Annotated in this window: 46 protein-coding genes and 1 pseudogene (1 of these 47 running past the window's edge); 28 read left to right on the top strand and 19 right to left on the bottom strand. The window is 68.5% G+C overall.

The window, feature by feature from the left end; genetic code table 11:
* The 5 genes in view from ACFU5V_RS22340 to ACFU5V_RS22320 are tightly spaced (at most 32 nt apart) and all read right to left on the bottom strand, a layout consistent with a single transcriptional unit that may run on beyond the window.
* A protein-coding gene (locus ACFU5V_RS22340; protein WP_206008255.1) for an enoyl-CoA hydratase/isomerase family protein crosses the window boundary here: on the bottom strand, positions 1–81 show its 5' portion. 735 nt of this gene lie to the left of the window's left edge; 81 of the gene's 816 nt are visible here — the first part of the coding sequence; its start codon is at positions 79–81; its stop codon lies off the left edge, out of view.
* Positions 82–105: 24 nt separating this feature from the next.
* Entirely contained in the window at positions 106–1,248 is a 1,143-nt protein-coding gene (locus ACFU5V_RS22335; RefSeq protein ID WP_378701938.1) for a CaiB/BaiF CoA transferase family protein, read from the bottom strand.
* Positions 1,248–2,414: an acyl-CoA dehydrogenase family protein gene (locus ACFU5V_RS22330; protein WP_087560871.1), complete on the bottom strand. Its 1,167-nt coding sequence runs from the start codon at positions 2,412–2,414 to the stop codon at positions 1,248–1,250. Before ACFU5V_RS22330 ends, ACFU5V_RS22335 begins: the two co-directional genes overlap by 1 nt.
* 10 nt (positions 2,415–2,424) lie before the next feature.
* A complete protein-coding gene (locus tag ACFU5V_RS22325) occupies positions 2,425–4,371 on the bottom strand; it encodes an AMP-binding protein (RefSeq protein ID WP_378701936.1) in 1,947 nt (648 codons plus the stop codon).
* 32 nt (positions 4,372–4,403) lie between these two features.
* Positions 4,404–4,904 (bottom strand): MaoC family dehydratase, encoded by a 501-nt coding sequence (locus ACFU5V_RS22320; protein WP_378702313.1) that lies wholly within the window; start codon positions 4,902–4,904, stop codon positions 4,404–4,406.
* A gap of 146 nt (positions 4,905–5,050) precedes the next feature.
* Between ACFU5V_RS22320 and ACFU5V_RS22315 the strand changes: the two genes are divergently transcribed.
* The 14 genes from ACFU5V_RS22315 to ACFU5V_RS22250 all read left to right on the top strand — a co-directional run bounded on the left by ACFU5V_RS22315 (position 5,051) and on the right by ACFU5V_RS22250 (position 24,389).
* A complete protein-coding gene (locus ACFU5V_RS22315; protein ID WP_378701934.1) occupies positions 5,051–5,722 on the top strand; it encodes a TetR/AcrR family transcriptional regulator in 672 nt (223 codons plus the stop codon).
* Positions 5,723–6,033: 311 nt separating this feature from the next.
* Positions 6,034–6,924: an HpcH/HpaI aldolase/citrate lyase family protein gene (locus tag ACFU5V_RS22310; RefSeq protein WP_378702311.1), complete on the top strand. Its 891-nt coding sequence runs from the start codon at positions 6,034–6,036 to the stop codon at positions 6,922–6,924.
* A 68-nt stretch (positions 6,925–6,992) separates the two neighbouring features.
* A complete protein-coding gene (locus ACFU5V_RS22305; protein WP_378701932.1) occupies positions 6,993–8,336 on the top strand; it encodes an MFS transporter in 1,344 nt (447 codons plus the stop codon).
* Positions 8,337–8,471: 135 nt separating this feature from the next.
* On the top strand, positions 8,472–10,487 hold the full coding sequence (locus ACFU5V_RS22300) for a 3-hydroxyacyl-CoA dehydrogenase NAD-binding domain-containing protein (protein ID WP_378701930.1): 2,016 nt from the start codon (positions 8,472–8,474) through the stop codon (positions 10,485–10,487).
* A 50-nt stretch (positions 10,488–10,537) separates the two neighbouring features.
* On the top strand, positions 10,538–11,167 hold the full coding sequence (locus ACFU5V_RS22295; protein WP_378701928.1) for a TetR/AcrR family transcriptional regulator: 630 nt from the start codon (positions 10,538–10,540) through the stop codon (positions 11,165–11,167).
* A 98-nt stretch (positions 11,168–11,265) separates the two neighbouring features.
* Positions 11,266–12,969: a PucR family transcriptional regulator gene (locus ACFU5V_RS22290; protein ID WP_378701926.1), complete on the top strand. Its 1,704-nt coding sequence runs from the start codon at positions 11,266–11,268 to the stop codon at positions 12,967–12,969.
* Positions 12,970–13,133: 164 nt separating this feature from the next.
* Positions 13,134–14,570: a uracil-xanthine permease family protein gene (locus ACFU5V_RS22285; RefSeq protein ID WP_378701924.1), complete on the top strand. Its 1,437-nt coding sequence runs from the start codon at positions 13,134–13,136 to the stop codon at positions 14,568–14,570.
* A 76-nt stretch (positions 14,571–14,646) separates the two neighbouring features.
* Complete coding sequence (locus ACFU5V_RS22280; protein ID WP_378701922.1) at positions 14,647–15,558, top strand: FAD binding domain-containing protein; 912 nt, start codon at positions 14,647–14,649, stop codon at positions 15,556–15,558.
* Complete coding sequence (locus ACFU5V_RS22275; protein WP_378701920.1) at positions 15,555–16,205, top strand: (2Fe-2S)-binding protein; 651 nt, start codon at positions 15,555–15,557, stop codon at positions 16,203–16,205. The genes ACFU5V_RS22280 and ACFU5V_RS22275 overlap by 4 nt, the downstream gene beginning before the upstream one ends.
* Positions 16,202–18,700 carry an aerobic carbon-monoxide dehydrogenase large subunit gene (cutA, locus tag ACFU5V_RS22270; protein WP_378701918.1) on the top strand — a complete coding sequence of 833 codons (2,499 nt, stop codon included), beginning with the start codon at positions 16,202–16,204 and terminating at the stop codon, positions 18,698–18,700. The genes ACFU5V_RS22275 and cutA overlap by 4 nt, the downstream gene beginning before the upstream one ends.
* A complete protein-coding gene (locus ACFU5V_RS22265) occupies positions 18,697–19,353 on the top strand; it encodes a carbon monoxide dehydrogenase subunit G (protein WP_378701916.1) in 657 nt (218 codons plus the stop codon). The genes cutA and ACFU5V_RS22265 overlap by 4 nt, the downstream gene beginning before the upstream one ends.
* A gap of 179 nt (positions 19,354–19,532) precedes the next feature.
* Complete coding sequence (locus ACFU5V_RS22260; RefSeq protein WP_378701914.1) at positions 19,533–21,635, top strand: hydantoinase/oxoprolinase family protein; 2,103 nt, start codon at positions 19,533–19,535, stop codon at positions 21,633–21,635.
* Positions 21,632–23,581 (top strand): hydantoinase B/oxoprolinase family protein, encoded by a 1,950-nt coding sequence (locus ACFU5V_RS22255; protein ID WP_378701912.1) that lies wholly within the window; start codon positions 21,632–21,634, stop codon positions 23,579–23,581. Before ACFU5V_RS22260 ends, ACFU5V_RS22255 begins: the two co-directional genes overlap by 4 nt.
* 4 nt (positions 23,582–23,585) lie before the next feature.
* Positions 23,586–24,389: an NmrA family NAD(P)-binding protein gene (locus ACFU5V_RS22250; protein ID WP_378701910.1), complete on the top strand. Its 804-nt coding sequence runs from the start codon at positions 23,586–23,588 to the stop codon at positions 24,387–24,389.
* A 39-nt stretch (positions 24,390–24,428) separates the two neighbouring features.
* Here ACFU5V_RS22250 and ACFU5V_RS22245 read toward each other — a convergent pair whose 3' ends face one another.
* Positions 24,429–26,498, bottom strand: a complete 2,070-nt coding sequence (locus ACFU5V_RS22245; RefSeq protein ID WP_378701908.1) for a PhoX family protein — start codon at positions 26,496–26,498, stop codon at positions 24,429–24,431.
* 156 nt (positions 26,499–26,654) lie between these two features.
* On the opposite strand from ACFU5V_RS22245, the gene ACFU5V_RS22240 reads away from it, so the two are divergent.
* Positions 26,655–27,671, top strand: coding sequence for a PHP domain-containing protein (locus ACFU5V_RS22240; protein WP_378440957.1), 1,017 nt, complete (start codon positions 26,655–26,657; stop codon positions 27,669–27,671).
* Between the two features lie 118 nt (positions 27,672–27,789).
* On the opposite strand, the gene ACFU5V_RS22235 is transcribed toward ACFU5V_RS22240, so the two are convergent.
* From ACFU5V_RS22235 to ACFU5V_RS22225, 3 genes are read right to left on the bottom strand one after another with little or no spacing between them, the layout of a single operon-like run.
* On the bottom strand, positions 27,790–28,401 hold the full coding sequence (locus ACFU5V_RS22235) for a lactate utilization protein C (protein WP_378701906.1): 612 nt from the start codon (positions 28,399–28,401) through the stop codon (positions 27,790–27,792).
* Positions 28,398–29,879, bottom strand: a complete 1,482-nt coding sequence (locus ACFU5V_RS22230) for a LutB/LldF family L-lactate oxidation iron-sulfur protein (RefSeq protein ID WP_378701904.1) — start codon at positions 29,877–29,879, stop codon at positions 28,398–28,400. The genes ACFU5V_RS22235 and ACFU5V_RS22230 overlap by 4 nt, the downstream gene beginning before the upstream one ends.
* A complete protein-coding gene (locus tag ACFU5V_RS22225; RefSeq protein ID WP_276136886.1) occupies positions 29,876–30,631 on the bottom strand; it encodes a (Fe-S)-binding protein in 756 nt (251 codons plus the stop codon). Before ACFU5V_RS22225 ends, ACFU5V_RS22230 begins: the two co-directional genes overlap by 4 nt.
* A gap of 79 nt (positions 30,632–30,710) precedes the next feature.
* Here ACFU5V_RS22225 and ACFU5V_RS22220 point away from each other — a divergent pair, with 79 nt between their 5' ends.
* On the top strand, positions 30,711–31,406 hold the full coding sequence (locus tag ACFU5V_RS22220; protein ID WP_378701902.1) for a FadR/GntR family transcriptional regulator: 696 nt from the start codon (positions 30,711–30,713) through the stop codon (positions 31,404–31,406).
* A 16-nt stretch (positions 31,407–31,422) separates the two neighbouring features.
* Here ACFU5V_RS22220 and ACFU5V_RS22215 read toward each other — a convergent pair whose 3' ends face one another.
* Positions 31,423–32,136 (bottom strand): GntR family transcriptional regulator, encoded by a 714-nt coding sequence (locus ACFU5V_RS22215; RefSeq protein ID WP_378440408.1) that lies wholly within the window; start codon positions 32,134–32,136, stop codon positions 31,423–31,425.
* A 94-nt stretch (positions 32,137–32,230) separates the two neighbouring features.
* On the opposite strand from ACFU5V_RS22215, the gene ACFU5V_RS22210 reads away from it, so the two are divergent.
* The 6 genes from ACFU5V_RS22210 to ACFU5V_RS22185 are packed head-to-tail and all read left to right on the top strand — an operon-like array spanning position 32,231 to position 40,034.
* Positions 32,231–33,574 carry an MFS transporter gene (locus ACFU5V_RS22210; protein WP_378701900.1) on the top strand — a complete coding sequence of 448 codons (1,344 nt, stop codon included), beginning with the start codon at positions 32,231–32,233 and terminating at the stop codon, positions 33,572–33,574.
* Complete coding sequence (locus ACFU5V_RS22205) at positions 33,567–34,355, top strand: putative hydro-lyase (protein WP_378701898.1); 789 nt, start codon at positions 33,567–33,569, stop codon at positions 34,353–34,355. Before ACFU5V_RS22210 ends, ACFU5V_RS22205 begins: the two co-directional genes overlap by 8 nt.
* Positions 34,345–35,100, top strand: coding sequence for a LamB/YcsF family protein (locus ACFU5V_RS22200; protein WP_378701896.1), 756 nt, complete (start codon positions 34,345–34,347; stop codon positions 35,098–35,100). Before ACFU5V_RS22205 ends, ACFU5V_RS22200 begins: the two co-directional genes overlap by 11 nt.
* Entirely contained in the window at positions 35,097–35,738 is a 642-nt protein-coding gene (locus tag ACFU5V_RS22195) for an allophanate hydrolase subunit 1 (RefSeq protein WP_378701894.1), read from the top strand. Before ACFU5V_RS22200 ends, ACFU5V_RS22195 begins: the two co-directional genes overlap by 4 nt.
* A complete protein-coding gene (locus ACFU5V_RS22190) occupies positions 35,735–36,598 on the top strand; it encodes a biotin-dependent carboxyltransferase family protein (RefSeq protein WP_378701892.1) in 864 nt (287 codons plus the stop codon). Before ACFU5V_RS22195 ends, ACFU5V_RS22190 begins: the two co-directional genes overlap by 4 nt.
* A gap of 43 nt (positions 36,599–36,641) precedes the next feature.
* A complete protein-coding gene (locus ACFU5V_RS22185) occupies positions 36,642–40,034 on the top strand; it encodes an NAD-glutamate dehydrogenase domain-containing protein (RefSeq protein ID WP_378701890.1) in 3,393 nt (1,130 codons plus the stop codon).
* A gap of 68 nt (positions 40,035–40,102) precedes the next feature.
* Here the strand turns inward: ACFU5V_RS22185 and ACFU5V_RS22180 are convergent, their stop codons facing one another.
* Positions 40,103–40,828 (bottom strand): amino acid ABC transporter ATP-binding protein, encoded by a 726-nt coding sequence (locus tag ACFU5V_RS22180; protein WP_378437595.1) that lies wholly within the window; start codon positions 40,826–40,828, stop codon positions 40,103–40,105.
* Between the two features lie 4 nt (positions 40,829–40,832).
* A complete protein-coding gene (locus tag ACFU5V_RS22175) occupies positions 40,833–42,644 on the bottom strand; it encodes an ABC transporter substrate-binding protein/permease (RefSeq protein ID WP_378701888.1) in 1,812 nt (603 codons plus the stop codon).
* A gap of 135 nt (positions 42,645–42,779) precedes the next feature.
* On the opposite strand from ACFU5V_RS22175, the gene ACFU5V_RS22170 reads away from it, so the two are divergent.
* Together ACFU5V_RS22170 and ACFU5V_RS22165 are read left to right on the top strand one after the other, a co-directional pair.
* Positions 42,780–43,415 (top strand): TetR/AcrR family transcriptional regulator C-terminal domain-containing protein, encoded by a 636-nt coding sequence (locus tag ACFU5V_RS22170; RefSeq protein ID WP_378437591.1) that lies wholly within the window; start codon positions 42,780–42,782, stop codon positions 43,413–43,415.
* A gap of 62 nt (positions 43,416–43,477) precedes the next feature.
* Entirely contained in the window at positions 43,478–45,169 is a 1,692-nt protein-coding gene (locus ACFU5V_RS22165; RefSeq protein ID WP_378701886.1) for an acyl-CoA dehydrogenase family protein, read from the top strand.
* A gap of 43 nt (positions 45,170–45,212) precedes the next feature.
* Here the strand turns inward: ACFU5V_RS22165 and ACFU5V_RS22160 are convergent, their stop codons facing one another.
* Positions 45,213–46,139, bottom strand: a complete 927-nt coding sequence (locus ACFU5V_RS22160) for a DMT family transporter (RefSeq protein WP_378701884.1) — start codon at positions 46,137–46,139, stop codon at positions 45,213–45,215.
* Here ACFU5V_RS22160 and ACFU5V_RS22155 point away from each other — a divergent pair.
* Entirely contained in the window at positions 46,138–47,559 is a 1,422-nt protein-coding gene (locus ACFU5V_RS22155) for a PLP-dependent aminotransferase family protein (RefSeq protein WP_378701882.1), read from the top strand. The two genes, ACFU5V_RS22160 and ACFU5V_RS22155, sit on opposite strands and share 2 nt — an antisense overlap.
* A gap of 43 nt (positions 47,560–47,602) precedes the next feature.
* Here ACFU5V_RS22155 and ACFU5V_RS22150 read toward each other — a convergent pair whose 3' ends face one another.
* The 4 genes from ACFU5V_RS22150 to ACFU5V_RS22135 all read right to left on the bottom strand — a co-directional run bounded on the left by ACFU5V_RS22150 (position 47,603) and on the right by ACFU5V_RS22135 (position 53,686).
* Positions 47,603–48,916, bottom strand: a complete 1,314-nt coding sequence (locus ACFU5V_RS22150) for a PucR family transcriptional regulator (protein WP_378701880.1) — start codon at positions 48,914–48,916, stop codon at positions 47,603–47,605.
* Positions 48,913–50,346, bottom strand: coding sequence for a phytoene desaturase family protein (locus tag ACFU5V_RS22145; protein WP_378701878.1), 1,434 nt, complete (start codon positions 50,344–50,346; stop codon positions 48,913–48,915). The genes ACFU5V_RS22150 and ACFU5V_RS22145 overlap by 4 nt, the downstream gene beginning before the upstream one ends.
* Positions 50,343–52,154 carry a DUF3556 domain-containing protein gene (locus ACFU5V_RS22140; protein ID WP_378701875.1) on the bottom strand — a complete coding sequence of 604 codons (1,812 nt, stop codon included), beginning with the start codon at positions 52,152–52,154 and terminating at the stop codon, positions 50,343–50,345. Before ACFU5V_RS22140 ends, ACFU5V_RS22145 begins: the two co-directional genes overlap by 4 nt.
* Positions 52,155–52,219: 65 nt before the next feature.
* A complete protein-coding gene (locus ACFU5V_RS22135) occupies positions 52,220–53,686 on the bottom strand; it encodes a class I adenylate-forming enzyme family protein (RefSeq protein ID WP_378701873.1) in 1,467 nt (488 codons plus the stop codon).
* Positions 53,687–53,940: 254 nt separating this feature from the next.
* On the opposite strand from ACFU5V_RS22135, the gene ACFU5V_RS22130 reads away from it, so the two are divergent.
* Entirely contained in the window at positions 53,941–55,155 is a 1,215-nt protein-coding gene (locus ACFU5V_RS22130; RefSeq protein WP_378701871.1) for an acetyl-CoA C-acetyltransferase, read from the top strand.
* A 68-nt stretch (positions 55,156–55,223) separates the two neighbouring features.
* Here the strand turns inward: ACFU5V_RS22130 and ACFU5V_RS22125 are convergent, their stop codons facing one another.
* A complete protein-coding gene (locus tag ACFU5V_RS22125) occupies positions 55,224–56,018 on the bottom strand; it encodes an LLM class F420-dependent oxidoreductase (RefSeq protein WP_378701869.1) in 795 nt (264 codons plus the stop codon).
* A gap of 108 nt (positions 56,019–56,126) precedes the next feature.
* On the opposite strand from ACFU5V_RS22125, the gene ACFU5V_RS22120 reads away from it, so the two are divergent.
* Entirely contained in the window at positions 56,127–56,612 is a 486-nt protein-coding gene (locus tag ACFU5V_RS22120) for a nitroreductase family deazaflavin-dependent oxidoreductase (protein WP_378701867.1), read from the top strand.
* 43 nt (positions 56,613–56,655) lie between these two features.
* On the opposite strand, the gene ACFU5V_RS22115 is transcribed toward ACFU5V_RS22120, so the two are convergent.
* Positions 56,656–57,315: a winged helix-turn-helix transcriptional regulator gene (locus ACFU5V_RS22115; protein WP_378701865.1), complete on the bottom strand. Its 660-nt coding sequence runs from the start codon at positions 57,313–57,315 to the stop codon at positions 56,656–56,658.
* Positions 57,316–57,383: 68 nt separating this feature from the next.
* On the opposite strand from ACFU5V_RS22115, the pseudogene ACFU5V_RS22110 reads away from it, so the two are divergent.
* Positions 57,384–57,671, top strand: a pseudogene (locus tag ACFU5V_RS22110) (MFS transporter); the annotation flags it as partial.

Genomic DNA, 57,671 nt, shown 5'->3' with positions numbered 1-57,671 from the left:
CCCGTCGAAGACGAGCTCGAGCACGCCGGGGTGGTTGTTCTCGAACTTCAGACTGGAGAACTGCTCATAAGTGGACAACATGGGGCGTTCCTTCGTGGCGGTGGGTCAGGAGGGCAGGCCCGCCGGAGCGGACCAGTTTGCGAGGACGTCGTCGACGGTTGCTCCCTCACGGGCGGACAGTCCCGGCCGGCGGGCCGGTGTTCGGTGCAGACGCGGTGAGGGCGCGGGATGGCAAATCCCGTGGACGTCGACGTACACCCCGCGTTCGGCGTTGTGTGCGTCGCGGGCCGCCTCGGGGAAGTTCAGCACCGCGGTCACGCAGGCATCGGTGCCGTCGAAAATCTTTGTCCATTCGGCCATCGAGCGGGTCGCGACCCGTTCCTCGATCAAGGCCCGCAGCGTCGGCCAGTTCGCCTCGTCGTCCCGGTCGGGCCACGCCGTGGTGTCCTCTCCGAGCCCGGCGAGGAATGCGAGGTAGAAATCCGCTTCGAGGGCGCCGACCGCGACGTACCGCCCGTCGGCGCAGCGGTAGGTGTCGTAGAACGGTGCCCCGTTGTCGATGTGATTGGTTCCTGGCTCGTCGGAGAACAGGCCTGCCGCACGCAGGCCCTGCATGCGTGCGGTGAGCAGTGCCGCTCCGTCCACCATCGAGACATCGACGACTTGCCCCTCGCCCGACCGAGCGGACTCGAACAGGGCGCAGACGATTCCGTAGGCGCCGAGTGCGCCGCCGCCGGCGTAGTCGCCGAGGTAGTTCACCGCCGGCCGGGGGCGTTCACCGGGATGTCCGAGGGTGTGCAGGACACCGGACTGGGCGATGTAGTTGATGTCGTGTCCGACAGCCTTCGCCAGGCGGCCGGTCTGGCCGTAGCCGGTGATCCGTGCGAACACAATCGCCGGATTGCGGTCGAGGACGACGTCCGGGCCGAGACCGAGCCGCTCGGCGACGCCGGGACGGTAGCCCTCCATGAAGATGTTCGCCGAGTCGATGAGGCGGAGCACGGATTCGATCCCGGCGGGACTCTTGAGATCGGCTTCGACGGAGGTGGTCCCCCGGTTGACCACGTCCCGGTCCGGGGACAGTCCCTTGGTCTGTCCGATCTCGCGCGCGGAGCGGTGCTGTGGGCGCGCGACGCGGACGACGTCGGCGCCCATGTCGGAGAGCAGCATCGAGATGAACGGGGTGGGCCCGAGTCCCTCCAGAACGACAACTCGTGTTCCGGAGAGGGCACCGCGCCGCGCGGACATCAGTACGACCTCGGCATTTTGAGGACGTTGTGCGAGACGAAGTTGAGCACCATCTCTTGCGAGAACGGCGCGTTCAACTGGAGGCGGCATTCCCGCCACAGCCGCTCGACGTGGTATTCCTTCGAGTACGCGTAGCCGCCCAGGGTCGACATCGCGCGATTGCAGGCTTCGAACCCGGCTTCGGCGCCGAGGAATTTCGCTGCGGCGGCTTCCTTGCCGCATCGCTGTTGCGTGTCGAACAGGGTCGCCGCATGCATGGCCATCCGCTCAGCTGCCTCGAGGCGGATCCACGAGTCTGCCAGTGGATGCGCTACCGCCTGGTTCTTGCCGATGGGGCGATCGAACACGACTCGGTCCTTGGCGTACTGAACCGCGATGTCCATTGCGGCGCGACCGATTCCGATTTGTTCCATGGCGACAACGATGCGCTCGGGGTTGAGTCCGTCGATGAGGTACTGGAAGCCCTTGCCGACTTCGCCGACGACCTCGTCGTCCCGGACCGGCAGGTCGTCGATGAACAGCTCGTTCGAGTCCAGCGCCGAACGGCCGCACTTCTCGATCTCCCGGATGGTGACGTGGTCCCGGTTGAGATCGGTGAAGAAGATCGTCATGCCGTCGAGCGGGTTGGCGTCATCGCGCGGTGAGGTGCGGGCGAGCAGCAGGATCTTGTCCGCGTTCTGCGCGTTGCTGATCCAGACCTTCTGACCGTTGACGACCCAGCCCCCGTCGACCTTCTTGGCCATGGTGCGGATGCGGGAGGTGTCGACGCCGGCGGTGGGTTCGGTGACGCCGAAGCACATGAGGATTTCGCCGCTGGCGATCTTCGGTAGCCACTGCTTCTTCATTTCCTCGGAGCCGAAGTTGATGATCGGCGCCGGGGGGAAGATCGAGAAGTGGATGGCCGACGCACCACTGTTCGCGGCACCGGAAGCGGAGATCTCGTAGAGCATCACGGCCGCCTCGGTCATCCCGAGCCCGAGTCCGCCGTATTCCTCGGGAATGATCAGGCCCAGCCAGCCACCGTCGGCGAACGCCTTGACGAACTCGCGAGGGTATTCGGCCTTCTTGTCCTTCTGCCGCCAGTATTCGAGATCGAAGCTGCGGGCCAGATCGCGTGTCGCCTTTCTGACGACGTCGACGGTGGTTTCCTCGGTGACGATGGTCATGGTGTTTCTCCTAATTCTGCAAAGAGGGAATGGCGGCGAGACTGTCCACGGAGTCGAGTGCGGCGAGATCGCCCGTCGGTTCTCCGAGATGCTGTGCGCGGATGACGCGGCGCATGATCTTGCCGTTCTTGGTCTTCGGCAGAGCCGACACAAGGTGGACGTCGGGGGCGAATGACCGCCCGACGTTGTGGACCGCCGTGGCGACGAGGTCGTCCTCGTCGGTCCCGGCGTCCCGCACGACGACAAAGGCAACGACCTTCTGGCCGCGGTGTTCGTCGGGCACCCCGATCACGGCGACCTCGACGATGCGAGGATCCTTGAGCAGGGCGGCCTCGAGCTCCGCGGGCCCGATTCGCCGCCCGGACACCTTCATCGTGTCGTCCGAACGGCCGTGGATCTTCCAGCTCCCGGACGGCGACACGCTTGCCAGGTCACCGTGAACCCAGACGTCGGGCCAGGTGTCCCAATAGGTTTTCAGATAGCGGTCGGTATCCCTCCAGAACGAGTGGGTCATTCCGGGCCAGGTGTTCATCACGGCCAGTTCCCCGATTTCGTCGAAGACCGGCGCACCGGCCGCGTCGAGGACGGCGGCGTCCATACCCAGCATGGGGCCGTTGAACGACGCCGCGTCCGCGGCGAGGAACGGGTAGCAGACGATGATTCCGCCGGGGACCTCGGTTCCGCCGCTGTAGTTGATGACGGGGCGGGTGCCCTTGCCGACGTGGTCGAACAACCACCGCCAGGTGGGCTCGTCCCATGCCTCACCCGTGGAGGCGAAGGAAACGAGGGTCGACAGGTCCTGACCGATTTCCTCGTTCTGTGTGGCCGCCATGATCGCCCGTGCCGCGGTCGGAGCGATGCCCTGCAGGGTGACCCCGTTGCGTTCGACGATTTCCCACAGCCGGTTCCGGCTCGGGTACGTCGGGACGCCTTCGGTCAGAACCAGGGTGGCGCCGTGCTGGAGAACTCCGATGAGGAGTACGCCGTACAGCATCCAGCCGATGTCGGCGATCCAGGCGACGACATCGCCCCGGTGGACGTCGAATCCGTAGGCCGCGTCGACACCGCACTTGGCGGCCAATCCGCCGTGTGAGTGGACGATGCCCTTCGGTGCGCCGGTGGTACCGGAGGTGTAGGCGATGACGACCGGGTCGTTGGGGTCGGTGTCCACGGTCGGGGTCGGCGCGGGGTCGGCCGGGAGTTCGTCCCAGTAGAGGTCGCGGCCGGCAGTCATCGGAGCCCCGTCGCCGAGATTGCGAACGACGATGACCTTGCGGATCGACGTCGTCTCCGCGAGGGCCTCGTCCGCGGTCTCTTTGAGGGGTATCCGCTTGCCGCGGCGGGTCGTCGCGTCCGCCGTCACGAGCACGACCGCCTCGGAGCTGCGGATGCGTGAGGCTACGGCCTCGGCGCCGTAGCCGGAGAACGCCGGGACCACGACCGCGCCGATCATGGCGGCAGCGAGGAAGGCCACCGCGGTCTCGGTGGCCACCGGGGTGAACAGCACGATCCGGTCGCCCTTGCCGACGCCGAGGTCGCGCAGGTTCGCCGCGAACCGGCGCACCTCACGGTCGAGTTCGGCGAAGGTGAGCGCCCGTCGAGTGCCGTTGTCGGCCTCGTAGACGATGGCGTCACGGTCGGCGAGGTCGCCCGCCGCGTGGCGGTGTGAACACAGGTGCGCCAGATTGATCCCGCCTCCGACGAACCACTTCGGAAGCGGTTTGCCGGCGGAGTCGTCGAGCACCGCGGTGAACGGGCGGCCGAACTCGATGTCGAGGTCGTCGATCACCGCCCGCCAGAACCACTCGGGATCGTCGATCGATGCGGTATGTAGTTCCTCCACTGACTCGTATCCCCACCGCTTCATCGCTGCGAGCAGCCGGTTCCGGGAGATGATCTCCTCGGTTGGCATCCAGGCGGGTGAGGAGGAGGTTCCGAAGACGCATTGCCCCTTCATGTGCACGTCCTTCTTGTGTGATCGGATGGGGATCAGGCGGGGCGCTTGAGCATGAGCCCGTTGCGGCGGGCGTTGCACACGATCTCGTCACTTTGGTTGAGTCCGAGGTGACGGAAGAAGACGATTCCGGCGTCGTTGCGGCTCTTGGACTCTCGCTTGCCGATGATCTCGGTGCGGACGTGGATGGTGTCGCCGTGGAACACAGGCTTGGGGAACGTGATCTCCTCGAACCCGAGATTCGCGACCGTCGTGCCGAGGGTGGTCTCGGGCACGGGGACACCGCAGACCAGCCCGAGGATGTAGAGGCTGTTGACCAGTCGCTGGCCGAATTCGGTGTTCTTGCTGTACTCCGCATCCAGGTGCAGGGGCGCGAGGTTCAGCGTCAGCGAGCTGAACAGTACGTTGTCGTACTCGGAGACCGTCCGCCTCGTCGGGTGGTCGATCACGAGACCGGATTCGAACTCCTCGAAATACAAACCGGGCATATCGGCGCCCTGCCTTTCACTTTGTTTCGCGTGACGAACGTCTGGCAGTTCCGCCAGGAATAGGAAGTGACCTCACGTCCGCGCGATGAGCGGGATCGGAGTCGAGTGACATGAGGCGTGTGCCCCATCCGAGAGTTAATCTACTGTCGATTAACGTACGAGTCAACAGCGCCTTCTGTGCTAATTTTCAATCGATGACAGACACGAGACGCGGAACCGAGTCGAACTCGCCCGCCGGAACCAAAGCCGCGCGAACCCGGCAGCGCATCATGGATGCCACTGCTCGGGTGGTTGGAGAACGCGGCTACGCCGGCACCCGACTCTTCCAGGTCGCATCGGAGGCGGGTCTTCAAACGGCGGCGATCTACTACCATTTCGCCTCCCTGGAAGAGCTCATCGAAGCGGTCATCCGGGAAGGAACTACGCAGGTCAACACCCATGTTCGTCACGCTCTCGCCGAATTGCCGCCGGACACGGACCCGCTGGATAAGATCGCGGTCGCAGTCGAGGCGCATTTGCGCGTGACGCTCGGCATGTCGGACTACACCATCGCTGCGGTCCGTAACTCCCGCCAACTTCCCGACTCCATGCGCGCCGCGATCAGCGTCGACGAGGAGGAATACGGCACCGTCTGGCGTGACCTGATGAACGCCGCACACACGGCCGGCCGGATCAGACCTGACGCCGACCCCTACCTCACGCGCATGCTGATCATGGGCGCTTTGAACTGGGCCGTGGAATGGTGGCGCGAGGACAGGGTCCCGGTGGAGATCGTGATCGCGACCGCGCAGACCATCGTTCGCCGCGGACTGGAGAACCGCTCCGCGCAGGCGACGTTCCCGCTGTTCATCGAGCCCCGCGCCTAGCGGATCGGGCCCCGACCTGCGCGAATCGGGGCGCGTCGAGCTTGTCCGTCGTGGGTGGACGGTGCCCCAGGGCAACGACCGACGGATCGACCCAGGTCGGGGCTATTGTCATCCACATCACGTTAATCTACGATCGATTCACGCACCGGGACGGCAGGTCAACCCGCGGTCCGATCCACGTCGGCAAACTGCATGTCACTCCAATTTCCTTGTCGTGAACTCTGATTCCAGTGATCCGTCGATCCCGGTCCGTCGAAGTCGATCGAACTCGAAAGACCATCATCTCGAAGGAGAAGTCCTCCATGACCACAATTCGACCGTATCGGTCCATGCTCTTCGTGCCGGGCCACAAGGGCGCATGGGCCGACAAGGCCGTTGCGTCGGGCACCGACGCGATCATTCTCGACCTGGAGGACTCCGTCCCCGCCGCGGACAAGATGACCGCACGCGACACCGTCGCCGGGACCATCGGCCGTCTCCACGACCAGGGACTACGCGCGGATGTGTGGGTTAGGCCCAACAGCCGCGATACGGGACTGATGGGCGGCGATCTCGACGCCGTCGTCGTACCCGGCGTCGCGGGGCTGCTGCTTCCGAAGACCTTCAACGCCGAGGACATCGTCCGGATCGACGCTGTCGTGTCCCATCTCGAAGAAACCCGTGGCCTTCCCGCTGGAAAGATCGGTTTCCTGCTGAGCCTCGAAACCGCCTCGTCGATGGCGAACTGCGAGGCGATGGCCGCGGCCACTCCGCGGGTTGCTGCACTCCTCGGCGCCACCGGACCCAACGCCGATGTCGGACGTGAGCTTGGATTCGAATTTACCCCGGGGGGCCTCGAAACCCTGTATCTGCGCAGCCGCATCGTGCTCGCGTCCCGGGCGAACGGGCTCCACCACCCGATCGGCGGCGTGTGGCAGGACATCGCAGATCTGGACGGATTCCGCACCTTCTGTGAGGACAACCGCCGCCTCGGGTACCGGGGCATGACCCTCATCCACCCGTCCCACGTCGAGATCGCCAACGAGGTCTTCACCCCCTCCCCCGAAAAGGTCGACTTCTACCGACGCATGGTCCAGGCCTTCCACGACGCCGAAGCTCAGGGACACGGTGCAGTCGACTTCGAGGGCCAGCACATCGACCTCGCTCACGCCAAGACCGCGGAGGGCGTCATCGCCCTCGCCGACGCCCTCGCCCTCGTCTGAACCATCCCGACTGAATCCGCTCTCCCCCAACAAAGTTCTCCCCTCCCCGGCCCTCCGGAAGGATTGCCATGCCCTCCGCCCATGTGTCCTCGCCACCGAGACAAGTCACCGAATCCGCGGCGCGCCGCCGCGCCATCTACGCCGGCGCCATTGGCAACTTCATCGAGTGGTACGACTTCGGCCTCTACGGCTTCTTCGCTGTCACCATCTCGGCGCTGTTCTTCCCGTCGTCCGACCCGAGCGCCGCGCTCCTGTCCACCTTCGCGGTGTTCGCGCTGGGATTCTTCGTCCGCCCCTTCGGGGCCTTCGTGTTCGGGTGGATCGGTGACCGCATCGGTCGTCGGGCCGCCCTCCTGACCGCCGTGATCCTCATGAGCCTGTCGACCGTCCTGCTCGGCGTGCTGCCGACGCACGCGGGCCTCGGCGTGTGGGCCACCGTCCTGCTCGTCGTCCTGCGGGTGTTCCAGGGGTTGTCGGCCGGTGGCGAGTATGCCGGCGCGACGATCTACGTGGTCGAGCATGCACCCCGGGGATGGCGCGGGCGATACGGTTCGCTCTCTCCCGCCGCGGTCGGCATCGGAACCGCAACCGCCGCTGTCGTCTCCCTCATCGTGACCTCGTCGGTGTCCGAGGCCGACCTCGCCTCGTGGGGCTGGCGGATCCCGTTCCTGCTCGCCGGACCGATGGGCATCATCGCCATCTTCCTGCGGATGCGCATCGAGGAGACACCAGAATTCAAGGCGGTGCGCGAATCCGGCCAGGTCGAGTCGGCGCCGCTCGCCGAGGGCATCCGGGTAGCGAAGAAGTCGATGGCCACCGTCTTCGGATGGAACATGCTCAACGGTGTCGCCTTCTACATGCTCACCGGCTTCACAGTGGCCTACATGATGAAGGTGGCCGCGCTCAGCTACACCGCGTCGCTCAGCGCCCTGGCCATCGCACTGCTTTTCTACACCGCCGTGTCCCCCGTTTACGGGCTGTGCGTGGACAAGATCGGCCGCCGCCAGGTCGCCGTGTTCGCGGCACTGGGTATGGCAATGTTCGCGCCGCTGGCGTTCTACCTGCTCCACAAACAGACGTTCGCCGCGTCGTTAGTCGCCTTGATAGGGATCGGGTTCTTCGCCGCCGGTGTGACCTCCATCGTGGCCGTCTCCATGGTCGACCTCTTCCCCGCCCGCATCCGATTCTCCGCCGGCGCAGTGCCCTATCAGATCTCCATCGCCGTCTTCGGTGGCACCGCGCCCTATGTGGCCACCTGGCTGGGGGGCACCGACATCGAGCTGGCGCCCGGGTACTACCTGTCCCTCATCTCCGCCATCGCGGCAATCGTCGCGTGGTTCGGGTTCAAGGGCGTCAACGAGAATTCCAACGCCGAGTTCGTCGCCCCCGCGGCCGAACGCATCGGGAAATAGTCTCGACATCCCGCGTGCCGACCAGCACTGGCTCACCGCCTCTGCTGGTCGGCACGATATCGGAGACTCCCGTCCTCGCCCTCGGCGACGTCAATTCCGAACGATCACGATGTGCGACGAAGAAAGGCCCTCATCATGTCCACGGTCACCACCAGCCTTCGCGGAACGATCGCGGTACTTCTCCTGAACAACCCCCCGGTGAACATGGGCAATGCGACTCTGCGGGCCGACCTCGCCCGGTCCCTGCAGAACCTCGCGACGGATCGGCAGGTGGAGGGTGTGGTGATCGCCTCGGCGCTGACGCACTTCTACGCCGGCTCGGACCTTTCCGAGTTCGCCGGTGACGTTCGGGAACCGCAACTGCCCTCGGTCATCGCGGCCGTCGAACAGCTGGACGTGCCCGTGGTCGCCGCCCTCACCGGGCTCGCCCTGGGCGGCGGACTCGAATTCGCTCTCGGCTGCGACCGGCGGATCGGAGACCCCACGGTCCAGGTCGGATTCCCCGAGGTGACCCTCGGGATGGTGCCGGGTGCCGGCGGAACGGTCCGTACGCCCCGCCTCACCGGTGTCCCCATCGCCATCGATCTGGTGGCGTCGGCGCGGCGAATCGATGCCGACGAGGCACTCCGCGTCGGCATTCTCGACGACATCGTTCCGGCCGACGAACTCGTCGATCGCGCGGTCGAGCTCGCGAGGTCGGTCAGCGGCAAGTCCCGACTGATCGACCGGCAGGTGCCACCCGCTACCGCCGAAGACATCGAAGCGGTGGTCGCGCGGGTGAGCCGGCGGGCTCGCCCCAACGTCCTCGAGGCGATCGACCTGGTTCGTCGCGCGGGTGACGGCGAGGTCGATGAGGTCCTCGATGCGGAACGGAAGGTGTTCAACCGGCTCAGGCTGTCCGGCGAGGCGAGCAACCTGCGCTACCTGTTCTTCGCACGCCGGGCGGCAGCGAAAGCGCTTCGCTCACCTGCAAACCCACTGCCGGTCCGCACGGTGGGCATCGCCGGCGCGGGAACCATGGGCGCATCCCTGGCCCGAGCCTTCATCGATCACGGGTTCGCGGTCGTCGTCTACGACCGGGACCCTGCCGCGGTGGAACGGCTCGACTCACAGGTCAGCGGGATCCGTACCGCCGCCGACATCACCGGTCTGTCCGACTCCGATCTCGTCATCGACGCCGTGTTCGAGGACATGGGAGTCAAGACCGACCTGCTCGAAAACCTGGAGCCCAAACTTCGGGACGACGCGATCATCGCGAGCAACACCTCCTATCTCGATCTCTGTGAGATGTCGCGTGCGCTCGAGTATCGCAATCGATTCGCCGGGCTGCATTTCTTCAATCCGCCACATCGCAATCCCCTCGTCGAGGTGATCCGCACTCCGGCAACCGACGACGCAACCGCCGCCACCCTGTCCCGGATCGCCGCCACCCTGGGCAAGGTCGCAATTCCCGCCGGACTCGGTGACGGGTTCGTCGCCAATCGCGTCTACGCCGACTACCGCACGCAGGTCGAGTTCCTGGTCGAAGAAGGCACCTCACCGTCGGACGTCGACCGTGCGATGCGCGGACTCGGCATGCCGATCGGCCCCTTCGCTGTCGCCGACATGTCCGGACTCGACATCGCCTGGGCGCGCCGAAAACGGCTCGCAGCCACGCGTGATCCACGGCAACGTTACGTCGCGATCGCCGACCGACTGTGTGAAACCGGCCGACTCGGGCAGAAGACCGGAACCGGGTGGTTCACCTATCCCGACGATTCGCGACGCGGAGAACCCGACCCCGCTGTCGACCGAATCATCGCGGCCGAACGTGCGAACAAGGGCGTCGAGCCCCGCCACATCGACGATTCGGAGATCCGAGACAGGGTCCTGGCCTCGATGCTGTGCGGCGCCGCGGTCCTCGTGGACTGCGCAACCGCCGAGCGCGCATCCGACATCGATGTGGCCATGACCGAAGGGTTCGCATTCCCCAAAGCGCTCGGTGGTCCGGTCCGAGCGATGTCCGCGCGGTCCGACAGCGAGATCGTCGAGGCCCTTGCCGCTGTTCACGCGTCGTGCCCGGTCACTTTCTCGGTGGCCGAACCCGCATCGCGCGGTCACCTCCCTGAAGCCGTTGCACGCTGCCTGAACGAGGTTCGCGAGCGGCGATGACCCGTACCCGCGATGACGGCGTGATGCCTCGGGTCCTCTACCGTGAACCGGTGACGAAGGACACCTCCGGCAAGGGACGGCGTGGCGACGCCCCCGCGCGCAGCGGCAAGCACACCCGTCAGCTGATACTCGATGCCGCCGCAGAGGTCATGTTCCGGGATGGATACGCGGGAACCAAGCTTGCAGACATCGCCGAGATCGCGGGAATCAGAGCACCCGCGATCTACCGCTACTTCCCCTCACGAGACGACCTCGTCGACGAGGTGATGACCGTCGGTCACCGACGATTCATCGAACACGTGACCTTCATCATCGACGCTCTCCCGGCCACCGCGACGCCACTCGATCGGATACTCGCGGCCGTTGCGGGTCATCTGGAAGTAGCCTTGACGATCTCGCACTACGCGGCGGCCTCGACCCGCAACATGAGCCAGATGCCCGAGGATATCCGGGAACGGCAACAAGAGTTGCGCCGAGAGTACGGCATGATCTGGCGACGACACCTCGCCGAGGCAGCCGAAGCCGGACAACTTCAACCCGACTTGAATCTCTATGCGGCGCAAGGACTGATCATCGGAGCATTGAGCTGGGCCAACGAATGGTGGGACCCTGAACGGCAGACCCTCCAGTCGGTGATCCGAAACGCGCAGGACCTCGTCCGCAACGGCATCGGTCGCTGATTGGCAACCATCGTTTGACGGCTGTTCGGGTCGCGACTTAAGGTCACACTTTCGCGCCATCCGGGGCGAGTGTCGGATCAGGTGAGCAGGGTGTTGCAGTGACGGCGAGGGATGTCGGCGGTTCCGCTCCCGGGTTCCGCGCAGCCGCCGACTCCGGCAACGGGCCTGGTCCGGGCATTGCGCCGCAAACGCTCGCCGACGTGCTGGCGTCCGATCTGCTCGTCTCCCCGACCCTCGTCGGCGGCGAGAGCGGCACCTCGCGTGAGGTGTCGAACATCGCCGTGATGGCGGTGCCGGACATCGGGCCGTGGCTCCGGACCGGGCAGTTGCTGATCACCACGACCGCGGTTCTCGGCCGGCTGGTCGAACCGTTCGACGCGTTCCTCGCCCGGCTCGACCGGCGGGGCGTCTCGGGGCTCGCCGTCCACCTGGACGACCCCACCGCATCGCTGCCTGCCGAGATGTCCGATGCAGCCGACGAACTCGGGTTTCCCGTCGTCGTGGTCGCGGAGCTGTATTCGCAGGCACATCCGCTGGCCGCTGCTCTCGCGGAGTCGTCAGCCCGGCAGGTCGACGCCGTGTTCGAGGCGGACCGGTTGCGGCGGGTGCTCGTCGACGTCGTGATGGCGGGCGGTGGGTTCGCCGAACTGTCCGTCGCCGTCGCCCGTGAACTGGGCGGGGCGGTGCTGATCACGACACCCGACGGACGCCAGTTGTGCCGGGCGGGCGACGAGTCCGAACTGCGCCGGCTGGCGGCAAGTGCGGCGCTCGACTCCACCGGACGGGTCCGCACCGATTCGACGGAGGGTGGGCTCGGCCTGCACCGGCTGGGCGACGAGTTCATCGCCGTCTCAGCGATTTCGGCCAACGGCATCGATCACGGGCGGCTGGTGCACTTCACCACCGGGCACCCGCTGCGCAGCGAAGACCTGTATCTCGTCGAGCAGGCGGCGGCGGTGTGCGCCCTGGTGGTGGCCCGCGAACTGGTCGTGTCCTCGGTGGAGGAGAAGCACCGCGCCAACTTCGTGCGTGACCTGCTGCTCGGCCGCGGCGGCGAACACGAGCACGTGGTCGCGCACGCCAAGACGTTCGGCTGGGACCTGGACCGGCCCGTGGTGGTCGTGGTGATCGAACCCGATCCGGTCGGCGAGGACGAACCGTCGATGCCGACCCGGATGCCGCTCGTCGAGCGGCAGGCGCGGGCGTTCACCAGCGCCGTCGCGGGCCGCGACACCGGTGCTGCCGTCACCGCACTGGCGACGGAGACGGTGATCCTGATGGGTGTCGGCACCGACACGATGAACCTCGTCCACGAACTCGTCGCCACCGTGCGCGGCGCCGGCGGCGGTGGTCGCCGGGCGTTCGGGGTGGGGGTGTCCCGGCCGACGGACACGGTGGACGGCATCCCGGCCCTGTACGGCCAGGCCCGGACCGCGCTGAAGGTGGGGCGGCAGATCACCGGCGCCTGGGCGGTGACGCATTTCGACGACCTCGGCGTGTACCGACTGCTGAGCCTCGTCGAGGACGACCGCGAACTCGAATCGTTCGCGAGCGAGACGCTGCGCGAACTGACGGCCGACACACCCGAGGCGCAGGACATGCGGCGCACCCTCGAGGTGCTGCTCGCCACGAACATCAACATCGCCGAAACCGCACGTCAACTCCACTTTCACTACAACACCCTGCGGTACCGGGTGGTGAAGCTCGAGAAGATGCTCGGGTCGTTCACCGATCACCCCGAATTGCGTCTCGACCTGTCTCTCGCCCTCAAGATCATGGCGATGCGCGGCATCAATTCCTAAAGTTGCCAATTTCGCCGGACACGCGCTGGCAGATTCTTCTCACGCCGGGTGGCTGACGCTGTAATAACGTTGCCCTCCTATCGAGGTGCAACTGTGACATGCGGCACATCAGCGAAGCCGGCCGCCGGCACCCTTGCACCGTCACCTGTCTGAAAGGTCCCCCTATGCCTATCTGGACATTGCACGGAGATGGCAAGACCATCGCGCCCGGTGAGGTCGTCGCCCCGAGTGAACGGCTGAGCTGGGGTCGCACGATCGGGCTCGGCGGGCAGCACGTGGTCTCGATGTTCGGGGCCACGTTCGTCTTCCCGATCATCATGGGCCTCAATCCTCAACTGGCCGTGATGTTGTCGGGTTTCTGTACCCTCTTCTTCCTGCTGGTCGTCAAGGGCCGCATTCCCAGCTACCTGGGGACGTCGGCCGCATTCGTCGGCGGCATCGCCGCCATCCGCGCCCAGGGCGGCACGTCCGCGCAGGTGACGGGGGCGATCCTCGTGTCCGGCCTCGTGCTCGCCGGGATCGGCGTGCTGATCCACTTCCTCGGCGGCGGGGTGGTGTTCAAGATCCTGCCGCCCGTGGTCACCGGCGCCGTCGTCATGCTGATCGGGTTCAACCTGGCCCCGGTCGTGGCCGGTACGTACTGGCCCCAGGACCAGTGGGTCGCGCTGACCGTGATGGTCGTGCTGGTGGTGGCGAGCGTCGCGCTCCGCGGGTTCCTCGGCCGGGTCGCGATCTTCCTGACCCTGCTGTTCGGGTACGTGCTGTCGTGGGTGCTCGACGTGACGACCGGCATGATCACGTCGTACGACCCGGTCGCCGGCGCAGTCACCGAGCACTTCCGCGTCAATTGGGACGGCGTCTCCTCCGCATCGTGGATCGGGCTTCCGCCGTTCTCCGACGAGGCGAACGGCATCGTCGGCATCCACGCGCCGTCGTTCAGTCTCACATTCATCGTCCTCGTGCTGCCCGGTGTGATCGCCCTGATCGCGGAGAACGCCGGACACGTCAAGGCCGTCGCCGAGATCACCAAGACCGACCTCGACCCGATGATGGGACGCGCCCTCATCGGCGACGGCCTGGCCACCACCATCGCGACCAGCGTCGGCGGATCCCCGACGACGACGTACGCCGAGAACATCGGCGTCATGGCCGCGACGAAGGTGTACTCCACCGCCGCGTACGCCGCGGCCGGTGCGATCGCGATGCTGCTCGGCTTCTCCCCCAAGTTCGGCGCCGTCATCTCCGCGACCCCCGGCGGCGTGCTGGGCGGAATCACGGTGGTGCTCTACGGGATCATCGGCCTGCTCGGCGCGAAGATCTGGAAGGAGAACGGCGTCGACTTCGGCAATCCGCTCAACCTGATGCCCATCGCGGCGGGCCTGATCATCGCGATCGGTGACGTGGAGTTGACGTTCAGCGACAGCTTCTCCCTCAGCGGCATCGCGCTCGGCACGATCGTGGTGATCGGCATGTACCACCTGTGCCGTCTCATCGCCCCGAAGGACGCCGAGGACGCCGACGGTCCAGGCACCGGCCGTCACCACCCGAAGCCGACCGCGGACGACGGTACGGTCCCGGACCGGGTCGGTCAGTTCACGTGATCTGCCATCGGTGGGACGTGAGTTTTGTCACTAGTTCACGAAACGTCGAGCGTACGATACGGGCAGGATCTGAGGAATGAAACCGTCGCCACTGACTTATCACCGACCTCGGTCGATCGACGAGGCCTGTCAGATCCTCGCGGACGTGGCTCACGAGGGCAAGGTGCTCGCGGGCGGGCAGTCGCTGGTCCCGTTGCTGTCGATGCGGCTGGCCGCGCCTGCGCACCTCGTCGACATCGGATCGATCCCCCGGCTGGACGCGGTGTCGGCGTCACGCGACCTCGGTGTCACGTTCGACGCACTGACCACGCACTCGATGCTGGAAGCCGACCGCGGCGCCGCACAGGTGCAGCCGCTGCTCGGCCGCGGGCTGCGTCTCGTCGCGCACCCGACCATCCGCAACCGCGGCACGACGGTCGGGTCCATCGTGCACGCGGACCCGTCCGCGGAGATGCCGGCCGTGCTCGCGCTGCTCGGGGGCTCGATCACCGTGCGCTCGGTGCGCGGGGTCCGGGAGATCCGGTCGACCGACCTGTTCGCCGGGCCGCTCGAAAGCACCCTCGAGGCGGACGAGATCGCGACCAGTGTTACGGTCCCGGCGGCCGAGCCCGGTGTCGGGACGGCGATCGACGAGATCGCCCGCAGGCACGGCGACTACGCGCTCGTCGGCGTCGCGGCGCAGGTGCGGGTCGAGGACGGCGCGGTGGCCGAGGCCCGGATGACGTACGTGTCGGCCGGCGAACTCGGTGAGGTCGTCGACTACACGGACATCCTCCGAGGCGCGTCCGCGACGGACGACCGGGACCCGTTGTGGCGGAATCTGTCCGAGTTCGCGCGGGAACGGATCGACACCGAACCCGACATCCACGCCACGGCGCGCTACCGGTCGCAACTGGTGGCGGCGCTGACCGCACGGGTCGGATTCGCGGCCGCGCAGGATGCAGTACTCGACGGTGCCGCCGTGCACGCGTCGGCGGGAGGAAGATGACCATGGCAAAGGCAACGACCAGCATCGACGAGCAACTCGCCGAGCTGCAAGAGGAGACGGGCGAACAGCACGTCGCGGTGACGTTCACACTCAACGCGGTGACGCAGACGGTGCTGCTGCCGTCGCGGACGCTCGCGTCCGACGCGATCCGGCACCATCTACGCCAGACGGGAACCCACGTCGGCTGCGAGCACGGCGTGTGCGGCGCGTGCACCGTGCTGCTCGACGGCAAACCGGTGCGGTCGTGCCTGGTACTCGCGGCAAGCCTCGAAGGCAGGGAGGTCACCACCGTCGAGGGTCTCGTCGAACCCGACGGCACCCTGCACCCGGTGCAGCAGGCGTTCATCGACTGCCACGGGCTGCAGTGCGGTTTCTGCACTCCCGGGTTCGTCACCACCATCGCGGCGTTCCTCGAGGAGAACGATTCGCCCACCCGCGAGGAGGCCACCGACGCGATCGCCGGCAACCTCTGCCGGTGCACCGGCTACCAGAACATCCGGGCGGCCGTGCTGCGCGCCGCCGAGATCAAGCGCGAGCGGTCGGGCGAGTTCCCGCTCGGTAAGGACGACGAGTCGTCGCGGGCCTCGCTCGACCCGAAGGTCAGGGGAACGACCAACCCCGTCGGCGGAAGGGCAGGCCGAGCATGAGCGTCACGAAACCCCGCACCGAGCCCGCGTCCACCAAGGGTGCCGACGCGCCCGCCGCGTCGGAGAAGTTGTTCGGCAAACCGATTCCCCGCACCGAGGACGCCCGACTGCTCAGCGGTCAGGGCCGTTACCTCGACGATCTGGGCCACAACGCGCTCATCGCCGCGTTCGTCCGGTCACCGCACGCGCATGCTCGGATCACCGGGATCGACATCGACGCCGCCCTGGATCTGCCCGGCGTGCACGCGATCTACACGTACGACGACCTCGTCGACGACTCCCCGGAGATGGCCGAGAACCTGCCCCTCCTGATCCCGCACCCGGCGATCACCGCCCCGCGCAACGGATATCCGCTCGCCAAGGACGAGGTGAACCACGTCGGTGAGGCGATCGCGATGGTCGTCGCCGACAGCCGGTACATCGCCGAGGACGCGTGCGCCAAGATCGACGTCACGTACGAGATGCTCCCGCCGGTCGTGGGTATCGACGTGGCGCGGCAGGCGGACAACGCCGTGCACGCGGACGTCCCCGACAACGTCGCGGCGCACCTGCAGCACGGATTCGGCGACGTGGACGCGGAACTGGCGAACGCACCCCACCGGCTCACGCTGAACCTCGAGATCGAGCGGTCGGCGTCGATGCCGATGGAGGGCAAGGGCGTCTACGCGCGCTGGGACACCGATGAGCAGGCGCTCACGTTCTGGACGTCGACTCAGACGTCGACGTCGGCCCGCGCCGCGATCGCGGCCCGGCTGAAGATGGCGCACAACAAGGTCCACTGCATCGCCCCCGACGTCGGTGGCGGTTTCGGCGTCAAGATCGTCCACCCGTGGCCGGAGGAGGTCATGGTCACCTGGGCCGCGCGGCAGCTCGGGACGGCCGGCATCTCCAGCGAGGTCAAATGGGTCGAGGACCGGCGTGAGCACTTCGTGTCGAGCGCGCACGAACGCGGCCAGATCCAGGAGGTGACGGTCGGTTTCGACGACGACGGCACCCTCCTCGCGTTCGATTTCACGTTCTGGCACGACAACGGCGCGTACCTGCCGTACGGCATCATCGTCATGCTGAACACGTCGACGCAGGTGCTCGGGCCGTACAAGCCGAAATCGTTCCGGGTGGACGCGTACTCGCTGTACACGAACACCGTCATCGTCACGCCCTACCGCGGCGCCGGGCGCCCGCAGGCCGTGTTCGCGATGGAACGGGCGATGGACGCGATCGCGAAGTATCTCGGCAAGGACGTCATCGAGGTCCGCGAGCACAACTTCATCCGGCCCGAGGAGATGCCGTACGACTTCCATCTCACGTTCCAGGACGGCCGCCCGCTGATCTACGACACCGGCAACTACCAGGCCGGGATCGACAAGCTGAAGAAGCTCATCGACTGGGACGGGTTCGCCGACTACAAGAAGCAGGCGAAGGCCGAGGGCCGGTCCGTGGGCATCGGGATCGGCGCCTACGTGGAGGGAACCGGACCCGGCCCGTACGAGGGCGCCCACGTCCTCGTCGAGACGTCCGGGAAGGTGAAGGCCGCAACGGGTCTGACCACCCAGGGGCAGGGTCACCAGACGGCGTTCGCGCAGATCGTCGCGGACGACCTCGGCGTGCCGGTCACCGACGTCGAGATCGTCACCGGCGACACCCGCCGATTCGGTTACGCCGTCGGCACGTTCGCGTCCCGCGGCGCCGTGATGTCCGGGTCGGCGTTCCACGTGGCCGCGCAGATGGTCGCGGAGAAGGCCCGCAAGATCGCCGGGGACGCACTGAACCTCGACCCCGCCGAACTGGAACTTCGCGGCGGGCACGTGTGCAAGATCGGCACACTGCCCGGTGCCGAGGGCACGTCCATATCGCTGGGTGTCGTCGCCGTGCTGTCGAACCCGCTGCGCTACGCGTTCGACGACGCGTCGCGGCAGGCCACCGGATTCGCGAAAGCCGACACGGACATGACGATTCCGCCGGTCCGCGAAGGTGAGCAACCCGGGCTCGAGGCCACCGGCTACTACTCGCCCCCGACGTCGACGTTCGCGTCCGGCGTGCACGCGGCGATCGTCGAAACCGATCCGGTGACGGCGGAGATCCACGTCCGGCGGTACGCCGTCATCCACGACTGCGGCAACGTCATCAACCCGCGGATCGTCGAGGGTCAGGTCATGGGCGCGGTCGCACAAGGTGTCGGCGGCGCGCTGTACGAGAAGATCGTCTACGACGAGCACGGCCAGATGCTGAACGCGTCGTACATGGACTTCCTGATGCCGTTCGTCACCGAGATGCCCGACTCGCTCGAGATGGACCACACCGTCACCCCGTCCGGCCTCAATCCCCTCGGCATGAAGGGTGCGGGCGAGGCGGGCGTGATTCCGACGTCCGCCGTCATCGCCGCCGCGATCGAGGACGCGGAAGGCTTCCCGATCACATCCATGCCGATATCCCCCTCGGAGTTGTTCGAGCTTCGCCTCGCGCACGCGTCGTCACAGAGCAAGGAGAACGAATGAGAATCGCAGGCACAGCCCTACTGACCGCACCACCCGAGGCCGTGTACGACAACCTGCAGGACGGAAAGGTCCTCGCGGCCACCATTCCCGGGGTGCAGTCCCTCGAGCAGGTCAGCGACAACCATTACAAGCTGTCCATCACCGCGGGCGTCGCGTCGATCAAGGGTACCTATGACGGCGAAGTGATTCTGTCGCAGCAGAATCGGCCCCAGTCATTCGTGATGACGGCGTCCGGTGCCGGTGCGCCCGGCACCGTCAAGGCCGATGTGACGGTGCGGCTCGAGGAACGCGACGGCGGCACCCTGCTCAGCTACGATGCGGACGCCGTCGTCGGCGGCATGGTCGGCGGCGTCGGGCAGCGGATGATCACCGGCGTCGCGAAGAAGATGGCCGGGGTGTTCTTCAAGGGCATCGACGGCGTCATCGCCAACGGCATCCCGGCGGCCGAGGTCGCCGCGGCGCCCGGCGAGGTGTCTGCGGTCGGGAGTGTCTCCTCCGCCGCTCCGGTTCCCGCGGCGGCGGCTGCGCGGGTGGGGGTGCCCGAGGGCGCTTCCACGACAACCGTTCTCGTGTCGGCGGCACTCGGTGCGGGCATCGCCCTCGCCGGTGTCCTCGTCGGCGGCATCCTCGTGCGGGGCACCTGCTCGAAATAACCCGCGCACACCCTCGACACAGCACCCCGAACCGCCCGGTTCGGGGTGCTGTCGTCTGTCCGGGCCCTCCGATCGCGGGCAGCGCCGAACGAGGACCGCCGAGTTCGGCGATATGTGACAAAGAAACCGGGCGGCGGAAACGGTGCAATTGCCTTACAGAGACGAGCCCAGGAGGAATCGTGGAATCCAGGAAGATTCGGGTCGGTATCGACACCGGCGGAACATTCACCGACGTCGTGGCTGTGGATGAGGAGTCCGGAGCCGTCGTCACCACCAAGACACCCTCGACGCCCGCCGACCCGGCGCAGGGATTCCTCACCGGAATCGAGAAGGTGCTCGCCAAGCTCGGCGAGACCGGCGACGCGATCGGCGCCGTCAGCCACGGCACCACCGTCGCCACCAACAAGCTGCTCGAAGGCAAGGTCGAGAACCTCGGGTTCATCACCACCGAGGGGTACGAGCACGTCCTCGAGATCGCCCGCCAGTCCGTCCCCGACGGCTACGGCAACTCCTACTTCTGGGTCAAGCCCGACCGCATCGTCCCCGCCGACCGCGTCCGGACCATCGGCGGCCGGCTCGCGTTCGACGGCAGCGAGATCCGTCCCCTCGTCGAGGACGACGTCCGCGAGGCCGCGCGCTTCTTCGCCGACCGCGGCATCCGCACCATCGGCGTGTGCCTCATGCACTCCTACGCCGACCCGAGCCACGAGACGCGTGTGCGCGACATCCTGCTCGAGGAATACCCCGAGGCCACGGTGAGCATCTCCAGCCAGGTGCTGCGCGAGTACCGCGAATACGAGCGGTCCATCACCACGCTGGTGGACGCGGCCGTGAAGCCGAACATCCGCAACTACGTCAACAACATCGCGAACCGGCTGCGCGAATTCTCCTCCGACGAGGGCGAGGCCCGCGACATCCCGTTCTACGTGATGAAGTCCAACGGCGGCGTGCTGTCCGCGAAGGAGGTCGTGCACCAGCCCATAACGACCGTGCTGTCCGGCCCGGCGGCCGGCGCGCTCGGTGCGGCGCTCATCGCCAGCGTCGCGGGTGTCGAGCAGGTCCTCACGTGCGACGGCGGCGGAACGTCGACCGACGTCACCGTCGTGGTCCGCGGCGAGCCCGCACTCACCACCGAGGGCCGGGTGGGGGCGTACCCGTCGAAGATCCCGATGATCGACGTCGTCACCGTCGGCGCAGGCGGCGGCTCCATCGCCTGGCAGACCCCCGAGGGCACGCTGCGCGTCGGACCGCAGTCGGCGGGCGCCGACCCCGGACCGCTCTGCTACGGCAAGGGCGGCAGCGAGCCGACCATCACCGACGCCCACGTGCTGCTCGGCCGCATCCCACCCCACCTGCTCGGCGGCGAGATCCCCCTCGACACCGAACTGGCCCGCAAGGGCGTCGAGCAGCTCGCCCACCAGCTGAAGCTCGACTTCGAGGCGTGCGCCACCGGCATCCTCGAGGTGTCCGCGTGGAACCAGGCCAACGCGCTGCGGCAGATCACGGTCAAGCGCGGCCTCGACGTCCGCGACTTCACCCTGGTGACGTTCGGCGGCTCCGGTTCGCTGCTCGCCTGCAGGCTCGTCGACATTCTCGGGCTCAAGGACGTCCTCGTCCCGCTGAACCCGGGCAACGTGTCCGCGTTCGGGCTGCTCACCGTCGACGTCCGCAACGACTACGTGCAGACCCACGTCTGCCGGCACGACCGGCTGAAGATCGAGGACCTGCAGTCCGGGCTGGACGCGCTCGCCGCCGAGGCGGAAATCGCACTCGCCGACGAGGGGTTCGGCGAGGCGGAGCGCAAGTACGCGCGCTCGGCCGACCTCCGCTACCTCGGCCAGGCGTTCGAGGTGCGGGTGCCGGTCGGGGACGGTCCCGTCACGCAGGAGCTGATGGACGAGGCCGCGGAGCGGTTCCACCAGGCGCACACGGAGCTGTACGGCTACGACTTCCGCGGCGACCCGCACCAGCACGTGGAGTGGGTCAACCTGCGCGTCAGCGGCATCGGCCCGATCAAGCGCCCGGCGCTGAAGGAGATCGCGGCCGGGACCGGGGCGGAGTCCGCCGTGACCGGCACCCGTCCGGCCTACTTCGACGAGTGGGTCACCACCCAGGTCTACGACCGGGCCCGGCTCGGAGCCGGCGACGTCCTCGAGGGTCCCGCGGTGATCGAGGAATTCAGCTCCACCATCCCCGTGCACCCCGGTTTCCAGGCGCGGATCGACACCTTCGGAAACATCCGCATCACCAAGATCGCCGACTCGAACGGAGCGAACCGATGACCGTCACCACCGAACCCGTTGTAGTGCAGGCGGCCAAGCCCTACCGGCTGACACCGGTCGACGGCACGACCCCCGACCCCGTGCTGGTGGAGATCGTCGCCGGCTACCTCGCCAGCGTCGAGATGGAGGTCGAGACGTCGATCTCGCGGACCTCCCGCTCCCCGATGATCCGCGACGCGCACGACTTCCGCGCCGGCATCCACGACCGCAACCTCCGGAAGCTCACGGGCCGTTCGTATTCGGCGCTGGTGCATCCGGTGGCGCGGGACTTCCCGCTCGACACCATGAAGCCCGGCGACGTCTACTTCCACAACGACGTCTACCTGTCCGAAGGCGGCATCGGCCACCTCCCCGATCTCTGCGTCACCGTCCCGGTGTTCGCGACCCGGCCGGGCGAGACGGAACCGTCCGTCGTCGCGTTCGTGCAGGCGTTCGGCCACCACGACGACATCGGCGGCTGCTGCCCGGGATCGATGCCGTCCGGCGCGACCACGGTGTACGAGGAGGGCCTGATGGTCCCGCCGATCAAGCTGTGGGATCAGGGGGTGCCGAACGAGGCCGCGCTGCGCATCATGACCCGCAACTCGCGGATGCCCGACGCGCTGGCCGCCGACCTCGACGCCGAATGCTCCGCGTGCCTCATGGGCGCCCGGCGTCTCACCGAGCTGTTCGAGCGGTACGGCTGCGACACCGTCGAGGCCTGCTTCGACGCGATGATGGACGCGACCACCGAGACGTACCGGCGGGAGATACTCAGCAAGATCCCCAAGGGGGAGTACACGTGGGAGGACTACGCCGAACACGACGGCGTCGACGAGCCCATGCTGCACCGCCAGCGGATCACGCTCACCAAGACCGACCCGGAGGACGAGGGCGGCGAACGCCTCATCCTCGACTTCAACGGCACCGGACCGCAGGCCAAGGGCCCGATCAACCACTGCGGTGACTACGCCGACGGCAACTTCCTCATCAAGTGGCTCGCACCGATCCTGCGCAACCTCGCCGACAGTCCCGAGCGGATGGCGGAACTCGACGTCAACGAGGGCGTCGTGCCGCTGATCGAAATGAAGTTCCCGGAGAAGGGCACGCTGATCACCCCGATCTTCCCGGCGCCCACCAACGCCCGCACGTTCGTGATCCTGCGACTGCTCGGCGTGCTCGCCGGCGTCGTCGCCAAGGCCGTCGACGGGAACATGCCCGCCGACCAGGAGACCATCCGCTACACCGGGGTGTACGGCGAGGACTTCGACGGGCACTCGTACCTGATGCGCGAGGTGCTCGGCGGCGGGTCCGGCGGTCGGCACTACGCGGACGGCGAGGACACCATCCACGTCGTTCCCGACTCGCGGAACCTGCCGACCGAGTTCACCGAGAGCCGGTTCCCGTTCATCGTCGAGAAGCTGGGCCTGGCGAAGGACTCCGGCGGCGCCGGACGCTACCGCGGCGGCCTCGGCTACGAGAAGCACATCCGGATGCTCAAGGACGCGAACTTCATGTCCATCGCCGACCGCTCGATCCTCTCCTGCTGGGGAGTCAAGGGCGGCAAGGCCGGACGGCCCTTCTCCGTGGTCCTCGACCCGGGCGGCCCCAACGAGCGCGAGTTCGACGCGCTGACCGACGCCGAACCGATCAAGGCCGGTGAGGTGGTGCGCATCCGCACCACCGGTGGCGGCGGCTGGGGCGACCCCCTCGACCGTCCGATCGAGGAAGTCGTCCGGGACGTGCTGTGGGGCAAGGTGTCCGCCGAGGGTGCCCGCGCCGACTACGGTGTCGTGCTGGCGTCGTCGACCGGGGAACCGGTCGCGGACGCCGACGCCACCGAGGCGCTGCGCGAGCAGATGCGCGACACCCGCGGACTGGACGAGCCGTTCTTCGACCGCGGTCCCGGTTACGAACGCCTCTCCGGCGGTGCGAAGTTCGCCGAATTCGACTTCATCGACCGGTGATCCGATGACCGAGTCACTCTCCCGCGGCGCCGGCATCGCCGTCGTCGGCGCCGCGGGAAAGACCGGAGCCGCCGTTGTCGCGGCGCTCGAGGGACTCGCCAACGTACGCCGGGTGGTGCACACCGCCCGGCGTACCGGCGATGTCGCCGTCGACCTCGAGACCGGGGTGGGACTGGACGAGGCGCTGTCGGGGTGCCGGGCCGTGTACTTCATCGCCCCGAATGTGCATCCCGACGAGCCGGCGCTGCTGCAGCGGGTTCTCACGGCCGCCGCCGACGCGGGCGTCGAGCATGTCGTCTACCACTCGGTCGCGTGGCCGTACACCCCGGCGATGCCGCACCACGTCGACAAGGCGCGGTGCGAGGACGAACTCAGGACGTTCGGCGGGCTCCGGTGGACGATTCTGCAACCGTGCGCCTATGCGGAGAACTTCGCGTCGGTGCTGGACGGTTCGGCAACGACCGTCGAACTGCCCTACAGTCCCGACGCGACGTTCTCGTTCGTCGCACTCGCCGACGTCGCGGAGGTGGCCGCGCGAGTGCTGACGGAGGGCCCGGACATCCATCACGGCGCCACCTACGAACTCGGTGGCCCGGAGGCCCTCAGCGTGCGGGAACTGTGCGATCGGGCGGCCGGTCCGGTATCGGTGAAGCAGGTGTCCGTCGACGAGTGGATGTCGCGGCACGGGCAGTCGCTGACCGACGACGGTCGCGCCAGGTTGTCCGCGATGTTCGAGTTCTACGACCGGCACGGCTTCACCGCGGGCAATGCCGTGCTCGAGTCGCTGCTGGGCCGCCCACCCAGGTGAGTGGCAAAGCGTGCCGGGGCACACTTTGCCACTCACCTGTCAGACGCCGATCCGGCCGCCCGACTTCCACACCGCCACGACGGCGGGACGCGGCTGCGTGTCGCCGCCGTCGGGCCAGTGCGACGCCGGGTTGTCGGCGCTCGCGTCGTCCAGCTCGCCCGGGTGCTGCACGCACACCGTGACCCGCTCCTCGCCGACGATCGGACCGCACGTCTCGGCGCCCTTCGGGACGGTCAGGAACTGCTTGGTCTCGCCGCGGTTCGGGCCGTCGAGGACGACGCTGAACAGGCCGTCGTTCGACTTCAGCGCGTTGCCGTCAGTGGAGATCCACAGGTTGCCGTGCGGATCGAACGCCAGGTTGTCGGGGCAGGAGATCGGGCTGACGCTCTCCTTGTCGAACCCGCCGAAGTAGGTGTCGGCGGCTGTCGGGTCGCCGCACACGAGCAGCAGGTTCCACGTGAACGCGGTGCCGGCGTGGTCGTCGGTCAGTTCGAGGACCTGACCGTTCTTGTTGTTGTTCCGCGGGTTGGCCTCGTCGGCCGCCGCGGCGCCGTCGACGCCGCGCTTGGTGTTGTTGGTCAGCGCCACGTACACCTTGCCGGTCGTCGGGCTGGGTTCGAAGTCCTCGGGGCGGTCCATCTTGGTGGCACCGACCTTGTCGCCGGCCTGACGGGTGAACACCGCCACCTCCTCGGCGCTCATGCCGTCGACGAGGGATTCCCCCTTGCCGTCCTCACCGGTGCGCAGCAGCGGGATCCACTCCCCGGTGCCGTCGAACGTGCCGCTGGACGGCAGCGTGCCCGACCCGTCGATCTCGTCCGGCGAGTTGCCGGCGAACTTCGCGACGTACAGCGTGCCCGCGTCGAGCAGCGTCATGTTGTTGCGGACGGCGGCCTGGCTGTTGCCGTCCATCATCTTGCGGCTGGAGACGAACTTGTACATGTAGTCGAAGCGTTCGTCGTCGCCGCTGTACGCCACGACGGTGTCGTCGTCGGTGACGTGGATAGTGGCGGCCTCGTGCTTGAACCGGCCCAGCGCCGTGTGCTTGACGGGTGCGGACGTCGCATCCCATGGGTTCACCTCGACGACGTACCCGAAGCGGTTGACCTCGTTCGGCTCCGCGGTGAGGTCGAAACGCTTGTCGAACCGCTCCCATTTGCGTTCGGATGCAGCACCTTCCACGCCGTACCGCTTCAGCCGCGCGGCGACGGCGGGGTCGGTGACCAGTTCGGCGTTCGCGAAGTACTGGTTGAAGTTCTCCTCCCCCGACAGCACCGTGCCCCACGGGGTCACGCCCCCGGAACAGTTGTTGAGCGTGCCGAGCACCTTCGTGCCCGTCGGGTCGGCGGACGTCTTCAGGAAGTCGCTGCCCGCGGCGGGTCCGGTGACGACGAATTCCGTCGTCGCCGTGATGCGCCGGTTGTACGGCCCGAACTCGGGAGTGAGCGTGCCCGAGCCGGATTCGCCCTTCACCTGCACCACGGACAGTCCGTGGGCGGCGAGCGCGGTCTGGAACTGCTCCGGCGACGGGTTCTCGGCGTCGTATCCCGTGAACATGAACGGCTCGGTGGTGTACTCGTGGTTGACCACCAGCAGGAAGGTGTTCGGCTGCCCGTCGACCGGCAGCAGTCCGGCGAAGTCGTTGTTGAACCCGAACTGCTGCGCCTGCGCCTGGGCGGTCTGGTTGTCGAAGTCGAACGCGGGTGCCCCGGGCAGCACCGGGTCGCCCCAGCGGATCACGACGGCCTGCTCGTACCCCTCGGGGACGACGACGGTGTCCTCGGTGTTGGGGGCGACGGCACCGAAGTTCGTTCCCGCCGGGGTGGCGCCGTCCGAACCGCCCGTGCCGGAGACACTTCCGCTGCCTGAGTCGTCCGAGCAGGCGGCCAGCGCACTGCCCGCGCCGACGGCGAGGACGGCCATCCCCGTCCCGCGCAACATCCCGCGCCGCGACAGGGCGGTACGGGCGATGTCACGGAAGTATTCGCCGTGTGAGGTGTTGGGCACGTCGTGGGAGCACGCGTTTCCGCATTTGTACTGGCAGGTGACGGACGCGCGCGAGGACACGCCGTCATGGTTGACGAACAGTGCGAGGGGTTTCAAACTCACCGTGGCTCCCGATTCGAATGCGGACAACTCCGGCACCGTAGAAGTCGTAAGCGAGGGAAAGGGAACGTATGTGTGAACGCGCGGACAACGAGGCGACCCTAAGTCTGGCGTAATTTACGTCTAGCCAGCAGCCCGGACGGCGTGCACGATGGATAGATGGACGCCGTCGATGCGTTGCGGGAAATTGCGTTCTGGCTCGAGCGTTCGCGCGACGAGGGACCCAGGATCGGCGCCTTCCGCCGGGCGGCCGATGTTCTCGAGTACTCCACCGCGGAGGAGCGGGAAGCCCTGGCGGCGAACGGCTGGGTATACCTGCCCGACATCGGCTCCGAGGCGGCCGCGATCATCCGGGAGTGCGCCGATGCGGTGCCGCTGTACCTGACGTATCTGCGCGGTTCCGCGGAGCCGATCGGGCTGGGCGGAACGGAACTGCTCGAGGCCCTCCGCGGCGACCTGCACACCCATTCGGATTGGTCGGACGGCCGGTGCCCGCTCCGGGAGATGATGCGGCGCGCCGCCGCGCTGGGACACGACTACTGCGCGATCACCGACCACTCGCCGCGGCTGACGGTCGCGAACGGGCTGTCGTCGGAGCAACTGCTCGTCCAGTTGAACGTGGTCGCCGAACTGAACGTCGAGCTCGCGCCGTTCCGGGTGCTCACCGGCATCGAGGTCGACATCCTCGACGACGGCACCCTCGACCAGGACGACGACCTGCTTGCCGACCTGGACATCGTGGTCGCGAGCGTGCACTCGCACCTGGACACCGACCGGGCGACGACGACCAAGCGGATGCTGCAGGCCGTCAAGTCTCCGCACGTCGACGTGCTCGGGCACTGCACCGGCCGCCTCGTCGAGGGGGTGCGCGGACCGCGGCCCGAATCGAAGTTCGACGCGGAACGCGTATTCGACGCGTGCCGCGAGTACGGCACCGCAGTGGAGATCAACTCCCGCCCCGAACGCCGCGACCCGCCGGGACGCCTGATCGACCTCGCACTGAACAGCGGCTGCAAATTCTCCATCGACACGGACGCGCACACCACCGGGCACCTCGCCTGGCAGGGCTACGCCTGCGAGCGCGCCGCCGAGCGCGGAGTCGAGCCGTCGGATGTGATCAACACCCTGCCCGTGGCCGAGTTGCTGGAGTGGACCGGCGCGCCGATTCGGCAATGATCCGTGTCGGGCTGATCCCGGTCGCGGTGGTCGCCGTGGTGATCGCCGCCGCCGAGGGCGCTCCGCGCCCCGTGAGTGGTTGACGAGTCCCTGGACTCGCTAACCACGCACGGGCGCGTCAGCGCACGATCACGACGTCCAGCGTCCGGGGACCGTGCACGCCCTCGACGCGGTTGAGTTCGATGTCGCTGGTGGCGCTGGGACCGCTGATGAACGTCAGCGGTGTGGTGGCGTCGAGGGTCTGGAAGGCCTGCGGCACGGTGTCGACGATCTGATCGGTGCGCACGATGCAGATGTGGTGATCCGGGACCAGGGTCAGCGCCCGGCGTCCCTGACCGGCGCCGCCGTCGAGCACGATGGTCCCGGTGGCCGCGATTCCGAGGGTGCAGCCGGTGACGACCACGTCGATGGCGTCGAGTTCGAGCGTCGACAGTTCGGCGGGTGCGCCGTCGACGACGACGTCACCGCGCGGCCGCCACGACTGCGGCAGGTCCGGTGGGACGACGGCCCGCTTCCCCTCCGCGATCAGTCCGGTGACGATCTCGGCGACGGTGGTCTCGTCGGCGCGGTGGACCTGTGCGCGGTAGTCGTCGACGGTGTGGGCGAACAACTCGACGTCGCCGGGGCCGGACGCCGGCTCGCGGTGGTAGTCGCGGGGAACGGGGCCGGGGGCCGGCGCGTCGGCCAGCGCCGACCGGATCCGGGACAGTATCTCTGCGCGTGCGGTCATCGGGTCGTGTCCTCGTGTGTGCGGGCCCACCATTGTCGGAACGTCTCCTTCGGCGGGGCGGGCAGGTCGCGGCTCGCGGTCCACTTCGACGCCGGGTACGGCAGCGACGTGATGCGTCCGGACCGGCCGCCCAGCACCCGGCCGACCTTGGCCGCTGTCTCGGCGGCGGCGAACCGTTTCTCCGACCCCATCACGAAGCCGGCGGCCTTCATCGCGAGGTCCTGGCCGCCGGGCAGTCCGTGCCGTTCGGAGTCGACCTGTTCCGCGCGCAGGTGCACGAGAATGCTGGGAATGTCGATGCGCACCGGGCAGGCGTCGAAGCAGGCGCCGCACAGGGTGGACGCGTAGGGCAGTGAGGCGTTGGGGTCGTCGTGGCCTGTGGTCCCGGTGAGTTGTGGGCTGAGGATCGCTCCGATCGGCCCGGGATAGACGGACCCGTATGCGTGACCGCCCGCCCGCTCGTAGACGGGGCACACGTTCAGGCAGGCGCTGCAGCGGATGCAGTGCAGCGCCGACCGCCCGGTCTCGTCCGCGAGGACGTTGGTGCGACCGTTGTCGAGCAGGACGACGTGGAAATTCTGCGGGCCGTCGCCGGGATGCACCCCGGTCCACATGGAGGTGTACGGGTTCATCCGCTCGGCGGTGGACGACCGCGGCAGCAACTGCATGAACACCTCGAGGTCGTTAAACGTCGGGACCAGTTTCTCGATGCCCATGAGCGTGATGAGGGTGTCGGGCAGGGTCAGGCACATCCGTCCGTTGCCCTCCGACTCCACCACCGCGAGGGTTCCGGTCTCCGCGACCCCGAAGTTCGCGCCACTGATCGCGACCTTGGCGGACAAAAACTTTCGCCGCAGGTGTGCCCGCGCGGCCATCGCCAGCGCGCGGGGGTCGTCGGTGATGTCCTTGTCGACGCCCGGCATCGCGTTCAGGAAGATCTCGCGGATTTCGGCGCGGTTGCGGTGGATCGCGGGAACGAGGATGTGACTCGGTTTGTCCTCGCCGAGTTGGACGATGAGTTCGGCGAGGTCGGTTTCGATGGCCGCGATCCCGTTCTCCTCGAGATGCTCGTTCAGGCCCGTCTCCTGCGTGGCCATCGACTTGACCTTCACCACCTCGTCGGAGCCGGTGGCCCGCACGAGGTCGGTGATGATCCGGTTCGCCTCCTCCGCGTCGCGCGCCCAGTGGACGGTGCCGCCGCGGGCGGTGACGTTCTCCTCGAACTGCACGAGCAGTTCGGGGAGCCGGGCCATCACGTCCGCCTTCAGGGCGCTGCCGGCCCGGCGCAGTTCCTCCCAGTCGTCCACCTCGGCGACCGCGGCGATCCGCTTGTTGCGGATGGTGGTGGTGGCGGCGCCGAGGTTGGCGCGCAGCTGGGTGTCGGTGAGTGCCTTCCGTGCGGCGTCGGGGAAAGATTCTGTGCCCCGGATGTTTCCGGTGCCGGCGTGGAAGGAGGGTGAGCCGAGGAACGTGGTCATGCGGTGCTCCCGATCTTCTCGGTGCTCGCCAGGATCTCGGCGAGGTGGACGGTGCGGACCCCGCTGCGCAGCCGGGACAGCCCGCCGCCGATGTGCATCAGGCAGGACGAGTCGCCCGCGCTGCACACCTCGGCGCCGGTGCTCAGGACGTTGCCCATCTTGTCGGCGAGCATCGCGGTCGACGTCTCGGAGTTCTTCAGCGCGAACGTTCCGCCGAAGCCGCAACAGGATTCGGCCGCGGGCAGCTCGATCAGGGTCATCCCCCGCACCGCGCGCAGCAGTTGCAGCGGTTTGTCGGCGACCCGCAGCATCCGGAGCGAGTGGCACGTCGGGTGGTACGTCACCCGGTGCGGGTAGTAGGCGCCGACGTCGGTGACACCGAGGACGTCGACGAGCAGTTCCGACAGCTCGTACGTCCGGGACGCGACGTCCTCGGCGCGGGTCGCGAGCGATTCGTCCCCGTACCGCCGGGCGACCATCGCGTGCTGGTGCCGGACGGATCCGACGCAGGAACCGGACGGCGCCACCGCGACGTCCCACGACGGTCCGCTCTCGAACGCCTCCACGTGGTGACGGACGAGCGGCAGCGCCTCGGCCTGGTAGCCGGTGTTGACGTGCATCTGCCCGCAGCACGTCTGCTTCGGCGGGAACACGACCTCGTGGCCGAGCCGCTCGAGCAGACGGACCGTGGAGGTGGCGGATTCGGGGAACAGGGCATCCGCCAGGCAGGTGGCGAACAGGGCGATTCTCATCGGGTACTCCAACCGGGCTGGGCTGTGGTCTGACCACAGTAGCGCACTGTGGTCAGACCACACCAGGTAAACTTCGGTCGTGCGCACACACGAGGTCGTCCTGCACCGCATCGAGCAGGATCTGGCGGCCGGCAAACTCACCGTCGGCGGTCGTCTGCCCGCCGAGCGCGCACTCGCCGAGGAACTGGGCGTCGGACGCTCGTCGGTCCGCGAGGCCATGCGCGTGCTCGAGGCGATGGGCATCGTCCGCACGGCCGTCGGGTCCGGACCGGACGCAGGCGCGATCGTCGCCGCCGACCCGGCCGCGTCCATCGGCGCGGCACTGCGACTGCACATGGCGACGCGCACCCTGCCGATCCGCGACGTCGTCCAGACCCGCACGCTGCTCGAGTCGTGGGCGGTGCAGGAGGCCGCCGGGCAGTCCGGTGACCTCGACTTCTCGGCCATCGACGCACTGCTCGACGCGATGGACGACGAGGACCTCTCCCCGGAGGCGTTCCACCGCCTCGACGCCGACCTGCACGTCGCGATGGCCGGACTGGCCGGCAACGTCCTCGTCGAGGCGATGATGGTCTCGCTCCGCGACTCCATCCACGGCTACGTCATGCAGGCGGTTCCGCTGCTCGACGACTGGCCCGCGGTCGCGACCCATCTGCGCTGCGAGCACCGCGGGATCGTCGCCGCCCTCCGCGCAGGGCACGGCGCCGAGGCCGCCGGCCTGGTGCGGGAGCACATCGAGGGCTTCTACGGGCGCTTCGCGCCCGTGCGTGGTTGACGAGTCCCTGGACTCGTCAACCGCGCACGGGGCGGTACGCCCCCAGGATCTGCGCCTCGGCGTCTTCGAGGTAGGTCTTGAGTAGCTGACCTGCGGCTTCGGTGTTGCCGGCGACGAGGGCGTCGTAGATCTCGTGGTTGCGGGTGAGGTACGGCCCGTGGAAGCGGTGGGCGTCGTCCATGACGTGGAAGACGAGCCGTGCCTCGTTCCAGACGCTGCGCATGAGTTCGTCGATGCGGTTGCTGTTGTTGAGGCTCGCGAGGGCGATGTGGAAGTAGATGTCGGCGGTGCCGACGCCGGTCCAGTCCTCGACGGCGAACCGCTCGTCGGCCAGGTTCAGGGCCTCGGCGACGCCGGACAGGTCGCCGGTCTCGGGGTCGAATCCGTTGACGCCGGCGCATTCGACGACGCGTCGGCAGATGTAGAGCTCGGTGATGTCCTCGGCGGTGGGGACGCGGACGAAGACGCCGCGGTTGAGTTCGTGCGCGACGAGCCGGTCTTCGATGAGGATCTGGAAGGCCTCGCGGACGGTGTTGCGGGAGACGTCGAGGGCGGCGCAGATGTCGGGTTCGGACAGTCGCGCCCCTGGTGGGAACGTTCCGTCGATGATGGCGTCCCGCAGAATGCCGGCGACCCGTGTGGTCCTGCTGGTGCGTTCGAGCAGGCCGCGGTGAGCGGCCAGGCGGGAATGCGCGTCGCCGCGAAGGGCATTCGAGCTGGTCAAGTCCACTCCTCAGGTTTCGATCTCGACCGCAATCATAGTTGTCAGCTCGGTTCCGCGATTTCTTCCAGGATAACAATCCCCTCGAGGTATTGCAGGATCGTTGAACGATTTGTACCGTGATGGGAGTTACATCGGATTCTTCGAGCAGTTACATCCCTTCTTCAGGCGAGGTGCCATGACCACAGATACACAGACCGAGGTCGCGCAGGCGCGCCCCTTCGACTGGTTCCGCACCCTCGGGCCGAAGGGAAAAAGAGCCTTCATCGGCGCGTTCGGCGGATACGGGCTCGACTCCTACGACTTCCAGGTCCTCCCGCTCGGCCTCGCGGCCATCGCCGCCTACTTCGGCCTCACCACCGGTCAGGCAGGCCTGCTGACGACGGTCACGCTGGTGGTGTCCGCGCTCGGCGGCGCCCTCGCCGGCATCCTCGTCGACAAGATCGGCCGGGTCCGCACGCTGCAGGTCACCGTCGCGACGTACACGATCTTCACGGTGCTGTGCGGTTTCGCGCAGAACTTCGAGACGCTGCTGATCTTCCGCGCCTTCCAGGGCCTCGGCTTCGGCGGTGAGTGGGCGGCAGGCGCGATCCTCGTCGCCGAGTACGCCCGCGCCGAGTACCGCGGCCGGGCCGTCGCGTTCGTGCAGAGCGCATGGGCCGTCGGCTGGGCGCTGGCCGTGATCGTCTACACCATCGTCTTCCAGCTGTTCGACCCCGACGTCGCGTGGCGCGTGCTGTTCTTCACCGGTGTGCTGCCCGCCTTCCTCATCATCTGGGTGCGCCGGAACCTGAAGGACCCCGAGGTCGTCACGGAGCGCCGCGAGTCCGCGGGCAAGCAGACGGGCTCGTTCGCGGCCATCTTCCGCGGCGGACTGCTCCGCACCACCGTGCTCGCGTCGCTGCTCGCCACCGGTGTGCAGGGCGGCTACTACACGCTGGCGTCCTGGCTGCCGACGTTCCTCAAGACCTCGCGCGGACTCGACGTCGTCGGCACCGGCGGCTACCTGGCGATCCTCATCTCCGGGGCGTTCCTCGGCTACGTCAGCGGCGGCATCCTCACCGACAAGCTGGGCCGCAAGCGGACCATGCAGCTGTTCGCGTTCCTGTCGGCGATCTTCATGGTCGGCTACACCCAGGTGCCCGAGGGCGCGAACACGCTGATCCTGATCCTGGGCTTCCCGCTCGGCTTCTGCACGTCGGCGATCTTCAGCGGATTCGGATCGTTCCTGTCCGAGCTGTACCCGACGCAGTCCCGCGGCACCGGCCAGGGCTTCACGTACAACTTCGGGCGCGCCGTCGGCGCCGTGTTCCCCGCGGTCGTCGGTTTCCTGGCCGCCACCCAGCTGGGCATTGGCGGCGCGATGATCTTCGGCGCCCTCGGCTACGGCATCGCCGTGTTCGCCCTGTTCTTCCTCCCCGAGACCCGCGGGAGCGAACTTGCCTGACTCGCCGATCGACCTCCGCTCCGCGTTCCGCTCGGGACGCGTCACCCCGACCGCCGGTCTGGCACCCGGATTCGCGCAGACGAATCTCATCGCCGTCCCGCAGGACTGGGCGTACGACGTGCTGCTGTTCACCCAGCGCAACCCGAAGCCGTGCCCCGTCCTCGACGTCGGTGACGCCGGCTCCCGGACGACGATGCTCGCCCCCGGCGCCGACATCACCACGGACCTGCCGCTGTACCGGGTGTGGAAGGACGGCGAACTCGCGGACGAGACCACGGACGTGTCCTCGCTGTGGCGGGACGACCTCGTCGCGTTCCACATCGGGTGCAGCTTCACGTTCGAACATCCGGTGGCCGCGGCCGGGGTGCCGCTCCGGCACGTCGAGCAGGGCAGCAACGTCCCGATGTACGTCACCGACCGCGAGTGCAGGCCGGCGGGCCGGGTCAGCGGGCCGATGGTGGTGTCGATGCGACCCGTCCCCGAGCACCAGGTGGCGCTCGCGGCGGCGATCTCGGCGCGGATGCCCGCCGTCCACGGTGGCCCCGTGCACGTCGGTGATCCCGCGGAACTCGGCATCGCCGATCTCGCGGCCCCCGACTTCGGCGATCCGGTGACCTTCGAGCCCGGCGACGTCCCGATGTTCTGGGCCTGTGGGGTCACTCCGCAGGCGGCGGTGATGGCGTCCCGGTTGCCGTTCGCGATCACCCACGCACCCGGGTACATGCTGATCACCGACACCCCGGACAGCGAGTACGTCCTGGAGGTCCCCGATGCGCGTTGACCTGAACTGCGACCTCGGCGAGGGCTTCGGGCAGTGGACGCTGGCCGACGACGACGCCCTCCTCGACATCGTCACCAGCGCGAACATCGCGTGCGGGTTTCACGCGGGCGATCCGATGATCATCCGCAAGGCCTGCGACAGCGCAGCCGAGCGCGGCGTCGCGATCGGGGCGCACGTGGGGTTCCGGGATCTGGCCGGATTCGGCCGGCGCGACCTCGCGGTGTCGCCCGCGGATCTGCGCGACGAGACGCTGTACCAGATCGGCGCACTCGCCGGGTTCGCCCGCGCCGCCGGATCCTCGGTGACGTACGTCAAACCGCATGGTGCGCTCTACAATTCCGCGGCACTCGACTTCGGGCGGGCCGACGCGGTCGCATCCGCCATCGACGAGTTCGCCGAGCCGCTCACGCTGATGGGACCGCCCGGCTCGCAGTTGCAGCGGGCCGCGGAGGCGCACGGCATCGCGTTCGTCGCCGAAGGTTTCGCCGACCGCCGCTACACCGCCGCGGGCACGCTGACCCCGCGCTCGGTGCCCGGCGCCGTCATCGACGATCCCGACATCGCCGCCGCGCAGTCCGTGCGGATGGTGGCGACCGGAACGGTGGAGTCGATCGACGGCGACGACGTCGCGGTGGCGGTGCGCAGCATCTGCGTCCACGGCGACACGCCCGGGTCCGTGCACACCGCACGCCGGGTCCGGCACGCCCTGGAGAGTGCCGACGTCACGCTCGGATCCTTCACATGACCACCCCCACCCGGATCCTCCCGGCGGGCGATCGGGCCCTGCTCGTCGAACTCGACTCGGAACCCCTGGTCGTGTCGCTGACCGAACGCCTGCGCCGGACACCGCTTCCAGGTATGGAGGACGTGCTGCCCGCGGCGCGCACGGTGCTCGTCACCACCACACCGCGGACCGACCTCGACGAGGTGCGCCGCGCGCTGCGGACGTTGACCGTCGACCTCGAGGCACACGACCACACCGGCGTCCCCGAATCCGAACCGGTCACCATCCCGGTCCGCTACGACGGCGCCGATCTCGCCGACGTCGCCGACCTTCTGCGGATGAGCCGCGAGGACGTGATCGCCGCCCACACCGCCGCCACGTGGCGTTGTGTATTCATCGGATTCGCACCGGGTTTCGGCTACCTGAGTTGCGGCGACGACCGGCTCACCGTGCCCCGGCGCGCGCAGTCCCGCACCGTGGTGCCCGCCGGATCCGTGGCCCTCGCCGGCGGCTACGGCGCGGTGTATCCGCGGTCCTCCCCCGGCGGATGGCAGATCATCGGAACCACGGACTCCCCGATGTGGAACCTCGACGCGGAACCCCCGGCGCTGCTGCAGCCGGGGCGCCGCGTCCGATTCGTCGACGAGGAAACGCTGTGAGTGAACTCGAAGTACTCGAAACGGGTCCGCTCAGCCTGATCCAGGACCTCGGCCGCCCCGGCTACCTCAGTTCGGGTGTCGGCGTGTCCGGCGCCGCCGACCGCGGATCCGCGAGGCTCGCGAATCGGCTGGTCGGGAACGACGAGAACGGCGCGTGCATCGAGGTGCTGATGGGCGGGCTCGCCCTGCGCGCGCGGGCGGTGACGACCGTCGCCGTCACCGGTGCCCCCGCCGCGGCGCTGCTCGACGGCATCCCGATGGGTCACGCGAGCGTCATCGTGATGGAGCCGGGCCAGACGCTGCGGTTGCAGTACGCGCACGTCGGGCTGCGCAGCTACGTGGGGGTCCGCGGCGGCCTCGCGGTGCCGGACGTGCTCGGCTCCCGCAGCACCGACACGCTCTCCGGCATCGGCCCGGAAGCGTTGAAGCCCAACGACGTCCTGCCCGTCGGCACGTGGACGAGGAACTTCCCCAACGTCGACGTCGCGCCCCTCCCCGCGATGGACCCCGGACCGCTGTCGGTGCGGGTCGTCGGCGGTCCCCGCGACGACTGGTTCACCAACCCGGACGCGCTGACCACCGGTGCGTGGGCGGTCTCCCCGGACACCGACCGCATCGGCGCCCGCCTGAACCGGCACGCCGGCGCACCCGCCCTGCAACGGACGTCCGAGGCCGAACTCCCCACCGAGGGCGTCGCACTCGGGTCCATCCAGGTCCCGCCGAGCGGGCAGCCCGTCGTATTCCTCGCGGACCATCCCATCTCCGGCGGGTACCCCGTCATCGGCGTCGTCGCGGACGAGGACATCGACCGGATCGCCCAGGCCCGCCCAGGCCAACTGATCCGCTTCACCACTGCGTGATCGGCTGCGCGCCGATCCCATTACAGGAGATCACCCCATCGCCATGAACAGCATCGGCACGGAACTCGACACACCCTGGTCCCACGAGTCGTGGCGCACCACGCTGCTCGCGGAACCGCACCGTCAGGGCACCGCGGTCGCGCGCCACTACGCGTCCGCGCTGCCGATCAGCTACGCCACCGAAACCGATCCGGCACAGGCGATCCGCGACGTCGCCGAGGTGGAACGTCTCGACGTCGACAGTGTGGCGCTGACGTTCACCACCACGGAGGCGTCCGCGCCGTACGAGAACCTCAAGATCTACGCCGTCGGCAAACCCGCACCGCTCAACGAGGTGCTGCCGATCCTGTCCAGCCTGGGCGTCAACGCCCTCGACGAACGGCCGGCCGCGCTGACCCGGCCGGACGGCAGTCGCGCCTGGATCTACGACCTCACCGTCGACCTGCCGGCGGTCACGGACGGCCACGGGGCGACCCGGGACGGCCGGATCTCGGACGCGTTCCGGGCGGCGTGGACGGGTGAGACCGAGGTCGACGGGTTCAACGCCCTCGTCCTGCACGCCGGGCTCGGGTGGCGTGAGGTGACCGTCCTGCGGGCGTACGCCGCCTATCTGCGCCAGGCCGGCCTGCCCTACAGCCGCAGCAACGTCGAACGAGTCCTGCTGGGCAACAGCGCCATCACACAGCTTCTCCTCGAGTTCTACGCGCTCCGGCTCGACCCCAGCCTGGAACGGGACGCCGCCGCGGAGGACGCGCTCGAAGACCGCATCTCGGCCGCGATCGACGCCGTCGCCGGAATCGACGCCGACCGGATCCTGCGGGCCCTGCTGTCGCTGGTCCGTGCCACCACCCGCACGACCCATTACGTCCGCGATCCGCGGCCCGCGAAGGCCCTGGCGTTCAAGTTCGACTCCTCGTCGATCGACGAATTGCCGTTGCCCCGGCCGAAATACGAGGCCTACGTGTACTCGCCGCGGATGGAGGGCGTGCACCTGCGGTTCGACGACGTCGCCCGCGGCGGCCTCCGATGGTCCGATCGGCGCGACGACTTCCGCACCGAGATCCTCGGACTCGTCAAGGCGCAGGCGGTCAAGAACGCCGTCATCGTCCCCGCCGGGGCGAAGGGCGGCTTCGTCGTCAAGAACCCGCCCGCGGCGACCGGCGACGCCGCCGCCGACCGGGAGGCGATGCTGGCGGCCGGAATCTCCTGCTACCGCGAATTCATCTCCAGCCTCCTCGACATGACGGACAACCTCGACATCGCGACCCGGCACGTGATCGCGCCGGACGGCATCGTCCGCCGCGACGGCGACGACACCTACCTCGTGGTCGCCGCGGACAAGGGCACCGCGGCGTTCTCGGACGTCGCCAACGCCGTCGCGCTCGCGCGCGGGTACTGGCTGGGCGACGGTTTCGCGTCCGGCGGGTCCGTCGGCTACGACCACAAGGCGATGGGCATCACCGCCCGCGGCGCGTGGGAGAGCGTCGTGCAGCACTTCCGTGAGATGGGCGTCGACACCCGCACCGACGACTTCACCGTCGTCGGGATCGGCGACATGAGCGGCGACGTGTTCGGCAACGGGATGCTGCTCAGCCCCCACATCCGCCTCGTCGCCGCGTTCGACCACCGCCACGTCTTCATCGACCCCGACCCCGACCCGCAGACCTCCTGGGACGAGCGGGCGCGGCTCTTCGGCCTCGGCAGGTCCAGTTGGAAGGACTACGACAGGGCGGTCCTCAGCGACGGCGCGATGATCGTCGACCGGTCGGCCAAATCCGTTCGGCTGACACCGCAGGCGCGGCGCGCGCTGGGGATCGACACGGATCGGGCGCTCACCACCGTCGAACTCGTCCGCGCCGTCCTCGGTGCGCCCGCGGACCTGCTGTGGAACGGCGGCGTCGGCACGTACGTCAAGGCCACGTCGGAGAGCCACGCGGACGTCGGCGACAAGTCGAACGACGCCGTCCGGCTCGACGCGCCCGCACTGCGCGTCCGGGTGGTCGGCGAGGGCGGCAACCTCGGCCTCACCCAACTCGGCCGGATCGAATACGCGCGCCACGGCGGTCGCGTCAACACCGACGCACTCGACAACTCCGCCGGTGTCGACTGCTCCGACCACGAGGTCAACATCAAGATCGCCCTCGCGGGTGCCACCGCCGACAACACGCTCACCGCGCAGGACCGTCGAGAACTGCTGTCCGACATGACCGACGACGTCAGCCGGCTCGTCCTCGCCGACAACCGCAGCCAGAACGAGATGATGAGCCTCAACCGGGCGCAGGCGGCGACGCTCGTCAGCTTCCACTCCCGCATGGTCGACGACCTGGAACGGCGCGGCCACGTGGACCGCGCGATCGACGTGCTCCCGACCTCCGCCCAGTTCGGTGCCCTCGAACGCGAGCAGAAGGGCCTGACCAGCCCGGAACTGGCGCAGCTCACCGCGCAGGTCAAGCGGTTCATCAAGAGCGAGGTGTCGGGCACCACGCTCCCCGACAACAAGGTCTACGCCGGCCGGCTCCACGACTACTTCCCGCCGCGGCTCGGCCGCGAGTACGCGCACACGGTCGCCGTGCACCCGCTGCGCCGGGAGATCGTCACCACGTCGGTCGTCAACGACATGGTCGACCGTGCCGGGATGACGTTCGCCTTCCGGCTGCGGGAGGAGACCGGCGCCGACTCGGCGGAGGCGGTGAACGCCTTCACCGCCGTCACCGAGATCTTCGACCTCGGAACGACTTTCGCACGGATCCGGGCGGCGGCCGACACGACCCCGGCGTCCGGGACGAACGCGCTGACCGTGCAGACGCAGCGGCTGATCGACCGGGCGTCGCGGTGGCTGACCACGCACCGGCCGCAACCGCTGCCGCTCGAGGCCACCATCGCCCGCTACCGGCCGGTGGTCCGCGAACTCGGACCCCGCGTGCGGGAATGGTTGCAGGGCGACGAGATCACCGCCGTCGAGGGCCGAACCGAGGCCCTGACGTCGCGGGGCGCGGACGCCGGGATCGCCGCCGACGTCGCGGACCTCCTGCACACGTACTGCCTCCTCGACATCGTGGACATCGCGGAGATCTCCCAGCACCGCGCGGAGGACGTCGCGGAACTGTATTTCGCGTTGTCGGCGCACCTGCACATCAACACCGCGCTGACCGCCGTCACCGCACTGCCCCGGCTGGACCGGTGGCACGCTCTCGCCCGCCTCGCCCTGCGCGACGACCTCTACAGTTCGCTGCGCGCCATCACCCTCGACGCGCTGTCCGTCAGCGAACCCGGCGACGACGCGGCCGACAAGGTCGACCAGTGGGAACAGCACAACGCCGCCCGGCTCGCCCGCGCGCGGGCACTGCTCACCGAGATCGAGTCGGAGGTCGCCACCGAACCCACGCTGGCGCTGATCTCCGTCGCGGCCAGGCGGATCCGGGCGATGACGCGGTAGGCGCTTCGCGCCCGTGCGCGGTTAAGGAGTCTCTGGACTCGTCAACCACGCACGGGCCGCGGAGCGGCCTACAGCACCTGCGACAGGAACTGCTGCAGCCGTTCGGTTTCGGGCTTGTCGAACAGCTGCTCCGGTGTGCCGGTCTCGACGACGGCGCCGTGGTCCATGAACAGCACGGTGTCGGACACCTCGCGGGCGAAGCCCATCTCGTGCGTGACGACGACCATCGTCATGCCGCCCTTGGCGAGGTCGGCCATCAGCGCGAGGACGCCCTTCACCAGTTCGGGGTCGAGTGCCGACGTGGCCTCGTCGAAGAACATCACTTCGGGTTTCATCGCGAGGGCGCGGGCGATCGCGACGCGCTGCTGCTGTCCGCCCGACAGGTTGCCGGGCCGTGAGTCGGCCTTGTTGGCGAGGCCGACGAGTTCGAGTTGCTCGAGCGCCAGCGACCGCGCCTCGTCCTTGGACATGCCCTTGAGTTTGCGGGGTCCGAGCGCGATGTTGTCGACGACGGTCTTGTGCGGGAACAGGTTGAAGTGCTGGAACACCATGCCGATGCGCTGCCGCAGCTTGTCGGGGTTGTCCTGCAGCACGGATTTGCCGTCGAGCAGGACGTCGCCCTGGTCGGGTTCGTGCAGCCGGTTGAGGACCCGCAGCAGGGTGGACTTGCCGGAACCGGACGGCCCGATGACGGTGACGGTGTCGCCGGCGTCGACGTGGAGGTCGACGCCGCGCAGCACCTGGTTGGTGCCGAACGCGAGGTGCAGGTTGGTTCCAGTGAGAGAGACGGCCATCGCCCTATCCCCTTTCCACGACGATGGACTGTTCCACCGGGTCGAGCGTGCCGGACGTGTCGGCGCGGCCGGTGCGCAGACGGTTGTCGATGTAGTTGACGAGGTGCGTCAGCGGGATGGTGAGCGCCAGGTAGAACAGACCGGCGGCGACGAGCGGTGACAGGTTTCCGGTCTGCGCGTTGAGGTCGCGGCCGACGGCGAACAGTTCCCGCTGGGTGACGAGCAGTCCGAGGAAGTAGATCAGCGACGAGTCCTTGATCAGGGAGATGAACTGGTTCATCAGCGCGGGCAGCACCCGCCGCACACCCTGCGGGACGACGACGAGTGTCATCGACTTCCGGTAGCTGAAGCCGAGCGCGCGGGACGCCTCGAGCTGTCCGGGTTCGACGCTCTGGATGCCGGACCGGAAGATCTCACCGATGTACGCGGACGCCAGCAGCGACAGCGCGGCGGCGCCGAGCCAGTACGGGTTGTTGCCGGTGAGTCCCTTGACGACGGGTCCGACGCCGAGTCCGACGATGAGGATGATGACGACGGCGGGCAGACCGCGGAACACGTCCGTGTAGACGCGGGCGGGCCACCGCAGCCAGCGGGTGCGGGAGATGCCGGCCATCGCGAGCAGCATGCCGAGGACGGTGCCGACGATGCCGGACGCCAACGCCAGGATCAGTGTGTTCGGCAGACCGGTCTTCAGCAGGTCGGGGAAGGCCCGGGTGTAGAGGTCCCAGTCGAAGAACGTGTCCTTTAGTTGCTGGAGTGTCGACTTGGGTTCGGCGACGGGGGTTTCGGTCGTGTCGTTCGCGTTCTGGGCGGCGAGCGCGGCGAAGTCCGGGAGGTCGGGCGCGGGTGCCGCCTTGCTACCCGGCTTCCAGCCCTCGGGCAGTTCGCGGGGCACCCAGTCGGAGTACAGCTGGGCCCAGGTGCCGTCGGCGATGACGGCGTCGAGCCCGGAGTTGAGTGCGTCGACGAGCGGCTGGTTCTCCTTGTTGACGGCCCAGCCGACATAGTTGTTGACGCTGAAGGTGTTCTCGACGATCGACGTGGGGTCGCCCGGTGCGATGGCGCCCTCGGCCTGCTGCGACGGCGCCACCCAGGCGTCGATCTGCCCGGTCTTGAGGTTGGCGTACGCGGTGGCGTAGTCGGGGAACTTCACCGGGTTCAGCTTCAGCGTGTTGACGACGTAGTCGTCCTGGACGGTGCCCTGGACGACGCCGATGCGGGTCGACGCGTTCAGGTCGTCGAAGCTCTGGATCGGTCCGCCGTTGGGGACGACGAGCGAGAAATAGCCGAAGTCGTAGCCGTTGGTGAAGCCGACGGTGTTGCGGCGCTCGTCGGTCGTGGTGATGGACGAGGACCCGACGTCGAAGCGGCGCCCGGCCACCTGGGCGAGAAGCCCGGCGAACTCGGTGCCGACGAAGTCGACGCGCAGGCCCAGCTTGTCGGCGACGGCCCGCAGCAGTTCGTTGTCGTAGCCGGTGAACTGGTTGTCCGAGTTCACGCAGATGCTCGGCGGCGCGTCGGACAGGGTGCCGACGGTGAGCACCCCGGGGGTGATGAGGTTCAGTTTCGACGTGTCGATCTGGTCGAGCGGGGTGGTCGACGGCGTCGTGTAGCGGTCTTCGGCCGCCGCACCAGAGGCGGCGAGGTTGGTCGGGGCGGCGGTGGCCGCGCCGACTCCCGGCGGGGAACACAGATCCTGCGGCGCCGCCCCCGACGTCTCGCCGCCGCTCGAACAGGACGACAGTGTCAACGCCAGCAGGGCGGTGAGCAGTAACGCCACCACCACACGGATCTTCGCTCCGACGGAAGAAAACATGGTGAGCAGCGTAACCCTGGCCGGCGGGTTTTCCGGGGTCGGAGGACGCCTCGGGCGACGCCCGTCACTCTCCTTGTTTGTCATACAAACAAGGAGAAGTTATTGTTTGTCGTACAAACAACTTGGAGGGCAGCCATGGCGTCGCAGACGGGCCGAGCAGCGCGCGCAACCCGGGAGTCCGGTCGGCAGACCCGCGACGCCCTGTTCACCGCCGCCACCGAGCTCTTCCTCGAACACGGCGACGGCGTCGCGATCACGCAGATCTGTGCCGCCGCAGGGGCCCACCCCAACCAGGTGACGTATTACTACGGGTCCAAGGAACGGCTCTTCGTCGAGGTGGCGTGCGCTGCCGTGCTGCGCGCGGGCAAGCAGGCCGAGGACGACGCCGCCACCGCCGAGACCGTCGGCGACTACACGGAGAAACTCGTCGGCTCCCTGCTCGGACCGGGCGCCCCCAGCGTCGAACTGTTCGTGGAAGCGATGCTCATGACGGGTCGCCGCGGCGAACTACGCGACCTCATCACCGACACCCTCCGCACCCTGCACTCCTCGGGCGAGGATGCGCTCATCCGCACCCTGATGCGCACCGGCTGGCAACTGCGCGCCGGCATCGACGTGGAGGCGAAGGCATTCTGGTCCGCGATCTTCGGACTGGTGATCCAGAAGACCGCCACCGGCGAGAGCTTCGGTTACTCGCTGGAGGAGGCCGTCGCCGTCATCTTCGCGAACCTGCAGATCCCCGACACCGTCCTGGGCACCTCCATCGACTGACCACGTGAGCGGCACGGTGTGCTCCAGCACGCTTTGCCACTCACCTGGGGAAGGACACCACCATGACTTCCGTTTCCGACAATCGCATTACCCATCCCGCACCCCACCGGACGCATACCGTGCTCAACCAGTCGGTGCCCCGCACCGACGTCAACGAGTTCACCCTCGACACGGTGCTGTCCGAGGGCGTGCGCCGCCACGACGCCGACTGGGCCACCGGAGAACTCACCGACATCGGCGCACTCGTCGGCAGCGCCACGTTCCAGCACGACGCCGAACTCGCCAACACGATCATCCCGGAACTGAAGACGTTCGACCGCTGGGGCAACCGGATCGACGAGGTCGAATACCATCCGTCCTACCACCGGATCATCTCCGCGGCCGTCGCTCACGGCGCGCACACGTCCGCGTGGGCCGATCCGAAACCCGGCGCGAACGTCGCTCGCGCAGCCGCATTCATGCTGTTCGCGCAGATCGAGCCGGGCCACTCCTGCCCGATCTCGATGACCAACGCCGTCATCCCGTCCCTCGAACTGCAACCCGACGTCGCCGCGACGTGGAAGCCGCGCGCCCTGTCCCGCAGCTACACCCCGGAACTCGACGCGCCCGGCAAGGCGTCCGCGATCTTCGGCATGTCCATGACGGAGAAGCAGGGCGGCTCCGACGTCCGCGCCAACACCACCGTCGCGAAACCCACCGGGCGCGGCGGCCCCGGCGCCGACTACCTGCTCACCGGGCACAAGTGGTTCTGCTCCGCGCCGATGTCCGACGCATTCCTCGTACTCGCGCATGCGGAAGGCTCGGGCGGCGAAGGACTCTCGTGCTTCCTGCTGCCCCGCATCCTCCCGGACGGCACCCGCAACGTTTTCCGTATCCAGCGGCTGAAGAACAAGCTCGGCAACAAGTCCAACGCGTCGTCCGAGATCGAACTCGACGGCACCGTCGGTGTCATGGTCGGCGAACCGGGGCGCGGTGTCCGCACGATCATCGAGATGGTCGCGCGCACCCGCCTCGACTGTGTGCTCGGCAGCGCGTCGGGGATGCGGCAGTCCGTCGCCGAGGCCGTGTGGCACGCCCGGCACCGCTCGGCGTTCGGTGCCGTCCTGGCCGACCAGCCGGCGATGACGTCGGTGCTCGCCGACCTCGCGTTGGAATCGGAGGCGGCCACCGTCACCGCCCTGCGACTCGCCCGCGCCCACGACGAGGACGCGAGCGAGCAGGAACGCAGCTTCCGCAGACTCGCGACCGCGGTTGCGAAGTACTGGATCTGCAAGCGCGGCCCGCACCACGCCTACGAGGCGCTGGAATGCCTGGGCGGCAACGGGTACACCGAAGACTTCCCGCTCGCCCGCCGCTACCGCGAACAGCCCGTCATGGCCGTGTGGGAGGGGTCGGGGAACGTCATCGCCCTCGACGTCCTGCGCGCGATGACCCGCGAACCCGACACCGTCGCCGCGTTCGACGCCGAGGTGAACCTGGCCCGCGGCAGCAACGCGATGCTGGACGCGCACCTCGACCGGGTCCGCACGCAACTCGGCGACCTCGCCGGACTCGACCCCGCCGACGCCCAACGCCGCGCCCGCACCGTCGTCGAGTCGATGGCCCTCGCGCTGCAGGCGTCGCTGCTCACGCGATTCTCACCCGCCGCCGTCGCCGATGCGTTCGTCGACGCCCGCCTCGGCCCCGACCGCAGCCACGAATACGGAACCCTCTCGCCGGCCGCCGACCTGCAGGCGATCCTCCGTCGCGCGTAGGCGGCTCCGCCGCCCGTGCGTGGTTAACGAGTCTCTGGACTCCTTAACCGCGCACGGGCGCGAAGCGCACTCGGACGGCGGTCCCCGCGGCGACGATCACGGCCACGCCGCCGACGACGGTGGCCCAGGTGAGTTGTTCACCCAGCAGCAGGGCCGCCCAGGAGATGGTCAACACGGGTTGGACCAGCTGGACTTGACTGACCTGCGCCATCGGCCCGATCGCGAGCCCGCGATACCAGGCGAAGAAGCCGAGGTACATGCTCACCACGCCCAGGTACGCGAATGCCGCCCACTCGGTCGGTGACCCGGTCGGCGGCTGCCGGATCGCCGAAACGACTGTCAGGACGACCATCAGCGGCGCGGCGCCCACCAGAGCCCAGGATATCGTCTGCCATGCACCGAGTTCGCGGGCGAGGAGGCCCCCCTCGGCGTATCCGATCGCGGCAGCGATGACGGCGCCGAACAGCAAAAGATCCGCCCAGTGCAACCGACCGACCCCGCCGCCCTGCAGGGATGCGAACACGACACACGCCACGGCGCCCACCCCGGCCATGATCCAAAACGACAGCGGCGGACGCTCTTTGCTCCGGACGACGGCCGCGACCGCCGTCGCCGCCGGCAGCAGCGCGATGACGACGGCACTGTGAATGGCAGGCGCGGTCGTCAGGGCGAAGGACGTGAGAAACGGAAAGCCGACGACGACTCCACCCCCCACTACGGCGAGACGCGCCCACTGCGCACCCCGCGGCAAGCGCTGCCGGGTCAGGGTCAGAGCCGCCGCCGCGAGGAACGCCGCGAGCACTGCCCTGCCCGATCCGATGAACAGCGGCGACAGCCCGCCCACCGCCACCCGAGTGAACGGCACCGTGAACGAGAACGCCGCCACTCCGAGCAGGCCCCACCCCAGACCGGCACGAGAAGGCGATATCACTGTTGCGCGAATAGGAGTAGCGCTACTATCTATCGTCATGATCAACGATAGCAGTACGCGCATCGTCGCGGCACTGGGCAAGTGGATCGGCCAGGCGCCACCCGGGGCGCGGCTCCCATCGACCCGTGCGCTGGTCGCCGAATACGCGGCAAGTCCGGTGACCGTGCAGAAGGCCCTGCGCACCCTCACCGCGCAGGGGCTGATCGAGAGCAGGCCCGGCGTCGGCACGTTCGTTCGCGCCGTTCGGACGGCGCGGCCGCTCGACTACGGATGGCAGACTGCTGCTCTCCGATCCCCGCAGAGCCGTCTGCCGTTGTCGTCGACTCCGATGCGCCGGGCCCCCAACGATGCGATCGCGTTGCACGCCGGCTATCCGGATCGCGAACTTCTACCGGAGCGCCTGATCCGGTCCGCGCTGACCCGGGCCGCGCGCAGCGACGCCGCGCTGTCGCCCTCTCCCGCCGCGGGCCTACCGGAGCTGCAGTCGTGGTTCGCCAATGAGCTCGGCCGCTCGACACCGGTCGGCGTCACGCCGCCCACGGCGAGCGACGTCATCGTGTTGCCGGGAAGTCAGAGCGGGCTCAGCTCGGTCTTCCGGGCCCTGGTTCCGGTCGGACAGCCGTTGCTGCTGGAGTCGCCCACCTACTGGGGGGCGATCCTGGCCGCGGCCCAGGCGGGAGTGCGCGTCGTCCCCGTCCCCAGCGGACCCGACGGTCCCGACCCGGACGAGCTGGCCCGAGCGTTCGAGGAGACCGGCGCCCGGGTGTTCTACGCTCAACCGAACTATGCCAACCCCACCGGTGCGCAATGGTCGAACCAGTTGTCCGAGAACATCTTGGAGGTGGTCCGGGCACACGGGGCCTTCCTCGTCGAAGACGACTGGGCCCACGATTTCGGGATCGACACCGACGCCAGTCCCGTTGCCGCGCACGATGACGCCGGCCACGTGATCTACCTTCGCTCGCTGACCAAGAGCGTGTCACCGTCCATCCGCATCGCCGCGGTCATCGCCCGCGGACCGGCCGGGGACCGCATCCTCGCCGACCGCGGCGCCGCGTCGATGTATGTCAGCGGACTCCTCCAGGCCGCGGCACTCGACGTCGTCACCCAGCCCGGATGGCAGACCCACCTGCGCAATCTCCGGCACCAACTCCGAGCGCGGCGCGACCTGCTCGTCACCAGCCTGCGCGAGCACGTCCCCGGCGCCCACCTCACCACCGTGCCCAAAGGCGGACTCAACCTCTGGGTGCGCCTGCCCGACGCAACGAACCTCCCGAAACTCGTCGCAGACTGCGAAGCCTCGGGAGTGCTCATCGCCGCCGGCTCCGAGTGGTTCCCCGCCGAACCCGCCGGTCCGTTCATCCGGCTCAACTACTCCGGCACCAACCCCGGCGCCTTCCCCGAGGGTGCGCGCGTGATCGGCGACAAACTCGCGGCTCCGCCGCCCGTGCGTGGTTGACGAGTCCAGAGACTCCTTTCCCACTCACAGGCGGCGAAGCCGCCTACCGCAGGACCGTCGGGCCCAGGAACTCGCACACCTGCAGGGCGAGTGCGAGATCCAGTTTGCTGTGCGTGCCGGTGGCCGGGTCGCCGAGTGCCTTGGTGATGCGGTATTTGACGGTGTTGCGGTGCAGGTTCATCTGCTGCGCGGTGTGGAGGTGGCTCTCGCCGGTCGCGAAGTAGGTGCTCAGCGTGGCCCGCAAGGTCGCGGCCTGGTCGGTGTTCTCCGCGAGCGGGCCGAGGACCTCCCACACCCACGCCCGGGTGGAGTCCAGGTTCTCGGCGAGGAGGGACACGACGGCGACGCCGCGGTCGCCGAAACCGACGATCGGCCGGACCTGGGTGTGGGGCACGGTGGCGACGGAGTAGGCGGCCCGCGCCTGTTCGTGCGACCGCCGGAATCCGGCGATCCCGGGTGCGGGCAGGCCGATCGCGGTCCGGATGCCCGGTTTCGACGGCAGGGCGGCGGCGAGTTCGGTGGTGTCGAGAACGGGCTTGCGGCGACCGAAAGGGAGCCAGGCCCAGAGGGTTCGGCGGTCGATGGCGGTGACGATGGGTGCGGAGTCGGTGGCGAGGTGACGGGCGAGGTCGCGCACGTAGTGGTCGAGGGCGTTGAGGCTCGCCTCGGTGTCGGCTCCGGTGGACCACAGGATCATCGCGACGTGCGTCTGGTCGAGCCGGTACTGCGTCTCGGCCTCGAACGCGGATCCGTCGGAGCCGGTCCCGGTGAGGAGGGTGTGGATGGTCGACGAGTGCACGTTGCCGCGGGCACCCAGCCACCGCCGCCGTTCCTGCTCGTAGGCGTCGAACACGTACAGCGTGATCCAGTCGATGTAGCTGTACACGACCTCCGAGATATGTTTGAGCACCGCGAGAGTCAGCGGTCCGGGCAGGTCGAGGGAGCTGACCTCGTCGTAGCAGATCTTCATCAGATCGTCCTGGCCCATGTGATACGCGCGCACCAGCGAGTTCGACGACACGTCGCGTTGCGCCAACCGCAGCGCGTACTCCACGGCGGCGGTGGTGGGCTGGAGATGGTCGACGGGAATGTCGTTGGCCAGGACGTGGACGATCGTCGAGACGTTGCCGTGCACACTGGCCTCGAGCAGTTCGACGAGCTGCGGGTTCTCGTCGAGTTGGTCGATCTCGTGCGCGAGCAGCGCGCTCATCGCGCGGGTGATCTCCGCCTGCCGCGCATCGAGTTTCCGTGCGATGCCGACCACGATGTCGAGGACCTCGGCCTCCGCCATCGCCGGCACCCGTGCCATCCGGCGCCGGGCACCGGCGCGGCGGTCGCCGGGGGCGGGACTGCTCACAGCACGTCCCCTCCGGCGCGGCGAAGCCGCCTGAGCGCGGACTGGGCGGCGTTGTACCCGCACATGCCGTGCGCGCCGGCGCCGGGCGGTGCGGACGCCGAGCACAGGTAGGTGCCGGGGATCCCGGTGCTGTACGGGTCGAGGGCGATCCGGGGGCGCAGCACCACCTGGGTTTCGGTGTTGGCGCCGCCGATGATGTCGCCGCCGACGTAGTTCGCGTTCGACGCGGCCAACTGCACGGGTCCACTGCTGACCGTGGCGACGACGCGGTCCCGGAACCCGGGGGCGAATCGTTCGATCTGCGCGACTACCGCCTCGGTCGCGTCCCCGGTGTACCCGTGCGGGACATGGGCGTACGCGTACAGCGGGTGCAGGTTCCCGTTCGACCGGCCGGGGTCGGCGACATACTGCTGCCCGACGAGGACGAACGGCCGCCGCGGCATCCGGCCCGTCGCGACGTCGCGTTCGGCGTCGGCGATCTCCGCGAAAGTGCCACCGAGGTGCACGGTTCCGGCGCGACCGCAGGCGGGGTCGGCCCACGGCACCCCGCCGTCGACGGCGAAGTCGACCTTGAACGCGGCCGGTCCGTGCCGGTACCGGCGGTAGGCTTTGGCGACCCGCGGCGGCAGCCGGTCGCCGAGGATGTCGGCGGCGGCGGACGGCGCGAGGTCGAGGAGGACGACGTCCGCCGGCGGAATGTCCCGGGGGCTGCGGACCCGGATGCCGGTGGTGATCTTGCCGCCCCAGTCGGTGAGCATCGCGGCGAGCGCGGCGGTGATCGACTGCGACCCGCCCTCGGCGACCGGCCAGCCGTAGCGGTGCCCGGCGGCGACGATCATCAACCCGACCGCGGACGTCGCGGGCCGGTCGAGGCGGTAGTACGCGTGCGCGGCGACGCCGCCGAACAGGGCGCGGGCCCTCTCGGTGCGCCACCAGCGGGCCGTGACGGTGGCCGGCAACAGGGCGCGCGGGCCGAAGCTCGCGAGCTTGATCGGGTGCCGGGGGATGTTCGCGATCGGGCGCATGAGGTCGGCGGCCAGGTCGTCGAAGCCGTCGGCGAGGCCGCCGAACATCCGCTGCCAGCGTGTTCCGTCGTCGCCCAGGCCGGCGGCGGTGTCCTCGACGGAGCGGTGCAGCAGCCCGGCGTCGCCGGTGTCGAGGGGGTGCGCGCAGTCGGTCTCCGGCCATTTCCAGGTCAGCCCGAACCGTTCGAGGTCGAGGGTCCGCAGGTACGGCGACCCGGCGCCCATCGGGTGGAACGCGGAGCATTCGTCGTGCAGCAGTCCGGGGACGGTGAGTTCGCCGGAGCGGGTGCCGCCCCCGATGGTGTCGGCGGCCTCGAGCACCTGGACGTCGACGCCGTGCCGGGCGAGGTGGACCGCGGCGGCGAGCCCGTTGGGCCCGCTACCGACCACGACCGCCGTCGTCACGGCCGCACCGCCACGTTCGACTTCGGCAACTCGCTCTCCCGCTCCTCGACGTCTCCCTCCAGTCTCCACTGCACGTCGAACGGAATGGGCCCGTTCGGCAGCCACGGCTGCTCGGCGATGGCGTCGGACACCTTGTACGTTCCCCGTTCGACGACTCCGAGCGCCGCGTCGATCACCTTGTACTCCTGGATGCCCTTGTGGATGGGCTGCGATTCGATCCAGGCGATCACGAATTCGCCGGGCGCGAAGTGGCAGCGCCGCTGGAGTGCGGCGATCAGGAACTCGTTGTGCAGGTGGCCGTCTCCGAAGTTGAACGCCACCAGGGAGTTACAGCTGAACTCGGCCTCCCGCAGCGAGTACGTGTCGATGTCGTCGCCGAGGTGGTTCATCAGCAGCGAGTACAACGCGCGGCCCTGGCTGTGCATCGACCGCCAGCCGAGCAGTTGGTGCATCACGACGTCCGCGACCTCCGGCGGGTACGTGGCGAGCAACTGGGTGCGGGTGTTCTGGCTGGGCCGCTTCACGAATCGGTCGAGCTTCTCCTCGGCGCCCGGCGCGAATGCCCAGGTGGCCGACGCCCAGTTGCCGGCGTACTGGCGCATCGACGGCAGGAACGAGACGAGGTCGGGGCGCAGGTTGCCGAGAATGGGGAAGAACACGAGCGCGGCGACGATCACTGCGGTCAGCCACACCGACGACATGTCGGCGACGCCGTACCCGTCCCAGGCGGGGAATCCGACGAACAGGAAGATCGACGCGTAGGCGAACAGGAGGTTCCATTCGAGCGGCACGGCGAGCGGGAACGTGGACAGGATGAACAGGTGGAACGCCACCATCAACGCGACCGCGAGCAGTGTCAGCGTGCGGTTGGTGGAGAACAGCAGCACCAGCGGTGTCACCACCTCCACGACGGTGCCGAGCACGTGGGCGACACCACCGGCGACGATCGACGGTCGCAGATCCTCGGGGAAGCTGCGGTAGTGGGCGCGCTTGATCTTCTTGAACGGCATCCACGGGGTGTTGGACAGCATCGGCGGCACCACCATCGAGAAGTGGTGGCCCAGCTTGGACACACCGGCGCCGACCCACACCGCCACGATGAGCAGCTTGAGCGCGATGATCATGTCCACGAACGGCAGGACGCCGAAGAAGACGACGGCCGGGAAGTACTGCTCGCCGCGGGCGGCGATGAAGATGACCTTGTCCCGCAGCCCGATCACGATCAGCAATGCGATCAGCGGCAACAGGAGGGTGGGGTTCACCAGGCCGTGGTTGCCGGGCAGCACCGCGTCGATGGACGGGGTGTGCACGCCGGCGAACCCGAGCGCGAGGACGATGTTGATCAGAATCGCGGCGTAGATGAGGACGTCGAACACGGTGCGGGTGTCCCCGGAGGTGAGCGGTACCTTCCCCGGCCACGGTGGGAGCCGGATGGTGCCGGGTCGCAGCCAGAACAGGGCGCCACCCATCATCGGCTTGAAGTGGCCGGCGAGCGGACCCCAGGAGCCGCCCAGGCCGATCGTCTCGACCAGCAGGGTCCACAGGATCAGCTTCTGGTACACGATCGGTGCGTTCCACCAGGTGCCGACGTCGAGCACGTGGTAACCGGAGGTGAACGTCGCGATCGACAGTCCGGCGCCGAGGTAGAGGACGAGCAGTTTCAGAATGTAGATGGTGTGCACCATCTTCGGGGTCCCGAAGCCGTAGTCGACCCAATGCGTCGACATGGCGCGCAGGCGGTCGCGGAACGGGAGGTCGAGGAAGGTGGCGGGGTCGACTTCGGGGAAGTTCCCGGTCTTGAATCCCATGGAAGGCTCCTTGCGGGTAGGGGTCATCGCCTCGGGTGGCGCCCGAGGTCTGGAGTGGTGCTGGATCAGTCGACGGTGGCGGGCCGGTGGCGGCTGCGCAGACCGGGCTTGTCGATCTTGCCGACGGCGTTGCGGGGCAGCGCGTCGACGATGTGAATGGCTACGGGCAGTTTGACTTTCGTGAGCCGGTCGCGCAGATGGTCGCCGAGCTGATCGTCGGTGACCGGGCTGTCGGGGTAGGCGACGACGTAGGCGACCGGGACCTCGCCGTACACGTCGTGCGGGGCGCCGATCACGGCGGCCTCGAGGACGTCGTCGTGGGTGGCGAGGGCGTTCTCGATCTCCTTGGGGTAGATGTTCTCTCCGCCGCGGATGATCATGTCCTTGATGCGGTCGACGAGGGTGAGGTAGCCGTCCTCGTCGAGGCGTCCGACGTCGCCAGTGTGCAGCCAGCCGTCGACGACGGTGCGTTCGGACTCGTCGGGCCGTCCGAGGTAGCCGCGCATCACGTTCGCGCCCCGGATCACCACCTCGCCGACGGTCCCCACCGGTGCCGGTGCGCCGGACTCGTCGACGATCGCGATGGTCTGGCCCGGCAGAGCGGGGCCGACCGTCCCCAGCTTGCGGACGCCGCCCGGCGGATTGCACGCCGACGCGCACGTCCCCTCCGTCAGCCCGTAGCCCTCGACGATGACGAGACCGAAACGCTGCTCGGCACGGTCGAGGAGTTCCTTCGAGATCGGGGCGGCCCCGCACACCGCGAACCGCAGCGACGAGAGGTCGGTGGCGGCGTCCTGGGACACCAGCAGGGCATAGATGGTCGGGACCGCGGAGAAGTACGTCGGGCGCAGGCGGGCGACGTCGTCGAAGAACCGGGCCGGGGAGAACCGTCCGGTGACGCTCAGCTGACCGCCGGCCAGCATCGGCGCAAGGAAGCTGACGCAGATCGCGTTGACGTGGAACAGCGGCAGGATCAGCAGGCAATGGTCGTCGGCGGTGAGCGAAAAGTGCTGCACCATCGACGAGCTCATGAACTGCAGATTCTCGTGCGTGAGCATCACACCCTTGGGGCGTCCCGTCGAACCGGACGTGTAGATCAGCAGGGCGAGGTCGTCGGCGCCGACGGTCGGGCCCGGCGCCCAGTCGGGGTCGGGGGTGACCGCCATGTCGTCGACGGCGATCGTCGGCCGTCCGCCGGTGGGTGCGTCCGGTCCCTCGTTGACGACGAGAACTGCGGCGGCGTCCGCGATCTGGTACTCGGCCTCCGTCGCGGTGAAGGTGGGATTGACCGGGGTCGCGGCCGCCCCGATCCGCCAGGACGCCATGAGGGCGACGAGCAGTTCGGCGCGGTTGGGCAGTATGATCGCGACGACGTCACCGCGACCGACGCCGTGCCCGGACAACTGCGCGGCGAACGCGTCGACCCGCTCCGCGAACTGCCGGTAGGTCAGGTCGAGGCGGTCGTCGCGCAGGCACGGCGCATCAGCGCGCTGTGCGGCGCGGTCCCAAGCGAAATAGCCGATGTGCGACACGATTTCGATCCCCTTCGGTGGTGGTGTGATGTACGACACTATCGGCGGGTTCGGGGGCGGGAAACGGTCTCGGGGGCTCGAGTTCGGACGCTGCGTTGTCACTCGAGCACAACCGCGGGTGTCCGGGGGTTGACACCGCGCCGCAGCCGCGGACAATATATGCAAATGCTTAGAAAATAAGCAGATGCTTAGAATTGAGGGGCTGCAGGTCCGCACCGACCGCCGTCCACCACGTCAATCGGTAGGAGTTACCCATGCCCGAGGCCGTCATCGTTTCCATTGCCCGTTCCCCGATCGGCCGTGCCATGAAGGGGTCGCTGGTCGGCATGCGCCCGGACGACCTCGCCGCGCAGATGGTGCAGGCGGCCCTCGACAAGGTGCCCGCACTCGACCCGACCGACGTCAACGACCTCATTCTCGGCTGCGGTCTGCCCGGCGGTGAGCAGGGCTTCAACATGGGCCGCAACGTCGCCGTCCAACTCGGCTACGACTTCATCCCCGGCACCACCATCACCCGCTACTGTTCCTCGTCGCTGCAGACCACCCGCATGGCGCTGCACGCCATCAAGGCCGGGGAAGGCGACGTGTTCATCTCCGCCGGTGTCGAGACGGTCTCCCGGTTCGTGAAGGGCAACTCCGATTCGCTGCCCGACACCCAGAACCCGCTGTACGCGGACGCGCAGACCCGCACCGAGAAGCTCGCCCAGGGCGGTCAGCAGTGGGTCGACCCCCGCGAGGAGGGCCTGGTCCCCGACACCTACATCGCGATGGGCCAGACCGCCGAGAACGTCGCCCAGGTCACCGGCATCACCCGCGAGGAGCAGGACCGCTGGGCGGTGCGCTCGCAGAACCGCGCGGAGGAGGCCATCAAGAGCGGCTTCTTCGAGCGGGAGATCACTCCGGTCACCCTGCCCGACGGCACCGTCGTGTCCACCGACGACGGCCCCCGCGCCGGCACCACCTACGAGGCCGTGTCCCAGCTCAAGCCGGTGTTCCGGCCGGACGGCACCGTCACCGCCGGCAACGCGTGCCCGCTCAACGACGGCGCCGCCGCCCTGGTCATCATGTCCGACACCAAGGCCAAGGAACTCGGACTGACGCCGCTCGCCCGGATCGTGTCCACCGGGGTGTCCGGTCTGTCGCCGGAGATCATGGGGCTCGGCCCGATCGAGGCGTCGAAGCGTGCCCTCGCGATCGCGGGGCTGGGCATCTCCGACATCGACCTCGTCGAGATCAACGAGGCGTTCGCGGTGCAGGTGATCGGGTCGGCGCGGGAGTTGAACATCGACGAGGACAAGCTCAACGTCTCCGGCGGCGCGATCGCCCTCGGACACCCGTTCGGCATGACCGGCGCCCGCATCACCGCGACCCTGCTCAACAACCTGACCACCCACGACAAGCAGTTCGGTCTCGAAACCATGTGCGTCGGAGGCGGTCAGGGCATGGCGATGGTCCTCGAGCGGCTGTAGGCGGCTCCGCCGCCCGTGAGTGGTTGACGAGTGCAGAGACTCGTTAACCACTCACGGGCGCGAAGCGCCTAGGCCAGGCCCGACAGCGGCGGCGGGGTGTTCTCGTCACGCCAGGCGATGGCCTCCTTCAGCGTGCCGAGGTCGTAGTCGGGGCCGCCGACGCCCACGGTGAAGAGGGTGACGCCGGCGTCGACGTGGGCTGCCGCGTCGTCGACGCCCGGCCACGACGTCGAGTGCTGGATGCTGTCGGGGCTGCGTCCGGCGCTGCGGGCGTGTTCGGCCAGGATCCCCGACTTACGTTGGTAGGTGTCCATGTCGCTGAAGCTGTGCCAGATGTCGCCGTACTTGCCGACCAGCGGCAACGTCTTCTTCTCGCCGCCGCCGCCGATGAGGATCGGAATGTGCCGGGTGGGTGCGGGTTCCAGCTTGGCGAACCGGGCGGTGATCCGTGGGAGGTACTCGGCCAGCAGGTCGAGGCGCGACCCGGCGGTGCCGAATTCGTAGCCGTACTCGTCGTAGTCGCGCTCGAACCAGCCCGAGCCGATGCCCAGGATCAGGCGTCCGCCGCTGATGTGGTCGACGGTGCGGGCCATGTCGGCGAGGAGGTCCGGGTTGCGGTAGCCGGCGCACGTGACGAGCGCGCCGATCTCCACCCGTTCGGTCTGTTCGGCGAACGCCCCGAGCATCGTCCAGCATTCGAAGTGGGCGCCTGCGGGGTCGCCGTACAGCGGGTAGAAGTGATCCCAGTTGAAGACGATGTCGACGCCGGCGTCCTCGGCCCGCAGCACCGCGTCGCGGATCAACCCGTAGTCGGGAGCGTGCTGCGGCTGAAGTTGGACGCCGATGCGAACTGGACGAGTCATTCTGGCTCCTCGGAGTAGACGGTGGGCCTTCTCGATCCATACTGCTCGCGCGACGGCCGGGCGCACAACGAACCGCCGAGCGGGCGGCGGCCGTGGAAGAGTGGGCGTGTGAAGGTCACCCGGCGGCCCGACCCGCCCACCGGCTTCCGGCGGGCGTTCTTCCGCGCGCCGATCCACCTCTACCGCTGCCATCTCGGGTTCCTGCTCGGCGGCCGGTTTCTGCTCCTCGAACACGTCGGACGCAAGACCGGCGCCCGAAGGCGGGTCGTGCTCGAGGTGGTCAACCACGACGCCGTCGGCGACGGGTACGTGCTGGCCGCCGGGTTCGGTCCCAAGTCCGATTGGTACCGGAACCTGCGGGCGCAGCCGAACGCGACGGCCCAGGTGGGCCGTCGGCGACTGTCCGTGACAGCCGAATTCCTCGACGCCGACACCGGCGCGGACTTCATGGCGCACTACGCGGCGGAGCATCCGAAACTCGCGATGCGGATCGCCCGGGGCATGGGTTTCGACGTCGACGGCAGCGCGTCCGACTTCCGGGCGGCGGGCCGCGAGATCCGGTTCGTCAGGCTGCGTCCCCGCGTCCTCGGGTGAGCCGCTCGGATTCCGTGATTGTCGCGCAATCGCTTTCGTGGTGTCAGGTCAGCGCGGGGAGCAGGCCGAGGAAGCGTCGGACGGCAGTGCGGTCGCCGTCGACGGCGGCGTCGCCTGCGTCGATCACCTCGTCGAGGTCGCGGCCGTAGAACGCCATGGACGTGAACACGGTGGATTCGGCCGAGACCACCGCATCGGGGTCGACGGCGCTGCCCCGCTCGATGACGAGCCCGTCGGTGGTGTCGATGCGGATGACGTCGCCCTCGCCGAGTCGTAGTTCGAGGCGCACGTTCACGTCACCCAGCGGGACGTCCTCGAGCATGGTCCGCATCGACAGCACGGTGGTCTCGTTGCTGACCTGCGCGCCGTGCGGCATGGCGGGCGAGCGCACTCCCCAGCGCCCCAGCGCCCGGAGCACCGGTTCGAGGTCGAGACCCCACTCGGTCAGCTCGTACACCTGGGCGCGCGCCGGAGGTCCGAGCGTGACCCGGCGTACGATGCCCGCCTCCTCGAGGTCGCGCAGTCGTTGCGACAGCACGTTCGCGCTGGCGCCGAGTACGCCGCTGCGGAGGTCGGTGAAGCGTTTGGGGCCGAGCATGAGTTCGCGGACCACGATCAGCGACCACCGCTCCCCGATCAGGTCGAGGGCGTGTGCGGCGGCGCAGCCGTCGTCGTAGGAACCGTAGGTACGTCGGGACGCCATACCACGATAGTACCAAATCACGACTAAGTGGTTGTGTTTTAGGACCATGCCTGGTTACGGTGGCTGACATGAGCGAATTCACCGCTGCCTCCGACGCTCGGACCACCACGGCCGGCGCTCGCGAATGGGCCGGTCTCGCCGTGCTCGGCCTGGCCTCGCTGCTCGTGTCCGTCGACGTGTTCGTGCTGCTGCTCGCCCTGCCGAGCCTGAGCCGCGATCTCGATGCCGGCGCCACCGAGCAGTTGTGGATCATGGACATCTACGGGTTCCTGCTCGTCGGTTTCATGCTGACCGCGGGCACCCTCGGCGACCGGATCGGCCGCCGCACCCTGCTGCTCCTCGGCGGTGCCGGGTTC

Origin of the sequence: Rhodococcus sp. NPDC057529 (genome assembly GCF_042802055.1) — a bacterium.
Taxonomy (GTDB): domain Bacteria; phylum Actinomycetota; class Actinomycetes; order Mycobacteriales; family Mycobacteriaceae; genus Rhodococcus_F.
The sequence above is the reverse complement of the archived record's forward strand: the minus strand, read 5'-3'. Positions and strand labels throughout refer to the sequence as shown.

What these genes read in the sequence shown, in the direction of transcription:
- ACFU5V_RS22335 (WP_378701938.1), bottom strand. Translation starts at nt 1,248, where the DNA reads ATGTCCGCGCGGCGCGGTGCCCTCTCCGGAACACGAGTTGTCGTTCTG.
- ACFU5V_RS22330 (WP_087560871.1), bottom strand. Translation starts at nt 2,414, where the DNA reads ATGACCATCGTCACCGAGGAAACCACCGTCGACGTCGTCAGAAAGGCG.
- ACFU5V_RS22325 (WP_378701936.1), bottom strand. Translation starts at nt 4,371, where the DNA reads ATGAAGGGGCAATGCGTCTTCGGAACCTCCTCCTCACCCGCCTGGATG.
- ACFU5V_RS22315 (WP_378701934.1), top strand. Translation starts at nt 5,051, where the DNA reads ATGACAGACACGAGACGCGGAACCGAGTCGAACTCGCCCGCCGGAACC.
- ACFU5V_RS22305 (WP_378701932.1), top strand. Translation starts at nt 6,993, where the DNA reads ATGCCCTCCGCCCATGTGTCCTCGCCACCGAGACAAGTCACCGAATCC.
- ACFU5V_RS22300 (WP_378701930.1), top strand. Translation starts at nt 8,472, where the DNA reads ATGTCCACGGTCACCACCAGCCTTCGCGGAACGATCGCGGTACTTCTC.
- ACFU5V_RS22285 (WP_378701924.1), top strand. Translation starts at nt 13,134, where the DNA reads ATGCCTATCTGGACATTGCACGGAGATGGCAAGACCATCGCGCCCGGT.
- ACFU5V_RS22280 (WP_378701922.1), top strand. Translation starts at nt 14,647, where the DNA reads ATGAAACCGTCGCCACTGACTTATCACCGACCTCGGTCGATCGACGAG.
- ACFU5V_RS22275 (WP_378701920.1), top strand. Translation starts at nt 15,555, where the DNA reads ATGACCATGGCAAAGGCAACGACCAGCATCGACGAGCAACTCGCCGAG.
- cutA (WP_378701918.1), top strand. Translation starts at nt 16,202, where the DNA reads ATGAGCGTCACGAAACCCCGCACCGAGCCCGCGTCCACCAAGGGTGCC.
- ACFU5V_RS22265 (WP_378701916.1), top strand. Translation starts at nt 18,697, where the DNA reads ATGAGAATCGCAGGCACAGCCCTACTGACCGCACCACCCGAGGCCGTG.
- ACFU5V_RS22255 (WP_378701912.1), top strand. Translation starts at nt 21,632, where the DNA reads ATGACCGTCACCACCGAACCCGTTGTAGTGCAGGCGGCCAAGCCCTAC.
- ACFU5V_RS22250 (WP_378701910.1), top strand. Translation starts at nt 23,586, where the DNA reads ATGACCGAGTCACTCTCCCGCGGCGCCGGCATCGCCGTCGTCGGCGCC.
- ACFU5V_RS22240 (WP_378440957.1), top strand. Translation starts at nt 26,655, where the DNA reads ATGGACGCCGTCGATGCGTTGCGGGAAATTGCGTTCTGGCTCGAGCGT.
- ACFU5V_RS22235 (WP_378701906.1), bottom strand. Translation starts at nt 28,401, where the DNA reads ATGACCGCACGCGCAGAGATACTGTCCCGGATCCGGTCGGCGCTGGCC.
- ACFU5V_RS22230 (WP_378701904.1), bottom strand. Translation starts at nt 29,879, where the DNA reads ATGACCACGTTCCTCGGCTCACCCTCCTTCCACGCCGGCACCGGAAAC.
- ACFU5V_RS22225 (WP_276136886.1), bottom strand. Translation starts at nt 30,631, where the DNA reads ATGAGAATCGCCCTGTTCGCCACCTGCCTGGCGGATGCCCTGTTCCCC.
- ACFU5V_RS22200 (WP_378701896.1), top strand. Translation starts at nt 34,345, where the DNA reads ATGCGCGTTGACCTGAACTGCGACCTCGGCGAGGGCTTCGGGCAGTGG.
- ACFU5V_RS22195 (WP_378701894.1), top strand. Translation starts at nt 35,097, where the DNA reads ATGACCACCCCCACCCGGATCCTCCCGGCGGGCGATCGGGCCCTGCTC.
- ACFU5V_RS22185 (WP_378701890.1), top strand. Translation starts at nt 36,642, where the DNA reads ATGAACAGCATCGGCACGGAACTCGACACACCCTGGTCCCACGAGTCG.
- ACFU5V_RS22180 (WP_378437595.1), bottom strand. Translation starts at nt 40,828, where the DNA reads ATGGCCGTCTCTCTCACTGGAACCAACCTGCACCTCGCGTTCGGCACC.
- ACFU5V_RS22175 (WP_378701888.1), bottom strand. Translation starts at nt 42,644, where the DNA reads ATGTTTTCTTCCGTCGGAGCGAAGATCCGTGTGGTGGTGGCGTTACTG.
- ACFU5V_RS22170 (WP_378437591.1), top strand. Translation starts at nt 42,780, where the DNA reads ATGGCGTCGCAGACGGGCCGAGCAGCGCGCGCAACCCGGGAGTCCGGT.
- ACFU5V_RS22165 (WP_378701886.1), top strand. Translation starts at nt 43,478, where the DNA reads ATGACTTCCGTTTCCGACAATCGCATTACCCATCCCGCACCCCACCGG.
- ACFU5V_RS22155 (WP_378701882.1), top strand. Translation starts at nt 46,138, where the DNA reads ATGATCAACGATAGCAGTACGCGCATCGTCGCGGCACTGGGCAAGTGG.
- ACFU5V_RS22160 (WP_378701884.1), bottom strand. Translation starts at nt 46,139, where the DNA reads ATGACGATAGATAGTAGCGCTACTCCTATTCGCGCAACAGTGATATCG.
- ACFU5V_RS22140 (WP_378701875.1), bottom strand. Translation starts at nt 52,154, where the DNA reads ATGGGATTCAAGACCGGGAACTTCCCCGAAGTCGACCCCGCCACCTTC.
- ACFU5V_RS22130 (WP_378701871.1), top strand. Translation starts at nt 53,941, where the DNA reads ATGCCCGAGGCCGTCATCGTTTCCATTGCCCGTTCCCCGATCGGCCGT.
- ACFU5V_RS22125 (WP_378701869.1), bottom strand. Translation starts at nt 56,018, where the DNA reads ATGACTCGTCCAGTTCGCATCGGCGTCCAACTTCAGCCGCAGCACGCT.
- ACFU5V_RS22115 (WP_378701865.1), bottom strand. Translation starts at nt 57,315, where the DNA reads ATGGCGTCCCGACGTACCTACGGTTCCTACGACGACGGCTGCGCCGCC.